The sequence below is a fragment of the Mammaliicoccus sp. F-M27 genome, from assembly GCF_022387115.1.
GTDB classification, from domain to species: Bacteria; Bacillota; Bacilli; order Staphylococcales; family Staphylococcaceae; genus Mammaliicoccus; species Mammaliicoccus vitulinus.
Genome location: NZ_JAJNIE010000007.1, coordinates 57,672 through 115,342 on the forward strand (window position 1 = coordinate 57,672; position 57,671 = coordinate 115,342).

Here is a 57,671-nt window from a genome sequence, read left to right on the forward strand (position 1 = left end):
GAAACATTAGAAACTCAAGCAGGTAGTGGTCCGAGACATTTAGCATTTCATCCAAATGGTGATTATGCATATTTAGTAAATGAATTAAGTAATACAATCCAAGTGTTGTCTTATAAAAACGGCAAATTTGCAGAGATTAGTCCTACATTAATGACGATACATGAGGATTTTGACTTAAATTCACAAGTTGGTGCTGTCAGATTAAGTCATGACGGTCAATTTATTTATGTTTCAAATAGAGGTCACAATAGTATTGCGGTATATAAAATTTTAGGTGACGGTGCTCTTATTGAAACGGTCGAAATTATTACAAGCGGTGGAACTTGGCCGAGAGACTTTAATATCACACCAAGTGATTCATTCTTAGTTGTAGCACATGAACATTCATATAATTTAGTTTTATTTAGTAGAAACAAAGAAACAGGTAAATTAACAGAGATAGAAAATGAACAAAAAGCTGCAGAAGGCGTTTGTGTTCAATTTATTTAATGGTAGGTGAATAGCTTTGAAAATCGCACTTTATCAAATGCATGTAATACCGGGAAAACCAGAAGAAAATATGCAAAAAATTAGTCAATGGTTTGACCAACTTAGCGAAGAAATAGACATAGCAGTGCTACCTGAGATGTGGAATACGTCATATCGTTTAAGTGATTTGAACCAACTTGCTGATGAAGAGGGTAATGTTATCATTCCTTTTTTAAAAAAGAAAGCTAAAGCGTTAAATAAGCATATTATAGCTGGATCTATCGCTTATAAAAAAGGTGACGAAATTTATAATAGAGCGCTTGTTATTAATAAAGAGGGAAATTGTATTAACACTTACGATAAAGCTCATTTAGTACCGATGTTGAATGAACATCATTTTCTAACTTCGGGTGAAAAGAAATCTACTGTTTATCAGTTAGATGAAATAGAAATGGGCACAATTATATGTTATGACTTGAGATTCCCTGAATTATCACGTTCTTTAGCATTAGAAGATGCAAAAGTTATATTTGTCCCAGCACAATGGCCAAAATCAAGAATTGATCATTGGAAAGCTTTATTACGTGCTAGAGCAATTGAAAATCAAGTGTATATGATTGCATGTAATAGTGTAGGTTATTGTGATGAGAGTGAATTTGGTGGCAATAGTTTAGTATATGGACCAGATGGCTCATTAATTGATAGCTTATATTATGATGAAGGGACACTCATTGTTGATTTAGACTTTGATGCACAAGAACAAATTAGAGAAGCAATCCCAATATTTAATAGTTTGAGAACGGATTTATATTGAGGTGTAAAGCGTTTCGGACATAAATACCGATTCTTAAAATAAAAGATCTCAGACTGCCGACAAAGTCACTTAAAGTGAACTTGTTGGCAGTCTTTTTTTGAGCATTCTTGCCTAGAGTTTTGATTGTCTTATTGAACATTTTCAGAAAAAGTATACAATCAATTATATGTTGATAATCTATATTGAGATGATTGGAGATGATTGTTTGGAAAGTGATGTAGCAGTTCAATTTAAAAATGTTGAATATGAAATAAACAATTCTAAAATTTTAAAAGAAATAAATGGAGCGTTCATTCAAGGGAAATTGACTTCTATCATAGGTCCTTCTGGGGCAGGGAAATCAACTTTATTAACTTTAATAAACTTATTGAAATCTGCTACAAAAGGGGAAATCGTGATAAGCGGTAAAACGATTGATTCATATGATCCGATGGAATTACGTAGAAAAGTCCAGTTAGTTTCCCAAGAAGCGACGATGATTAAAGGAACCGTTAAAGATAATTTAGAACTTCCTTTAATCCTTCAAAATAAAAACATGACAGATGAAGAAGCGGAACAATATTTGGAAAATGTTGATTTATCTACATCTTTTTTAAATAAGAATAGTAAAGAATTATCTGGTGGAGAAAAACAAAAATTATCTTTAGCACGTGCACTTGTTAATAAGCCTAGCATTATATTGTTAGATGAAGTGACTTCTGCACTTGATAGAAACTCCAAACAGGCGATTGAGTTATTACTTCAAAAAATTAAGCGAGAACATAATGTCACTATGATATGGATTACTCACGACATAAATCAAGCACTAAGAATGAGCGATTATGTTTGGGTTATGAAAAATGGAGAAGTAGTGGAAACGAATACTGTTGAAGAAATTGAAAACTCCAAAAATACCGATGTCAAAAGTGTTATAGGAGAAAAATCAATATGACCATCACATCTATAATATTAATGTTTATTTTTATCATAATACCCATTGTTATTTCTAAGAGCTTTAAATTAGGATTAGAAAAAGATACGATCGTTGCAGCTGTACGATCATTTGTTCAGTTGCTCATTGTAGGTTATATATTACAATTTATCTTTGATCAAGATAGTCATATATTCATTTTATTGATGGTTATACTCATGATTGGTGCAGCTACTCAAAATGCTAGAAAAAAAGGGTTAGAAATACCGGGCATAACATGGAAATTATTATTAGCGTTTATTGCAATTGAAATTATTACGCAAGGTATATTAATAGGATTTAGTATCACGCCAGCAACTGCTCAATATATTATTCCTATAAGTGGAATGATTATCGGGAATTCTATGGTGTTAAGTATATTATTTTTAAATAGATTTATGTCAGAAATTAAACAAAATGAAGACATTATCGAACTTATTTTATGTTTAGGTGGTACGCCTAAACAAGCGATTCATAAACAGTTAATTACATCTATACAATCAAGTGTTATACCAACAATTGAACAGCAAAAAACAATAGGACTAGTTCAATTGCCGGGCATGATGAGTGGTCAAATTATTGCAGGCGCAGATCCGTTAGAAGCTGTACTCTTTCAAATATTAATCGTATTTATTTTATTAACATCTGCGACGATGACAAGTGTGATTTTAGGATTCTTATCATATCCAACTTTGTTTAATAAACAACAACAATTAATAGACAGTCATTTCAAATAAAAAGTGAGTCGGGGACATAAATGTCCCAAACTATAATAATTTTATAAAGTGCATGCTTGCCTGGGGGTATGGCTCGAGCCTGTAGTCGCGCGCGGCATACTATTCCCCCGGGCGTCAGCACTTTACAAAATCATAAATATAAAAATCACCCAATCTGAAAATAATTCCAATGGATTGGGTGATTTATTTTAAGTTGGGATTTATGTCCCAGACTCTACTTTTATTTTTTGAACATGGCTCTGACGTATTTTCCTTTTCCTTTGTAAGGTGGGAAAAGCACACCAGTTTCAAGTTTAGTTGTTTTGAACATGATACTTTTTTCATTGCTAAATAATTCGAATGAAGCTTTACCATGATATTTTCCGATACCTGAATGACCAACACCACCAAATGGTAAATGATGATTACCTACATGTAACAGCGTATCATTTATACAACCGCCACCAAATGATATTCTACTTATAACTTCATCTGTATGATTCTCATCTTCACTAAATAAATATAATGATAATGGTTTAGGTTTATTTTTAATGAATTGTATAGCGTCCCCAAAAGCTTCATAAGTCATGATTGGTAGTATAGGACCAAATATTTCATCTTCCATAAGAATATCATCATATTTAACATTATCTATAATAGTTGGATCAATATAGCAATTATTTAAGTCAGAGTTGCCACCGTAAACGACATCACCGTTAGTGTTTTTTAATAAGTTAATTAACCTATCAGTATGTCTTTCATTAACAATTCTGCCGAAGTCTGCGCTATTTTTAGCATCTTTACTATAAAATTCTTGTATTGTAGATTGGATTGCTTTAATAAATTGTTGTTTTATAGATGCATCTATAATAACGTAATCTGGTGCAACACAAGTTTGGCCAGCATTTATAAATTTTCCAAATGCAATTCTTTCAGCAGCAACTTTAATATTCGCTGTTTTATCAACGATAGCAGGGCTTTTACCACCTAACTCAAGCGCTACAGGAATAAGTTGTTTACTAGCTTGTTCATAAACGCTTTGACCAATTTTCGTTGAACCGGTAAAGAATACAAAGTCAAAAGGATATGTTAATAATTCTTCTGTAACATTTTTGTCTCCGGTAATACATGCCACATAAGTAGGCTCAAAAGCTTCTTTGATTATTTTTTCAATAATGGCACTAACATTTGGTGTTAACTCTGATGGTTTAACAACCGCACAGTTTCCAGCAGCGATTGCACCAATTAATGGTTCAATTACAAGTTGGAAAGGATAATTAAACGGGCCAATAACAAGCACAGTGCCATATGGTTCATTTATTGTATAACTTTTACTTGGAAAAAGAAAAACAGGTGTGTTTACATTTTTCTTACTGGCTAAACTCTTGACTTCTTTTATCATGAAAGAGATACTTTTATAAATGTAACCGATTTCTGTTGCATAGGATTCAACTGAATTTTTTCCTAAATCTTTTTGTAAAGCTACAATAAGATCAGCTTCATTTGATTTTATTGATTTTTTTAGTAATCTTAATTGTTTTTTTCTGAACTTAATGTCTTTTGTAACATCACTATCAAAAAAAGATTGTATGTTTTCAAATTGATTAGCTATAGTCAAAATTGATATCCCCTTTATACTTCTGTTGTTTATATTTTAACAATAGTTATAATTAAAAGCGAAGTCTTTACACGTGAAACTCTATTTTATTTAAAAATATATTACGAAAAGGTGAAACAATATGAAATTTGGATTTATAGGTACGAATTGGATTAGTGATAAACTTATAGAAAATGGCAATGAAGTTGAAGGATTTGAGCCGTATGCTGTATATTCTCGTACAGATGAAAGAGCGCACTACTATAAAGAAAAGCATCAACTGTCTGAAGTTTTTACAGATTTAGAGCAGTTTTGTAAATCACCAAATTTTGAAGCAGTTTATATCGCTTCACCAAACGCATTTCATTATGAACAAGCTGAATTAGCAATTAAAAATAACAAGCATGTGTTAATCGAAAAACCAGCCACTATAAATCAAGCACAATTCGAGAAGTTATCGAAACTTGCTTACGAATATAATGTTACTGTTATGGAAGCTATGAAGTCAACTTTGTTAGCTCCATTTGTTGAGTTTACGAATGCTCATGTGGATATTGGTGAAATACGTTATGCAGATTTTCATTACCATCAATATTCATCAAGATATGATAATTATAAAAATGGGATTATTGAAAATGCTTTTAAACCAGAACTAGGTAACGGTGCTTTAATGGATTTAGGTGTATATACAATAGCGCCAATCATTCACTTGTTCGGCATGCCTAATAGTGTTAAGGCCAATGGATTTAAATTAGATACTGGTGCAGATGGACAAGGCAATGCAATACTTGATTTTCATACATTCCAAGCTACAATTAGTTATTCTAAAATATGTGATAGAGTAAGCCCTTCAGAAATTATAGGGGAGAATGGTTACGTGCTAATTGATAAAATTAGTGCACCATCAAATATAAAAGTGTTTAATAAAGATGGACAACTCATAAAAGAATTTAACGGTGAAACAACATTCACGATGAAAGAAGAAGTAATAGAATTTATAAACTGTGTAGAAGAAAAGAAAGTAGAATCATCTATCAATACACATAAGAGAACATTAGATACAATTAAAGTATTAGATGAAATAAGAAAACAAATTGGAGTTCAATTTAATGTCTAAAAAGGTTTTTACGATTGTAAGTATTATATGTATCCTTTTAATATTAATCGTTACGTTTGTTCCGTTTAAACAAAATCCATCCTCAACAACAAGAGTTGTAGTGGATCATTTTAATCATAAATATGCTTTTCCAAGTTGTTATGATTACGAAGAAGCTTCAAACTATATCGATGAAGTTACATTGAAAGATGCACAAGACTTAAAATATCCACCTATGAATGAATGTACAAAAAAGAAAGCACAACCTCAATACAAATCCATGTTAAAAAGGTTACTGGAAAGTACTGAAATATAGAAAATAAAAAGACTGTCGAAAACGGCAGTCTTGATATGCTCCCTGTTAAGTAGTCACGTAAATAGTGAAAACTTAATAGGGAGCATATCATTAAACTTTGCCGGTATTTTTTTATGCGCATGCTTTCCGCGGGCATGTTCTCAGCCTGTAGTCTTCGAATCATGCTGTTCCCGCAGGAGTCAGCGCTAAAAAAATACCAAATATTAATAAATCATATTATGAAATAGATGAAATTTTATTTAGGACTCTGACTTGTTAAATTTTATTTTGAATTTATCAAGTCAGAGTCCACGTGATAAATAGAGGCGTTGAATTTATCAAGTGAAGCTCCACATGATAAATAGAGCCATTGAATTTATCAAGTCAGGGTCCACATGATAAATAGAGGCGTTGAATTTATCAAGTGAAGCTCCACATGATAAATAGAGCCATTGAATTTATCAAGTCAGGGTCCACATGATAAATAGAGCCGTTGAATTTATCAAGTGAAGGCTCACATGATAAATAGCAAAAAACTTTATAATATTTTCCACGATTTTAAAATAAAAAGACTGCCAACAAGTTCACTTTAAGTGACTTTGTCGACAGTCTTTTTGTTAATTTTTTAATACATCGTGTGTGCTTTGGTCTTTAGTCATAACATCTTTAACGTAAGGACATACTGGATCGATTACTTTATTTTCAGAACGTGCTTTATCAATTACAGTGTCAACGAGTTTTCTAGCGATACCTTGACCTCTTAAAGATGAATCTACAAATGTATGATCAACTACGAGCGTCTTACCATCTAAATCTTTGTACGTAATTTCTGCATCAAAATCATCTTCTGTTTGACCTACATAAAATTTGTTTGTACCTTGTTTAATTTCCATTGCTAACACACTCCTTATAAATTATTTACCTAATAATTCATCAATTGGTGGTACAACTTGTTTCTTACGTGATACAACACCAGGTAATACTGCAACATTGTTATTTAATTCAGTATTAAACGCTTTAGCAACTGCTTCTTGTTCTTTACCTAAAGCAATTACTGTTGAATCGCTATTTAAGATATCTGTAATAACAAATACGAATAAATCATATTTTTCATTTGCGATAATAGCATTGATTTCATTTTCAACATCTTCTTTTATTTCAAGTACTTCGTTTACATCTACAGTATTAACTTGAGCAATACGAACAACTTTTTCACCCATATTGAATGATTTTGCGTCCATATTTAATAAGAATTCTGGTGTTTTACCTTTAACAGAAGCACCAGCTTTAAGCATTTCTAAACCATATTCTTCTAAATCAGCATTGGCAATTTTAGCTAATGCTTCACTTGCTTTTTTATCTTGTTCTGTACATGTTGGTGATTTAAATAATAAAGTATCAGAAATAATAGCTGAAATCATTAAACCGGCAATTTCAGGTTTAATTTCAATTCCATTTTCTTCATACATTTTTTTTAGGATTGTTGTTGTACAACCAACTGGTTCAGCTCTGTAATATAATGGTGCACCAGTTTCAAAATTGCTTATACGGTGATGGTCAACTACCATTGTAATAGTTGCATCCGTGATGTCATCAGCACTTTGTTGGAATTCATTATGATCGACTAATATAACGTCTTTACCTTTTAAAGGTGTTTCTAATAATGCAGGTGCATCAACTTTGAAATGATCTAATACATATTGTGTTTCATCAGAAATTTCTCCAAGTCTAGCAGCTTGAACATCATTTCCAAGTTCTTTTTGTAAGTCTTCCATAACTAATGCTGAAGCAATAGTGTCTGTGTCAGGATTCTTATGTCCAAATATAAATGTGTTTACCAATGTAAAATCTCCTTTTGCTTTGAATATTCTGTCACTTTATTCTAACACGAACAACATGTCTATTCTACAACTGCGCCTATACTATTTTCAAAATGTGTGAGTGCCCAATCATGTCCAGCTTGATTGAAAGATGCTACACAATTTTTAGGGATTATTATTTTGTAATTAAGATTATAAGCATCAACAGCAGTGTGAAGCACACAAATGTCTGTACAAACACCGACGATTTCAACGGTATCTATTTTTCTTTCTCTTAACAAACTATCTAGGTTAGTACCGAAAAATGCACTATATCTAGTTTTGTCTAACCAAAATACATTTTTAAAATCTTGAATTTCTTCGTATTGAGATTTTAAAGTATTGTATAAATCTCTACCCTCAGTCCCTACAATATTATGAGGCGGAAAGAGTTTAGTTTCAGGATGATAAGGATCGTTTTCATGATGATAATCCATTAAATAAAAAATGGAATCTTGATTTGATTTATATTCTTCTACTTTGTCATAAATGTTTTGTTCGATTTCTTGTCCGGGCTCTCCACATGTCAGTTTCCCATCGGTAGCCACGAAATCATTCGAGTAATCAACAATAATTAATGCTTTTTTCAATGAAAATCCCCCTTATTGTCTATCTTTTAGTTTCAGTGTAATATGATTATAAAGAAAGTATACGCTATATTAAGGTGGTTATGAAGTATGATGAATATCGTTAATGTAAAAAGGTACGGTGCAAAAGGGGAATGTGGACTAACAGATACGATAGGTATCCAATTAGCGTTGCTACAAGTTAAAAAAGGTCCGGTAACTGTTTATATTCCTAAAGGTGTTTACCATATCATTTATGAATTAATTATTTATGAAAATACAACACTTATTCTGCATGATGAAGCAACACTTATAAGAAAATCACCTACAGCAATGTTAAAGAATGGTCATAAATTTAAAAAATACTATGGGTACGATGGTCATGGAAACATAAATATTATCGGTGGAACATTTGATGCAAATGGCCATACAAATAATACTAATAACACTATTATGTCTATAGGCCATGCTAGAAATATTCAAATTCATAATGTTACATTTAAAAATGTTGTTGGTGGACATGCCATTGATGCTTGTGGTTTGGACGGCTTTTATGTTGATGACTGTAAATTTTTAGGATTCCGTGACGACAGTGGAACACGCTTGTTTAGTGAAGCAATCCAAATAGATATACAAACAGAAGGTGCGTTTCCTAAGTTTGGCGCAACTGACGGTACAATAACTAAAAATGTTTTAATTGAAAATTGTTATTTCGGAAACTCAGGAGATCCAAACATGTCAGCATGGAATAGAGCGGTCGGTTCACATGCGAGCATGTATGATGTATTTTATGAGAATATACATATTCACAATAATACATTTGAAGGTTTAGGAGATTTCGCTGTAACACTTTTGAAATCTAAAGAAACATCCGTTACTCATAATACTTTTATTGACTGTGAAGGGGGGATACGCTATTTGGCGGTGCCTACTGGTAAATATTCATTAGATATTAACAAACTTGATAGAGGTGGCCAAGCAGGGTCAACATTGCTCATCGAAAACAATACATTTAAAAATATTAAGTCTAAACAAAGTATACTTATAAAGAGCTATGAAAAAGTGATGAATAAAGATATTTATATATACAATAACCACTTTGATGAGATATCAGACAATATTAAATTTATAAAAGTAACTGATATTTATCTGTTGAACAATAAGAATTTAACGCGCATCGATAAAGATAAGGTAGATAGACTTATACAAATATAAAAGAAGCGGGGATATATAATGTGTCCTAGTAAGTCTGTCGACAAAGTCACTTAAAGTGAACTTGTTGGCAGGCTTTTTTTGCGCACGCTTTCCTCGGGGAAGGTCTGAGCCTCGGTCTCAGCCACTTCCTTCTTCCCGCAGGAGTCGGCGCAAAAATACTGCTATATTTTAGAGAATGTTGCTTGTTTGATCAGTCTTGCAACATACAGGGCTTCTATGTTGCTTGTTTGGTAAGTCTTGCAACATACAGGTCATCTATGTTGCTTGTTTGGTCAGTCTTGCAACATTCTGGCCTTCTATGTTGCTTGTTTGGTAAGTCTTGCAACATACAGGTCATCTATGTTGCTTGTTTGATGAGTCTTGCAACATACAGAGCTTCTATATTTCTTGTTTGGTAAGTCTTGCAACATAGAGCTTGTACTTAAAAGAACAAAGGACTTTAAAAAAGAAAACAGTAGAAATTCAATTTTAAAAATGAATTTCTACTGTTTTTTTTATTTATATATGCTTATCAAAGTTACCTAATACTTTTACGTTAAAGTCTAATGTTTTTAAGATTGTAATAACTTTTTTCATTTCTACGTCATCTGCACTACAATCTGCTTGAACGAAGAAATGATACATCCCAAGTTGCGTCTTTAATGGACGGGACTCTATCCATGATAAGTTAATATTAAATAATGCAAATGTATTCAAAATACTCGCTAGTAAACCTGGTTTATCTTGGTCAGGCGTTACGAGTAAGATGCTATCTGTCGCTTTTTCTACAGGCTTTTCTTGTGCAGATAACACTAAAAATCTCGTTGTGTTATGTGGATAATCTTCTATATTTTGCTGTAATGCAATGACTTGATCATGCGTTGCTTCTAAACCAACCGGTGCAATAGCGCCTGTATGTTCATCTATTTCATCTAAACTTTGTACAGTACTATCTGAATAACGGTATGTAAAGTTATGCTTTTTAATGAATTTAGAAGTTTGATTAATAGCTGGTGCAATTGAAACAACTTCATTGATGTCTTCTAACTTTGTTCCTTTTTTTACATATAGCGAAAACGATATGCTTAAATGTAATTCGTCAATAACATGAATTTTTTGTTCTGTTAATGAGTCTGCGATAATGTTAATTGTTCCTTCGATAGAGTTTTCTATTGGTGCGATTGCAATGTTTTGTGGATCGGATTCGATTGCTTTAACAACTTCATATAAGTTTGATTTCGGTATATATTCTTTTATTTCTTCTCGTTTATATTTTAATGCAGCCATATGTGAAAATGTTCCTAATGGCCCTAAATAATATAACTTCATAAATGACTTCCTTTCTAATGGAATGGACAACCATGTTGTGCTTGCCTATATAAAAAGTTAGGACTCCGCATTTCATTATCATAGCCTTTATGATAATTATGTACAAGTGATGGTGAAAGTGGGGGAGCTAACCAGCTCCATTTACCAGTAACTTTTCTATTAAAACGTTTTTCATTATCTTCGAATTTTTTAAATTGTTTTGATGCATTGTAATGATCCACAATTGAGACACCAGATTGTTTAAATGAATGATAAACTGCATAGTTAAATTCTACTAAAGCGCGATCTCTCCAATAACTAGCTGTTGTTGATGTATTTAAGTCGAATGCTTCAGCTATTTCTTTCAACTTGTTATATCGATACTCGTCTGTAAAATTTCTAACGCCAATTTCAGTTTCCATATACCAACCGTTAAAAGGCGCAGTGTGATAATATAATCCGCCAATTTCTAAATCCATATTAGAAATAATCGGTACTGCATACCATTTTAATTGTAACTTTTCTAAATGTGGAAATTGATCATGTTTGATTGTTACTTCTTTAATTAAGTCATTGGCATAGGTATGATATTTCATTGATTGTTGATTTATGCGATAAATGAGTGGAAGTATATCAAAATCAGTATGCGCGCCTTGCCAATTTAAATGATGTGCAAGGTTAGTCGTATCTATAGACTGAGGGTCTCCTTTATCTTCGTAACCTGCATATCTAATAAGCTGTTCATTCATAATTTCAATATGATTAGAATATATGCTTATCATTGGTTTAATCTTACCATTATTAGTTGCATCATTTATATGATCTTCAATTGAGTTGACGAACTGTTCTTCACTATCAATATGTCTTAAATCTCTTACAGTTAATTTATCCCAAAACAGACGACCTATGCATCTATTAGAATTTCTCCATGCTACTTTAGCACCGTACTCGAGTTCTTCAGTAGTATGTGTATATGTACCTGTTTGATTAATCTCATCTTGTATTTGTTGAATTCGTTTTTGAGTTTGAGTTTTGTCTATATTGAGCTCTTTATTCATAGATATAATAAAAGCAGTCGCTTTATCTAGTAACATATTTACACCTCTATGTACTAGTATAAGCGACTGTTGTCGTTTGACAATATGTAATTTATGACAATATTACCAATTATTGATATCTTTGCGTTCACCTTTAAAATTACCAGATTTTTTATGTCTGTCTTTCAACACTTCTACAACTTCTTCAAACTTCACACCACGATCGTGAAGTAATACGAATAAATGATAAAGTACATCTGCTACTTCATTAGTGAGTTCTAAGTTATCGTGCTTCATAGCAGCTATAACAACTTCGAATGATTCTTCACCATACTTTTTAGTGATTTTATCTATGCCTTCAGTGAGTAAATAGTTAGTATATGAATTTGGATTTTTTGAGTCGACACTTTCTTGGATAGTTGATTCTAAAGATTCTAGAGAAAATGGTTCATCTGTATTAAAACAACTTATTGAACCTGTATGACAAGTTGGACCATCAGGATTGACTTGTAATAAAATCGTGTCTTGGTCACAATCTAATTTTATGTCGGTAACATGTTGAATATGGTTTGATGATTCACCTTTTTTCCATAGACGATCTTTACTTCTTGAATAGAACCAGCAGACTTTTTCCTGAACAGTTAAGTTATAAGCTTCTTGATTCATATATCCAAGCATTAATACTTGTCCTGTTTGGTAATGTTGCAAAATTGCAGGCACTAAACCTTTTGAAAAATCAGGTGTTAATTGACTCATCGTACATTCACTCCTTCATTAGATAAATGTGTTTTGACAGCTTGTATCGTAGTTTCTTTGTCATGGAAAATACTTGCGGCAAGTCCAGCAGATACATCAGTTTCTTTAAATAATTCGACAAAATGTTGGCTGTTACCGCCACCACCTGAGGCGATAACGGGTATGTTAACGAGTTTAGTTATTTCGGTTAATAGCTTATGATCAAAACCTTGTTTGACACCATCGTAATCCATACTCGTTACAAGTAATTCACCTGCACCTAAATTTTCAACTTCTTGTACCCAGTCAAGCGTGCGTTTATTTGTACGTTGTTTACCACCGTGTGTGTAGCAATACCAATCTTGGTGTTCATCTTCCCATTTTGCATCAACAGCTATACAAATACATTGTTTTCCAAACTTGTCACTTGCTTCACGTATAAACTCTGGGTTACGTAAAGCGCTAGAATTTAAAGAGATTTTGTCAGCACCATGATTTAAAAGGCTAGATATATCATCAAGCGTACTAATACCGCCACCTATAGTAAGTGGTATGAATAGTTTAGAAGCTGTTTCAGTAATGATATCCAGCATCATTTGATGTCCGTTCTCTGTTTTAGAAATATCTAAAAACACGAGTTCATCAGCCGCTTCTTTATTATAATATTCAGCCATATCAACTGGATGACCGATATCTCTTAAACCTTTAAATTTCACACCTTTAACAACACGTCCATCTTTAACATCTAAACAGGGGATTATTCTTTTTTTAATCATGAAATACCCTCCCAAAAAGCGTCGGTATTTGCAGCTTTTCCTACTATAGCAGCATGAACATTTAAGTCGTTGAGTTGGTCGATATCCTCTTTGTTTCTTATTCCACCTGATGCAATTATTGGAATAGAAGTTGCTTGTACTAATTTTCCAGTTAATTCAAAGTTCGGTCCAGATAGCTTACCATCTTTAGATATGTCAGTATAAATAATGCCTCCAATAGGTAAATCATCAATTTTTTTAATGAAATCAAAAAGGTTTATACCAGCATCATCAATCCATCCGTTTAGTTTAATTTCTTCAACATATGCATCTACAGATAAATAGATTTTGTTTGGAAATTGATTTGTTACTTGTTTTAACCATTCTAAATCTTGTATGCCTTTTGTTCCAACAATGATATATTCAACGCCTTTATCAAAATAGGATTGAATCGTTTCAATCGTTCTAATACCGCCACCAACTTCAATTGGTAGATGGGTTAAATTAACGAGTTGTTCAATGTAGTCCGCTTCTGTTGGTTGTTGATTTTTCGCACCTATTAAATCGATAACATGAATTCTTGATACTTGCTCATATTTTGAATAAAAAGCGATAGCTTCTTCAGCAGTTCGTGGCATAGATTCCTTTGAATCATATTTACCTTCAGTTAGTCTCACACTTGTTGAATCTATTAAATCAATCGCTGGCCATATTTCAATCATTTATAAACCCCTCTTTCAATGCTTGATCTAGTATTTTAAGTCCGTAGTCACCACTTTTTTCAGGGTGGAATTGAATACCTATAATATTTTTTTGCTGAACAATTGCTGTTATCGGCTGACCATAATCAGCAGTTGCTACTATAGGTAAGTCAGTTGTCACATGATATGAATGTATAAAGTAAACATCACCATCTAAAAGTGGATGTTTGCTTTGCAAAGTGTTCCATCCTAAATGTGGAACAGGATAGGGGCTTTCTATAGGTACGACATTACCTTCAAGAAGACAGAGACCTTTAGCAGAACCTTCCTCACTAAATTCAAATAGAACTTGCATCCCTAAACATATTCCGATAATTCTATGTGTATCTTTTATTTCGTAGAGAACTTTATCTAAACCACTTTTTTGTAATTGTTCCATTGCATCTTTGAAATGGCCGACACCAGGCAATACGACATGCGTACTGTTTTTTATTGTTGTTTCGTCGGATGTTAATTTGGCTTCATAACCTAAATGTAATAGGGCACGTTCAATATTTTTAATATTGCCTAATCCGTAATCAATAATTGCAATCATTATTCAATCACACCCTTAGATGATGGAATACGATCGAAATCATCTTTGCTTAAAGCGATTTTCAAACTTCTTGCGAAAGCTTTAAAGATTGCTTCGATTTCATGGTGTGTGTTTCCACCTCTAATTAAATCTATATGCGTTGTTAATCTAGCATTAATGACAAGTGCTCTAAAAAATTCTTCTACAAGTTCAGTATCAAATGAGCCTACTTTTTCACGAGAAAATGTTGCATTAAAAGATAAGAATGGACGACCACTTATGTCTGTTACGACACGCGCTAACGTTTCATCCATTGGAATATAGAAAGAACCATATCTAGTAAAGGATTTTTTATCTTTAATGGCTTCTAAAAGTAATTGACCGATCACTATGCCAATATCTTCAACTGTATGATGATCATCCACATCAGTATCTCCATCTACATCTATTTTTAAAGTGATGCCACTATGGAAACTAAATAAAGTAAGCATATGATCTAAAAATCCTACGCCCGTATTGATTTGAGATGTTTCATCATTAAATTGTAATTGAATGTTAATATCTGTTTCTTTAGTCGATCTTACTTTTTGATATGTCATATTTTTCTCTCCATTCCTTCACTATTTTCTCAAGTTCTTCTAGTTGTGTTTCAGTTGCTATAGAATAACGTACAGTTTGATTCATGTTCGGTTCGTCATAAAATCTAGGTAAAAATCCATTGTCATGTATAAATCGACCTAAATCTGGAGCTAATTCACCGTATGTCAAAACGAAATTAGTTTTCGATGGGATGACATGAATAATGTCACTCACATTGTTTTTGAATATGTTTCTTAGGTTTTCACATAAATGTCTTTGTCGGTCTAATAGCGATGTTACATAGCTTTTATCATTAAATAATGCTGTTGCTATTTTTAAAGTTAACGTATTTAAAGGATAAGGGTGTGCAATACTATTTAAAGTTTGGATCGTTTTGGCAGTGGAAATCACAATACCAACGCGTAATCCAGCAAGCGCAAATGCCTTACTTAAAGTTCTCATTTGTATGATATGATCTTGCATTTCAATTTCATATGAATCGCCGAAATCTAAATATGCTTCGTCGATAACGAAGTATCCACCGATTTCTTTCATTAATTCAGAAATTTCTTCTAAAAATTCTTTAGGGTATTGGATACCTGACGGATTATGTGGCACACTCATTATAAAAAATGCTGGCTTGATACGTCGTATTTCATGTTTAATTTTTTCAATTGAAAATGTGTAATCTGATTCAGCATCTACATAATGAATAGGGCGATTAATTTGTTGTGCATATGCTGTATACATGAAGAAATCGGGATTTAATGTTAGTACAGGTCCTTCAGGTAAAGCAATCATACATTTTTGAATCCATTCGTCTGAACCATTAGCTGCTGAAACTTGATTAGGTGACAACTGATAATAATGAGCATATGCATTTATAAATGTGTCATATTCTTCATCAGGATAAAAGTTAAAATCTGAATTGGATATAATGTCTTTCAAAATTGTTGTATCCATAGCAGGTATTGGACTTTCATTTTTATTAATTCTAATCATAGTTTACGACTCCTTGTTGTTAGTTAGTCTTACTTCTAATGATTGTTTATGTTGATATAAACCTTCTTCTTCAGCCAATGCAATCGCGCTCGGAGCAATTTCTCGATACGCGTGTTCGTCAAGATGAATAACAGAATGGCTTGTTAAGAAATCATTAACTGTAAGGCCGTTTGAAAATCTTGCTGTTTGATCAGTTGGTAATACGTGGCTTGGACCTGCAGCATAATCCCCAATTGCTTCAGGTGAGTATTGTCCTAAAAACATTGCGCCAACATATTTGATCTTTCCAACGTATATACTAGGTTCCGCCGTTTGAATTGATAAATGTTCTGGTGCAATATAATTTATGACATCAATCGTTTCATTAATATCAGCCGTTAAAATAGAGTAGTGATAATTTTTAATACTCTTTTCAATAATATTTTTTCTCGGTGCTTGATCAATCGCTTGTTGCAGCTTTTGACTCACTTTCGTTAAGAATGATTGATCGGTTGATAATAGGAAAGTTCGGGCTTGTTCATCATGTTCTGCCTGAGCTAAAATATCTTGAATAATATAATCTACATTTGAATGTTCATCTGCAATTAATGCAATTTCACTTGGACCAGCAATTTGGTCAATACCCACAACTCCATAAAGTAATTGCTTACTAAGAGATACAAACTGATTACCAGGACCAACTATTTTATCAACTTTAGGTATAGATTCAGTACCGTATGCAAGTGCAGCAATACTTTGCGCGCCGCCAACTTGGAATACACGGTTAACCCCCGTTATATGACAAGCTGCTAATATTGCAGGATCAATACCGTCTTTTTGTGGTGGGGTAACGACAATGATTTCTTTAACATTGGCTACTTTTGCAAGTGTAGCTGTCATTAAAACTGTTGAAGGATAGCTGGCTTTACCACCAGGAACATAAATACCAACTTTTTCAATAGGGTGATAGAGTTGATAAGTTTGCCCAGTTGTTACATTGTCGTGTTTTATTTTTTGTTGGAAATTTTTAATTTGTTCGTGACTTTTTTCGAGTGCAGACTTTAGTTCATAAGAAATAAGGTTAATACTATTTTTAATTTCTTGTTGTGGCACTTCTAGTTGATCTAAATCGACATTGTCGAACTTTTGATTATATTTAAAAATTGCATGATCTTTATTTTCTTTTACATCTTGAATAATATTTTTAACACTTTCTGTATTACGATCATCAGTCTGTCTGTCTTGTTCAAATTGCTCTATAAATTGTGTTTTAGATAGCATTAATAGACACCCCAATTTCTTCTATAAATGATTCAATAACATTAGATTTACTAAAGAAAGCATGTTTGTTTGTAATTAACTTTGCATTTATATCTCCGATAGATTCTTTCTCTACAAGTCCATTAGATTTCAATGTTGTACCCGTTTGGACAATGTCTACTATCGCATCAACCATGTTAACGACAGCAGCTAATTCTACAGAACCTGATAGCGGGATAATTGAAACATCTTGTCCTTTATTTTTAAAATAAGCTTTAGTTGTTTTAACATAAGTTGTAGCAATTTTGTTGTATTCAGTAACATCTGGTTTGCTCGCAACTGCAAAATGACAAAATCCGAAAGGTAAATCAACTAAGTTGTTAACGTTGAGTTTATCTTTTTCATCAAGTACATCACTACCTGTTATACCGATATCAGCAATGCCTTGTTCAACATAAGTTGGTACATCATTACCTTTAACTAAAATGAATCTTACATTTTCAACTTGAATTTGTAGTTTGCGTTCTCTTTTATTTAGAGCTTCTGCCCATTTTGAATTTCCATTTGAGTCAATAAATTTAATAAAATCTTTTAATAGACGACCTTTACTAAGCGCTACTGTTAACATAATGACCTCCTAATTTAATTGGATACCGAATCCGAATCCTTCTAAAGTGCCATTATAATGACCACCTGAAGCAATAGGGTTGCGATTGTTATTTTGATAAAGCTGTATAAAACTACCAACGTAATATGATTTTGGTGGCATTGTTGTAATATCTAAATGAATATGGTTAATGCCGGACTCTTCAAGTGCAGCTTTCCAATATAGTAATGATTTATATGTCGGATGTTCAGTATCAGCAATTGTTGTTAAGAAATCCAATTGTTGATGTGTAGGTGTTTTTAGTAGTTGAACTAAAGTATGGTTTTGCGTGAGCAATTTAGAAATTTTTGAAATGTTTCTTTCACTAATTGCTTGGAACAATTCTTCTGTTTGTTCCTCTTTAGGTAATAAAAGGTCAAATAGTTGATAATGTCCGATAACAGCAAAATCAACGTTAAGCTCAAGTTCGTTTTGAATGAAATCATGAATATATTGATAACATTGCAACATATCGTTTCTATTAGGATTAAATATCTCGACACCTAAGTTAGTATATATTTGTTCATTAATTGAAATAGGACCAGCGTATGTAACGCGCGAAGCTTTTAAATGATATTCACGACTGTAATGTTGAATTTGATCAGTCCAATCATTTCTTAAACTATAAAAAGCATCACCATTTTTCCAAATACTTCTCGTATCAAGACTGTTTAAATCATCTTGATTCAATTGTTTCCATTGTAATTTTTCAATGAAGTTCATATCGATAACTTCAAAATCTTTAGCACTAAAATATTTTAAGAAACTAAGTTCCTTTTCTTTCTTATTAATTACATCATCTCTATATTTTACATAATCCATATTATAAACCTCGCTTTTACTCTCTACCGAGTTAAAGTATTTATTTAATTATAAGTGATACTATAACACGCTTAAAGAAACTTATCAATTGAAAGTTCTGAATATTTAAATTATCAAACAATTGGATGTAAAGAACAAGTGATAGGGGTGAAGAAGATGCAAAAGCTTTTTAATTTAAAGAAATAAAGATTCTGGGATATAAATGTCCTAAACTATAATGATTTTGTAAAGTGCATGCTTGCCTGTGTTTGCTTTATGAATATGGCTCGAGCCTGTAGTCTCTCACACATACTATTCCCCCGGGCGTCAGCACTTTACAAAATCAAAAATATAAAAATCCCCCAATCCGAAAATAATTCCAACGGATTGGGGGATTTATTTTTAGTTGGGATTTATGTCCCAGAATATGTACTGAACCCTAAAATATGAACTTTTTTAGTAAACTATTTGAATGAAACATGTAAAAAAGACAAAAAAATAAACCAAACGTTTGTCCGCGTTTGGTTAGTTCGTCATTTATTCTACTTGCTGTGGTGTTTTATGCACTAAGAGTAATAGGAAAACAATAAATACAAATGCTGCAATCATTGTAAAGAATATCGTGCCGTCTGATAGTTGAATAATGGTTCCACCTAGCATTGGTCCAATCATGCTACCTACACTAAATGACATGGCGATCATTAAATTTCCTGCCGGTAAATTATGTTTTGGTGTTAAGTCTGTCATAAAACTTACACCTAAACCATAAAATGATCCGGTAAAGAGTCCTGCTACTAAAAATAAGGCCATCATTACAAAGGTAGTCGTTGGTAAAAAGTCGCCTAACATGAAAATGATGCTACCTATTAAGGTTAAAAATGTTAATACTTTTTTTCTACCGTGTATATCGCTAAACATACCTATTGGTACTTGGAATAGTATTGCACCTAAACTAAATGCTGGTAATATGAGCGTGATACTTGTTACATCCAGTCCATTTCTCAAACCAAAAATTGGAAAGTTACTATGCAGTCCGGCTTCAAATAATCCATATAGTAATGGAAACATGAAAGCTATCCAAGAAGTTTTTATAACATCACCGAAGTTTCTCAATGTATTGATCATATTGATTGGTCGTACATTCGATGAAGGAAATTCATTATGAATTAACAATACTAATGAAATAGTTATAATAGAGAGAATTGCTGAAATTATAAATGGCAATATTTCTGATACATCAACGAGTTTAGCTAATAATGGTCCAAGCATAAATCCTGCCGAGAAACTGAATCCGTATACTGAAATGGTTCTGCCTAGTTTATCTTTTGGTGTAATGTGTGTTAACCATGTTTGTGTACTAAAATGTAACATGTTATCACCAACACCAATTAGTAGCCTTAAAATAAACCATATGGATAAAGTTTTTAATGTAGGGAATAACAATAGTGATAACGCAACAATTGCACCGCCGATTAAAATCATATATTTAAATCCGGATTTGCGTACGAGACCTTCAATAAAGAAGGAAGAAAGAAATACACCAATGTATAGTGATGTTGCATGTATACCGCTTAAGGAACTTGAAATACCGTTACGTTCAAATATTACTGAGATTAATGGTAAAAGCATTCCTTGTGAGAAACCAGAGACAGCTACAATAATTGAAAGTATAATAAATAATTTTTTGAATGAAGAATTTTTCATTTGTTAGCCTCCCACCAAATTTTGCATCTTTAGTATTTTATCACAGAGGTAAATGACTTGATATATTTAAGTTGATTTTTAAAATTAATTTTAAAAAGTATGATAAAATAATATAAAATTATATAACCTGAGGAGTATTGAATAATGTATAAATACGAAGACGATAGTTTAATGTTACACACAGATTTATATCAAATCAATATGGGCGAAACTTATTGGAATGATGGGATTCATGAACGTACAGCTATATTTGATTTATATTTTAGAAGTATGCCATTTAATAGTGGGTATGCTATTTTTAGTGGATTAGAAAGAATCGTACAATTTATAGAAAACTTCAAATTTACGGATACAGATATTGAGTATTTGAGAGAAGTTGGATATCAAGATGACTATTTAGATTATTTAAAAGCTTTACGTTTTACAGGTAACATTAGAGGAATGAAAGAAGGAGAATTATGCTTTAATAATGAACCGCTTATTAGAGTTGAAGCACCGTTAATTCAAGCTCAACTTGTTGAGACCGCACTTTTAAATATCGTGAATTTCCAAACTTTAATTGCAACTAAAGCAAGTAGAATAAAGCAAGTCGTGCGCGATGAAATCGTGATGGAATTTGGTACAAGAAGAGCTCAAGAAATGGATGCTGCAATATGGGGAGCTAGAGCAGCAGTCATTGGTGGTTTTGACTCAACGAGTAATGTAAGAGCAGGTAAATTGTTTGGTATTCCTATTTCAGGAACACATGCGCATTCAATGGTTCAAACGTATGATGATGAATATCTGGCTTTCAAAAAATATGCTGAAAGACACAAAAATTGTGTGTTCTTAGTAGATACATTCCATACTCTAAAATCTGGGGTTCCTAATGCTATCAGAGTTGCGAAAGAATTAGGTGACAAAATTAATTTTGTCGGTATACGTCTAGACTCAGGTGATATTGCGTATTTATCTAAAGAAGCGAGAAGAATGTTAGATGAAGCGGGATTAGAAGATGCTAAAATCTTTGCTTCAAATGATTTAGATGAAGAAACAATCACAAGTTTGAAAGCGCAAGGAGCAAAAGTGACTGCCTGGGGTGTTGGAACGAAACTTATTACTGCATATGATCAACCAGCACTTGGTGCAGTTTATAAACTTGTGGCAATTGAAGATGAGAATGGTGAACTGTCTGACCGCATTAAAATTTCTAACAATGCTGAAAAAGTAACAACTCCTGGTAAGAAAAATGTCTACAGAATAATCAATACGAAGACGAATAAATCTGAAGGAGATTACATCACGTTAGAAAATGAAAAACCGAACGAGGAAGAACGTTTAAAAATGTTTCATCCCGTGCATACTTATAAAATGAAATATATTAAAAACTTTAAAGCCGTTGATTTACATCACGATATCTTTACAAATGGAAAGCTTGTTTATACATTGCCAGGAATTAATGATATTAAGCAATTTGCTTTTGATAATCTTGATATATTATGGGAAGAAAACAAACGTTATTTAAATCCAGAAGAGTATCCGGTAGACTTAAGTAAAGCTTGTTGGGATAATAAGAATAAGAAGATATTTGAAGTGGCAGAAAGAGTTGCAGACGCTATAAAGGATGTGGAATAGTAATGAGAGATTTACAATCAATCATAGTTAAAGAAATGAATGTAAAACAAAATATCGACCCTAAAAAAGAATTTGAAGAAATTAAGCATTTTTTAAAATCTTATGTAAAAGCTCATAGTTTTGTAAAATCTTTAGTATTAGGTATTTCTGGTGGTCAAGATTCTACATTGCTTGGAAAAATAGCACAGTTAACGGTTGATGAACTCAATGCAGAAGAAAATGGTGAATATCAATTTATGGCTGTGAGATTACCTTATGGTGAACAGTTTGATGAACAAGATACACAAGATGCGTTAGATTTTATTAATCCTAGCAAACGCATAACAGTTAATATCAAACCAGCTGTTCAAGCGAGTATACAATCGTTAAATGAAGCGGGCATAGAACTGACAGACTTCCAAAAAGGAAACGAAAAAGCTAGAGAACGTATGAAAGTTCAATATTCAATCGCTTCTGCACATAGTGGTATCGTATTAGGAACTGATCATTCAGCAGAAAATATAACAGGGTTCTATACTAAGTTCGGTGATGGCGCTTGTGATATTGCACCTTTATTTGGCTTGAATAAGAGACAAGGTAAAGCCATCTTGAAATATTTAGATGGACCAGATCATTTAATTAATAAAGTACCAACTGCTGATTTAGAAGAAGATAAACCAGCTCTACCTGATGAAGAAGCTTTAGGCGTAACATATGATTCGATTGATGACTTCTTAGAAGGTAAAAAAGTAAGTGAAAAAGATCAAGAAATTATTCAAAATCATTATGTAAGAAATGCACACAAAAGAGAAATGCCTTATACACGATATACATGGCCAAAATAATGCGTGACTTTCATAAGTTTCACTGATAAAATGATTCCAGTATTTTAATTAATGGAGGGGTTGCATGTCAGCTATATTAGATAATCCGTGGCTAATGGTACTGTCTATATTTGTCATTAATATAGTATATGTATCTTGCTTAACAATGAGAACGATTTTAACACTAAAAGGATATCGATATATAGCCGCTACTGTAAGTGTACTTGAAGTAGTCGTTTATGTAATCGGATTAGGTTTAGTAATAAATAGTCTTGATCAAATTCAAAATATTTTAGCTTATGCACTTGGTTTTGCAACAGGTATTATTGTAGGCATGAAGATAGAAGAGAAGATTGCATTAGGCTATATCGTCGTGAATGTTACAACTGCGGAGTACGAAACAGATTTACCGAGAAAATTGAGAGACTTAGGATATGGTGTTACACATTATGTTGCTAAAGGTAGAGATGGAGATCGACTTGTTATGCAAATATTAACACCACGTAGATTTGAATTTAAGTTAATGGACACAATTAAACAATTAGATTCAAAAGCTTTTGTTATCGCGTATGAACCGAAGAATATCCATGGAGGATTCTGGGTTAAAGGCGTACGCAGTAAAAAATTAAAGGCGTATGATACTGATGAAGTTTAGAGTAGAAGAAAACGAAACGATAGAAATGTGTCTTCAAAGAATGAAAGATCAAGGTTACACACCTGTAAAAAGATTTGAGAAGCCAGTGTTTATCGAAAAGAAAAACGGAGACATTGAAGTTCTTAAACAAGAAATACAATTTGTAGGTAAAAAAATTCAAGAATAAATAATTAATGAACCTAGAATAAAATATCTAGATATAAGCTACCAATAAAGCGATGACTTTGTTGGTAGCTTTTTTTATACATAGTTTCTCTCATTGTTGTTCACAACAATCGTTATAAGATGAATTTTAGATATATTTGTGACGATAAAAAATAAGTCATGTTATTTCTACTTTCAATTTATTATCCGACTGTTACAATATATAATGAAAGAGAAAGAAATTAAATATTCTAATCACGAACTTTATTTAACTTTTTATAAATAATGTACGTGTTACAAAATGTTTGTTATACTGTAAATGACTAAAAAATGATAGGAGAATTTATCAATGATTGAACGTTATTCTAGAGAAGAAATGGCTAATATTTGGACTGAACAAAATCGTTTTGAAGCATGGTTAGAAGTTGAAATACTAGCGTGTGAAGCATGGAGCAAGTTAGGACATATTCCTGCTGAGGATGTTAAACTAATAAGACAAAATGCTAAAGTCGACGTTGATAGAGCTAAAGAAATTGAACAAGAGACTCGTCATGATGTTGTGGCATTTACTAGACAAGTATCTGAAACATTAGGTGAAGAACGTAAATGGGTTCATTACGGTTTAACATCAACGGATGTAGTAGATACTGCACTTAGTTATGTAGTTAAACAAGCTAATGAAATTATCGAAAAAGATTTAGAAAGATTTTTAGAAGTATTGAAAAATAAAGCAATCGAACATAAAACGACTTTAATGATGGGAAGAACACATGGTGTACATGCTGAACCAACAACATTTGGTATAAAAATGGCGCTTTGGTACACTGAAATGAAACGTAATTTAGAAAGATTTAAACGAGTACGCGAAGAAATTGAAGTAGGTAAAATGAGTGGAGCAGTTGGTACTTTTGCGAATATTCCTCCTGAAATTGAAGAGCATGTATGTAAGGAGTTAGGTTTGGATTATGCACCAGTTTCTACTCAAACATTACAACGTGATCGTCACGCTTATTACATTGCAACATTAGGATTAATTGCAACGTCTATTGAAAAATTTGCGGTAGAGGTACGTAGTTTACAAAAAACTGAAACACGTGAAGTAGAAGAAGCGTTTGCTAAAGGTCAAAAGGGATCATCAGCTATGCCTCATAAACGTAATCCAATTGGTTCTGAGAATGTAACAGGTTTAGCACGTGTTATTAGAGGCTATGTGACGACTGCATATGAAAATGTACCGTTATGGCATGAAAGAGATATCTCACACTCATCTGCAGAGAGAATTATGTTACCTGATGTTACAATCGCTTTAGATTATGCTTTAAATAGATTTACTAATATTATTGATAAATTAACAGTATATCCTGAAAATATGAAACGTAATATAGATAAAACATTTGGTCTTATTTATTCACAACGTGTTATGTTAACACTTATTAATAAAGGAATGGTAAGAGAAGAAGCATATGATATCGTTCAACCAAAAGCGATGGAATCTTGGGAAACACAGACGCCATTTAGAACTTTAGTAGAACAAGATGATAAAATCACGAACTTGTTAAGTGCTTCTGAATTAGATAAATGTTTCGATGAAAACCATCACTTAAATCAAGTAGATACTATATTTAAAAGAGCGGGTATTGAATAAGATTCTTTATACTGTACTTTAATAGGTTAGTGCGTTAAAATGCAATTAATGAACTTATAATAAACAGGGGTTGATTTTTTGCAAATCGAAAAATTAAGAGGTAAAGCTTTAGACGAACTTTTTGATGCGATACTAACATTAGAAACTAGAGAAGAATGTTATCAATTTTTTGATGATATTTGTACAGTAAATGAATTGCAGTCATTCTCACAACGATTACAAGTTGCTAAGATGATTAAACAAGGATATACCTATGCTCATATCGAGAAAGAATCTGGCGCATCAACGGCAACTATTTCTCGAGTTAAACGTTCATTACAATGGGGTAATGATGCATACACAATGATTCTTGAAAGAATGAATATAGATTTCGAAAAATAAATAATATGAATATTTTATAACAGGCTAGAGTGTTAAACTCAGCCTGTTATTTATTTTTGATTAATTGTTAAAATAGTAATATAATATTGAAATTCAGACAATAAGGAGCGTTACACATGAAGAAACTATTTTTAATTGTTGGAATATCTTCTATAGTGTTAAGTGCATGTGGCGTGCAAAATGATACACGCAATCAATCCAATACGGAAGATAAGTCATCTACAGAAAAAGAAAAACATCAAAATAATGAAAACAATCATGATAATGAAAAACGTAGCCAACATGATATCACAAAGAAAGATGGTATTACGTATGTTGATGGCCATGTCTTTGCAAATAAGAAAGTTGATTTACCGAGCGATTATGCACCAGGTGAAAATAGCACAGCTAGAAAGCAATTGAATAGTTTGATACAAGATGCGAGAAATAAAGGATTAGATTTGGTATTTAGAAGCGGATATCGATCATATGATGAACAGGATCAATTATATAAAGATTATGTAGCTAGAGATGGAGAAGAAGCTGCCAACCAATATAGTGCAAAACCGGGTCAATCAGAACATCAAACTGGTTTATCATTTGATGTTGGATCTGATACAGCGACAGATGATTTTAGAACATCATTTGGCAAAACTGATGAAGGTATGTGGATTAAAGAACATGCACATGAATATGGATTTATTGTGAGATATCCAAAAGGGAAAGAGAAAATCACGGGCTATCAATATGAACCATGGCATTTAAAATATGTAGGTAAAGATTTAGCTAACACGATATATAAACAAAATACAACATTAGAAGAGTACTTTAATTATGGTAAGTAAGAAGCGATAAGTTTCGCTTCTTTTTTATGTAAATTATCCTATTTCATTTCGGAATTCAAAGGTAAAAATGCTATAATTAATCTTATGATAATTAAAGGAGTTTAACTATGTACGATATAAAGTTGTGGAGACATGTGTTCAAATTAGATCCAGCTAAATCCATTACAGATGAGGATTTAATGAAAGTATGTGAATCTGGTACTGACGCTATTGTAATTGGTGGTACGGATGATGTTACTGAAGATAATGTCTTGAATTTGATGAGTCGTGTTAGACGTTATCCACTACCTTGTGCTTTAGAGATATCTAATATAGAAAGTGTTGTTCCAGGGTTTGATTTTTATTTTGTACCGAGTGTATTGAATAGTAATAATGTTAACTATCACAATGGATTACTTCAACAAGCTGTTAAGAAATATGGTTATATGATGGATTTTGATGAAATATTTCTAGAAGGTTATGTTGTTATGAATGAGAAAAGTAAAGTTGCACAATTGACTGAAGCTCGAACGGATCTGGATGTTGAAGATTTAATCAGTTACGCAAGAATGGTCGATAAGTTATATCATTTGCCGATATTTTATTTAGAATATAGCGGAAAATATGGTGATGTTGAAGAACTTAAAGAAGTGAAAGAACATTTGGAACATGCTCAGTTAATATATGGTGGCGGCATTAACAACTTAGAAAAGGCTAAAGAGATGGCAGAATATGCTGATACAATTGTTGTTGGCAATGTTATATATGAAGATTTGAAACAAGCTTTACAAACTGTAAAAGTAAAACAATAAAGGAAGGTTTTTATGAACGCATTGTTAGATAGAATGAATGACGAACAAAAACAAGCAGTCAAAACAACGCAAGGTCCATTACTTATTATGGCAGGTGCTGGTAGTGGTAAGACGAGAGTATTAACACATAGAATTGCGTATTTATTAGGTGAGAAAGATGTTTCTCCTTACAATGTTTTGGCTATCACATTTACGAATAAAGCGGCTAAAGAAATGAAAGAAAGAATTAGTCATTTAGTTGGTCCTGAAGCTGAAAGTATTTGGATATCAACATTCCACTCAATGTGTGTAAGAATCTTAAGACGCGACATTGATCGTATAGGGATTGAAAGAAACTTTACGATAATAGATCCTACCGACCAAAAATCAGTGATTAAAGAAATTTTAAAGAAGGAAAATATAGATAGTAAAAAGTATGAACCTAGAACGTTTATAGGGGCTATATCTAATTTAAAAAATGAATTAAAAACTGCTGAAGACGCTGAAAAAGAAGCGAATGATTTTTATGCAATGATGGTTGCACGCGTTTATAAAGGTTATCAAGATAAATTATTACGAAACCATGCGCTAGACTTTGATGATTTAATTATGATGACGATTCAATTGTTCAACCGTGTACCCGAGGTATTGGAATTTTATCAAAATAAATTTCAATATATTCATGTTGATGAATATCAAGATACGAACAAAGCACAATATACACTTGTAAATTTATTAGCAAGTAAATTTAAAAACATTTGTGTAGTAGGTGACTCTGACCAATCTATTTATGGTTGGAGAGGTGCAGATATTAAAAATATTCTATCTTTTGAAGAAGATTATCCAAATGCACAAACGATTTTTCTAGAACGTAATTATAGATCTACAAAAACGATCTTAACAGCAGCCAATGAAGTGATACGAAATAATTCAGAGCGTAAACCAAAAGCTTTATGGACTGATAACACTTCTGGTGAAAAGATTAAATATTATGAGGCTACAACAGAAAGAGACGAAGCAGAATATGTAATTCGTGAAATATTAAAGAAAAAGCAAGAAGGTTACAACAATCAAGATATTGCTATTTTATATAGAACAAATGCACAATCTCGTGTACTTGAAGAGACGTTCTTAAAATCGAATATTCCATATACGATGGTCGGCGGTACAAAGTTCTATGATCGAAAAGAAATCAAAGACATTCTTAGTTATTTGAGATTAGTTTCTAATAGCAATGATGATATCAGTTTCGAAAGAATTATTAATATACCTAAACGTGGAATAGGACCAACTTCAGTTCAAAAAATTGCTCAATATGCGGCGATGAATAACTTGAGTTACTTCGATGCGTTAGGTGAAGTTGATTTTATTGGATTATCTAAAAAAGTCACGCAAGAAGGTGCTGACTTTTATGAAATGATGAACAATTTCATGCAACAACAAGAATTTTTAACGATTACTGAACTTGTTGAACAGATTCTTGATAAATCTGGATATAGACAAATGTTAGAAAATGAACAAACAATTGAATCTCAAAGTAGACTTGAGAATATAGACGAATTCTTATCAGTACCTAGAGATTATGAGAAGAATACACCTATAGAGGAACAATCACTGATGAACTTCTTAACGGACTTATCATTAGTTGCTGATGTTGATAATGCAGATTTAGAAGCAGGCGTGACGTTGATGACTATGCACTCAGCTAAAGGATTAGAGTTCAAAGTTGTCTTCATCATTGGTATGGAAGAAAGCATTTTCCCTCACTTTAGAAGTTTACAATCAGGCGAGGAACATGAAATGGAAGAAGAACGTAGAATTGCATATGTTGCTATAACGCGTGCTGAACAAGAACTACATTTATCTCATGCAACTACTCGTACATTGTTTGGTAGGTCTCAAGCTAATTTGAAATCTAGATTCTTAAAAGAAATTCCAGAAGATCTATTAGATGGTGTTAAACCAAAATCTTCATTTAAATCTCAGCAAACTTCTACACCGAAACGCGGATTTGCTGGACGTATGAATACACAACAAAAACCTGCAACATCTTGGAATGTTGGTGATAAAGTTACGCATAAATCATGGGGAGAAGGTATGGTTAGTGCGGTGAATGACAAGAATGGTTCAGTTGAGTTAGATATTATATTTAAAAAAGAAGGACCAAAACGTTTATTAGCTCAATTTGCACCAATTGAGAAAAAGGGAGAGTAAACTATGGATGGATTAAAGACAAGAATTGATGAACTTCATCAATTGTTACATCGTTATAATCACGAATATCATGTATTAGATAATCCAACTGTACCTGATAGTGAATACGATAAATTACTACATGAATTAATTTCTATAGAAGAACAATATCCTGAACTTAAGACGCCTGATTCACCAACTGTTAGAGTTGGTGGGGCGCCGTTATCTCAATTTGAGAAAATAAATCATGACACACCTATGTTGTCTTTAGGTAATGCTTTTAACGAAGAAGATTTAAAAAAGTTTGATCAAAGAGTAAGAGAGAAAGTCAGTAATGTTCGCTATACATGTGAATTGAAAATTGATGGTCTTGCTGTTTCATTAAAGTATGTTGATGGACGTTTTGTACAAGGTTTAACACGTGGAGATGGTACAACAGGCGAAAACATCACAGAAAACTTAAAAACGATTCATGCTATTCCATTAACAATTAAAGAACCACTTTCAATAGAAGTACGTGGTGAGGCTTATATGCCTAGAAAATCATTTATGTCTTTAAATGAAATTAAAGAACAAAATGGTGAACAACTTTTTGCAAATCCGAGGAATGCTGCTGCAGGTTCGTTAAGACAGCTCGATTCAAAATTAACAGCAAAGAGAAAGCTTGATATATTCTTATATAGTGTAAATGATTTAACAGAAATTGAAGCGGCTAGCCAATCTGAAGCATTGAATAATCTAGATGAACTCGGCTTCAAAACTAACAAAGAAAGAGAAACCTTTGATGATATAGAAGGTGTACTATCTTTCATAAATAAATGGACTGAACAAAGAAATGAATTATCTTATGATATTGACGGCATCGTCATTAAAGTAGATGATTTAAGCCAACAAGAAGAACTTGGTTTTACACAAAAATCACCGAGATGGGCAATTGCATATAAATTCCCGGCAGAAGAAGTATTAACTACTTTAAAGGACATTGAGTTAAGTATTGGTAGAACGGGTGTCGTAACACCAACAGCAATATTAGAGCCTGTTAAAGTAGCTGGGACAACTGTATCAAGAGCATCTTTACATAACGAAGACTTAATACATGAAAAAGATATCCGTATCGGCGACAAAGTCATCATCAAAAAAGCAGGTGACATCATACCGGAAGTCGTTAGAAGTATCGCTGAAGATAGAAATGAAGATAGTGAAGTTTATCATATGCCTACGCATTGCCCAAGCTGTGAACATGAGCTAGTAAGAATTGAAGGAGAAGTAGCTTTAAGATGTATTAATCCTAAATGCCGAGCTCAACTCGTTGAAGGCATGATTCATTTTGTTTCTAGACAAGCTATGAATATTGATGGACTAGGTGATAAAATAATAGAACAGCTTTATCAAAATGATAAAATTAAAGATGTAGCTGATTTATATTATTTAACAGCAGAAGATTTATTACCTTTAGAAAGAATGGGCGAGAAAAAAGTTCATAATTTATTAACAGCTATCGAAGCATCAAAAGAAAAATCGCTTGAACATTTACTGTTTGGTTTAGGTGTTAGACATCTTGGAACGAAAGCAAGTCGTGTCATATCTGAACAATACGAATCCATTGATCGATTGTTCGAAGTGACCATTGATGATTTAATTTTAATACCTGATGTAGGACATAAGATGGCTCAATCACTTGTTACTTATATGGAAAATGAAGATATTAAAGTATTAATTGATAAGTTAAAACAGAAAAATGTTAATATGACTTATAAAGGTATTAAGCAATCTGATATAGAAGGACATCCTGATTTTAGTGGAAAAACTTTCGTGTTAACTGGTAAAATGACAGAGATGGCAAGACCTGAAGCTACAAAAATCATTCAATCGCTAGGCGCAAAAGTAACAGGAAGTGTGACGAAAAATACAGATGTCGTTATTGCTGGTGAAGATGCAGGTTCCAAGCTAGAAAAAGCTGAGAAATTAAACATTGAAGTTTGGACAGAAGAAGATTGGTTAAACAAATATCGTAATATCAATGAATAGAGGTTAAAGATATGAAAAAAGGATTTCTTATTTTAGCGTCTGTAATAATGCTTACAGCATGTTCATCAGATACTACTCAAAAAGACAATCAAGAAAAGTCTGATAAGGAAAAAGAGCAAACAAAACAAATATCTACAGGTATGCAAATTTCTAGTGACTATTACCGTACGTTACTACCATTTAAAGTAAGTGCAGCTAGAGGTTTAACACAAGACAATATGATTTCTAGCTATAACAGTGAAGCATTCGAAAGTGGTTTACTAGATATCAGTAAACAAACATTTTCGCCAGATGATTACTTATATAGAGATGGTCAATTTTTAGATAAAGATACAGTGAGAGCATATTTAGCGCCTAAATATACTAAAGCAGAAATTAAAGCCATGAGTGATGAAGAGAAAGAACAAAGTAAGGCAGGGGAAAATTTAGGTTTAAACCCAACTCATAATGGCGAAACAGATCCTGAAAAGATAGCTGAAAATTCACCTACATACTTATCTCATATAATCGAACAAGATTATTTCACAGAAAGTGATGCTAAAAAGCAAAAAATTTCTGGAATGACAATTGGTCTAGCGATGAATAGTGAATACGTTTATCAAAAAGAAGACTATGGTGAAACGTATACTAAAAAGTTAGATTCTAAAGAAGTTGAGAAAAAAGGTAAAGAGATGGCTGAAGAAATATTGTCTCGTTTACGTGTGAGAGATGATTTGAAAAACGTTCCTATTAACTTTGCGATATTTATACAATCAGGTGAAGGTGACATTAAACCTGGTAAATTCATAGCTCATGCTTCTAGTGAAGGTGGCAAAAGAACAGTGAAGAATTGGGAAAAAGTTAACCAAAAACATGTCACAATTCCATCTTCAGAAGCATCAGATTTAGATGAAAATTTAAATTCGAACTTTGAACAGTTTAACCAAGACTTACAAAAATATTTCCCTAACTTCACACAAGCTGTTGGTACAGGTAAATTTGATGATGATAAACTAACAGATCTTGAAATTAAAGTTCCGCTTGATTATTACGGGAAAGCTGAAGTAATAGGGGTTACACAATATGTAGCTGATTTATCTCAGAAGTATTTCAAAGGTGTAGATGATCTTGAAATATCCATTGTTGATGGGGAAGAACCACAAGCTTTAATTACAAAAACTAAAGATGATGATGAACCCGAAATTCATATTTATAAATAAGCATCATAAAAAGGGTCTGGACATTAACATTCCTAGTTAACATAAAAGAGCGTAAATTCTTCGAAAAATAAGAATTTACGCTCTTTTTATTATAATTTTTATACATACAGACCATCTATGTTGCTTGTTTAGTAAGTCTTGCAACATTCGGACCATCTATGTTGCTTGTTTAGTAAGTCTTGCAACATTCGGAGCTTCTATGTTGCTTGTTTAGTAAGTCTTGCAACATTCGGAGCTTCTATGTTGCTTGTTTGATGAGTCTTGCAACATACGGACGTTCTATGTAGCTTGTTTAGTAAGTCTTGCAACATTCAGACCTTCTATGTAGCTTGTTTGTTAAGTCTTGCAACATTTAGTATGTACTTAAAAGAACAAACGAAAAAATATAAGAAAAATGAATATTCCTTACGATTTTGTGAAGTGCTGACGCCCGGGGGAATAGTATGAGTGAGAGACTACAGGCTCGAACCATACCCCTAGGCAAGCATGCACGAACAAAATCGAATATTTCACTAGAATATTTTATAAAAAATAACAACTCATTTCTAGCTGAATAAATCAGTGAAATGAGTTGTTATTTATTTTGAGTTGGGGTTTATATCCCAAGCACTTTATTTAATTAGTCTTCTTTTAAAATTTGTTTCATACGATCTAAACTAGCAATAACATCTTTAGAAGGTTTTTTAGTAAATGAACTTACTACAATAGTAACAACAACATTCGTTAAGAAACCTGGAATGATTTCATATAGTTCGAAAATGCCGCCATGATCTTTCATCATAATCCAGAATAATACAACGATAGATGAAGTCACCATACCTGCAATAGCACCATTCTTACTTAAACCTTTCCAATATAATGACATTAATACTAGTGGACCAAATGCAGCACCAAATCCTGCCCATGCATTACCAACAAGGTTAAGAATTGTGTCGTTCGGCGTCCAAGCTAGCAATATAGCTACGATCGCAACTACTAATACTGCAAATCTACCTACCATAACAAATTCTTTATCTCTATCTGGTGCAAAACCTCTTTTTTTAGTTATAATTCTGTAGAAGTCTTGTGTTAAAGCACTTGATGTTACTAATAATTGAGAAGATATTGTGCTCATAATAGCTGCTAAAATAGCTGCTAAGAAGAACCCACCAACTAAAGGATGGAACAATACTTGACTCATTAAAATAAATATTGTTTCAGGATTGTCGATTGTTTGGCCTGAATCATGAATGTAAGCAATACCTGTTAAACCTACTAAACATGCACCTATTAATGAAATTGCCATCCAACCTATACCAAAACGTCTAGCTTTAGGTAATAATTTGTGAGATTTAATGGACATAAATCTTACTATAATATGTGGTTGACCAAAATAACCTAGTCCCCATGCGATTAGACCGATAATACTAATAGCTGAAGTTCCTTTAAATAAATCTAAGTTTGTAGGTTTAACTTCTGCAACTGTATTAAATGTGTCTAAACCATTTAACGTTAATAATGCAGCAATAGGTACCATTACCATTGCTATTAACATGATGACACCTTGGAAGAAATCTGTAAGTGAAACAGCTAAATATCCTCCGAAGAATGTATATAACACTACTATACCGCCAGTTAATATAATGCCTAGTCTGTAATCTATTCCGAAAGCACTTTCGAATAATGTACCACCAGAAACCATACCAACTGAAGTATATAACGTAAAGAATACTACTATGATAATGCCTGAAATAATTTTTAATACATGTGTATCATCTGCGACACGCTTTTCAAAGAAATCTGGAATTGTAATTGCGTTACCATTGTGTTCAGTATATACACGTAATTTCGGTGCTACTAATATGTAATTCAACCATGCACCTACTGTTAAACCGATTGCTAGCCATGTTGCTGATAATCCAATGCTGTAAACTTCACCTGGAAGTCCCATAATCATCCAACCACTCATATCGGATGCACCAGCGGATAATGCTGTTACATAAGGACCTATACTACGGCCACCTAGCATGTACTCATCTAAATTACTAGTTGATTGTTTATAAGCGTAATAACCAATCGCTAATAAAACTATAAAATAGACTAAAATCATGAAGTAAGTCTGCCAGCCTGAAGCAACTCCAGCACTAGCGTCAATCTGTCCTAAAATAAACATATTCCCGCTCCTTTATTTTTTTATAAATTTTAAAGTTGCACGTTGACTATTATACACAAATGAAATTTTATTCAAAGGGTAAAAAGTAAATTTTGCGTATATTCAGTCTACCATGTTTATTAAATTGTGTCACAATTTAGCCATAATTTAACCTTTTGAAAGGTCGCTTAATGTCCCGTATTATAGGTGTTTGCGTCAATCGCGATTATCTATTTTTCAGAGTTCATTATATTAATCAATAAATTTTCAAAAAAGTTTAATTTTTTAGTATATTTTCCATTTCATCGAACTTTGCAAGGTCTTTACCAATAGGTGCTTTAGTAAATAGGCTAACGACAATTGTTGCAACTATACTTGAAATAAATCCTGGAATAATTTCATAGAATTCAAAAATACCACCGTGATTTTTCATGAGTATCCAGAAAATAACGACGACAGAACCGCATATAATAGCTGCAATTGCACCATATTTAGTAAGACGTTTCCAATACAAAGATAACAATACGAGCGGACCGAAAGCTGCACCGAATCCAGCCCATGCATTACCAACTAAATTTAAAATCGTATCATTAGGATTCCAAGCGATATACATAGCGACTAATGAAACGATTAATACCGATAAGCGACCTACAAGAACAAATTCTTTTTCGTGATCTTTATCTTGTAATGTTTTGCCTCTTAATAACATATAAAAATCTTGCGTTAATGCACTTGAAGTTACAAGAAGTTGTGAAGAAATCGTACTCATGATAGCTGCTAAAATAGCTGCTAGGAAAAATCCAGCAATAAGCGGATGAAATAGAATTTGACTCATAACGATGAATATCGTTTCAGGATTATCTACTTTGACATTTGGTTGCGCAACAAATGCGATGCCTATAAGCCCTGTAACACAAGCACCCATTAAAGAAATTGCCATCCACGAAATTCCAATTCTTCGAGCTTTAGGCATTAACTTATGAGATTTTATAGACATAAAACGTACTATTATATGTGGTTGTCCAAAGTAACCTAATCCCCAAGCAAGTAAACTAATGATTCCAACAGTTGTTGTTCCTTTGAACCAATCTAAGTTTGTAGGCTTTAATTGACCGACCTCTGAAAATGTATCTAAGCCGTTTAATTTTAATAAAGCAACAATTGGTACAAGGACTAGAGCTAAAATCATAATGACACCTTGAAAGAAGTCAGTTAATGAAACAGCAAGATATCCACCAAATAATGTGTATAGAATAACGATGCTCGCTGCAAGTACTAAACCTAAATGGTAATTCATACCAAAAGCGCTATTGAATAACACACCACCAGCAACCATTCCTGAATGTGTATATAAAGTGAAGAAAACGACAATAACTAATCCTGAAATGATTTTAACAATTCTTGTGTTATCTGATAAACGCTTTTCAAAATAATCAGGTAAAGTAATCGCGTTATCAGTAAGTTCAGTATAAATTCTTAAGCGTGAAGCTACTAATATGTAATTTAACCAAGCACCAATTGTCAGACCGATAGCGATCCAAGTAGCAGATAAGCCTGTACTATATACTGAACCAGGCAACCCCATAATCATCCAACCACTCATATCTGAAGCGCCAGCTGAAAGGGCAGTAACGAGCGGGCCTAAGTCTCTTCCTCCTAACATGTATTCATCAAGCGTACTTGTCGAACGTTTGTAAGCATAAAATCCAATTGCTAATAAAATTGCAAAATAAACAGCAATCATGACATATGTTTCCCAAGAAGTTTCGACCTTAACATTTTTAAAAGTATTTCCAAGTATAAACATGAAAAACCACCTCTCACTCATTGACATAAAATTCAGAAAAATTTTCTGATAATTTATTATACACAATGTATGCGCTTTCCTGTAGCTATTTTTCAATAACTTTAGATTTTTATATGAAAATTTGTTAAAATTATATGATGTTAGATTAACTAAGGAGGCGTCGCACATGACGAAGGTAACATCTGAGCAAGTTGAACATGTTGCTAATTTAGCTAGACTTGAAGTTTCACAAGACGAAGTCAATGAATTCACACAATCTTTAGAGAAGATCTTAAATTTTGCGGGACAATTAGATGAAGCAGATACTGAAAATGTTGAACCAACATTTCACGTATTAGATTTACAAAATGTTCTAAGAGAAGATAAGAGTGAATCAGGAATTCCTCAAGAACAAGCATTGCTTAATGCTAAAGAAAAAGAAGCGGGACAATTTAAAGTTCCAGCTATTATGAATGAGGAGGACTAGGGCATGACAATTCGTTATGAAACAATTGAGCGTTTATCAGAAATGATTAAAAATAAAGAAATTAAACCGTCTGAAATTGTAAGAGATATTTTTGAAGCAATTGAAGCTGATGATATAAATGTCAAAGCATTCTTAGCTTTAAACAAAGAAGAAGCAATTAAAAAAGCTGAAGAGCAAGACAAATTACAAGCTGAAGATAAAATGGAAGGAAAGTTATTTGGTATTCCAATGGGTATCAAAGATAACATTATTACTGAAGGTGTAGAAACGACATGTGCAAGTAAAATGTTAGAAGGCTTTATTCCGATTTATGAATCAACAGTAATGAAACAATTGAATGCTGAAAATGGTATTTTAGTTGGTAAATTAAACATGGATGAATTTGCAATGGGTGGTTCAAACGAAAATTCTTACTTTAAGACAACCGTTAATCCATTCGATCATAAAGCTGTACCTGGTGGTTCATCAGGTGGTTCAGCTGCAGCAGTAGCAGCAAGTTTAGTACCATTTGCTTTAGGTTCAGACACTGGTGGTTCAATACGACAACCAGCATCATATTGTGGTGTTGTTGGTATGAAACCTACATACGGCCGTGTATCACGTTTTGGATTAGTAGCATTTGCTTCTTCATTAGACCAAATTGGACCAATTACACGTAGTGTTAAAGATAACGCATTAATTTTAGAAACAATTTCTGGACACGATGCTCAAGACTCTACAAGTGCGCCAATTGATAATGTAGATTTTACATCTGAAATCGGTAAAGATATTAAAGGATTAAAAATAGCTGTTCCTGAAGAATTTATGGGATCAGGTGTTTCTGAAGATGTTAAGCGTTCAGTTGAAGAAGCAGTGAAAACACTTGAGTCTTTAGGTGCAACTGTTGACCGTGTGTCATTGCCAAATACGAAATATGGTGTTGCAAGTTATTATATTATTGCATCATCAGAAGCTTCAGCTAACTTAGCTCGTTTCGATGGTATCCGTTATGGTTATCATTCAAAATCAGCTCATACACTTGAAGAATTATATAAAAAGTCTCGTGGAGAAGGTTTTGGCGATGAAGTTAAACGTCGTATTATGCTAGGAACATTTGCATTAAGCTCAGGTTATTATGATGCTTACTACAAAAAAGCTCAAAAAGTACGTACTTTAATTAAACAAGATTTCGAAAAAGTATTTAATGACTATGATGTTATCGTAGGACCAACAGCACCAACAACTGCATTTAATATTGGTGAACAAGTTGATGACCCATTGACAATGTATGCTAATGATATTTTAACGATTCCAGTTAACTTAGCAGGTGTACCATCTATCTCAATTCCTTGTGGTAAATCTAATGGTCGTCCAATTGGTTTACAAATTGTTGGTAAACCATTCGATGAAAAAACATTATACAAAGTTGCTTATCAATACGAAACTCAATTTAACTTACATGATGACTATAAAACATTACAAGGAGTGTGAAACTGAATGCATTTTGAAACAATAATCGGCTTAGAAGTACACGTCGAATTAAAAACAGAATCAAAAATGTTTTCACCATCACCAGCTCATTTTGGTGCGGAAGCTAATACAAATACAAATGTTATTGACTTAGCATATCCAGGTGTTTTACCAGTAGTTAATAAGACTGCTGTAGACTGGGCTATGCGTGCAGCAATGGCATTAAATATGGACATTGCAAGAGAATCAAAATTCGATAGAAAAAACTATTTCTATCCAGATAATCCAAAAGCTTATCAAATTTCTCAATTTGACCAACCAATCGGTGAAAATGGCTGGATTGATATTGAAGTAGATGGAGAAACAAAACGAATCGGCATTACACGCTTACACATGGAAGAAGATGCTGGTAAATTAACACATAAAGATGGCTATTCATTAGTAGATTTAAACCGTCAAGGTACGCCATTAATTGAAATCGTATCAGAACCTGATATTCGTTCACCTAAAGAAGCATACGCTTATTTAGAAAAATTACGCGCAATCATCCAATATACAGGCGTATCAGACTGTAAAATGGAAGAAGGTTCATTGCGTTGCGACGCGAACATCTCATTACGTCCATATGGTCAAGAAGAGTTCGGTACAAAAGCAGAGCTTAAAAACTTAAACTCATTTAATTATGTGCGTAAAGGTTTAGAACATGAAGAAAAACGTCAAGCAGAAGTATTGTTAGCAGGCGGAGAAATCTTACAAGAAACACGCCGTTTTAATGAATCAACAGGAGAAACGATTTTAATGCGTATTAAAGAAGGTTCAGATGATTATCGTTACTTCCCAGAGCCTGACTTAGTGCCATTATATGTTGATGATGAATGGAAAGAACGCGTGCGTAAAACGATTCCTGACTTACCGGATGTTCGTAAAGAACGTTACGTAAATGACTTAGGATTACCTGCATATGATGCACATGTATTAACTTTAACTAAAGAAATGTCAGATTTCTTTGAAGAAGCTATTAAACATGGTGCAGATGTAAAATTAACTTCTAACTGGTTAATGGGCGGAGTTAATGAATATTTAAACAAAAATCAAATCGAACTTAATGATACTGCACTTACACCTGAAAACTTAGCAGGCATGATCAAGCTAATAGAAGACGGTACAATGAGCAGTAAAATCGCTAAAAAAGTATTCCCAGAATTAGCGAAAAATGGTGGAGACGCTCATCAAATTATGAAAGACAATGGTCTAGTTCAAATTTCTGATGAAGCAACACTATTAGGTTTTGTTACTGAAGCATTAGATAACAATCCACAATCAGTAGAAGACTTTAAAAATGGTAAAGGCAAAGCAATGGGCTTCTTAGTTGGTCAAATTATGAAAATTTCAAAAGGACAAGCTAACCCACAAGTTGTTAACCAATTATTAAAATCAGAATTAGAAAAAAGATAATCAATTTAAAGAGAAATAGAAACATCTCATCACTAGACATAAATTCTAGCGGTGAGATGTTTTTTTGATGTCTAGAATAATAAGTTTATTTTTATAATGAAACGAGTAAAGATATATCGTCAACTTGTAGATGAATGACAAGAAAAATTTTACGTAATATATTCAGAACGAAAAGACACTCATCATTTTTTACTTTCTTATATTTAATATATGCTTTAATATAAAGATATAAGAAAATACAAGAGGGATCACAATGAAGAAAAAAGCGAGAATCATTTATAACCCAACATCAGGAAGAGAATTATTTAAAAGGGCGTTACCTGATGTTTTAATCAAATTAGAACAAGCTGGCTATGAGACAAGTGCACATGCGACAACGAGTGCTGGTGATGCTACGAAAGCAGCTAGAGAAGCTTTAAAGTATGATTATGATGTAATCATTGCAGCTGGTGGAGATGGCACATTAAATGAAGTGATTAATGGCATTGCTGAAGCTAAAAAGCGTCCGAAACTAGGATTGATTCCTATGGGTACTGTTAACGATTTTGGTAGAGCGCTTCTGATACCGAACAGTATTATGGAAGCAGTAGATACGATCATTAAAGGTGATTTAGTTCCTGTAGATGTAGGTAAGATGAACAATCGTTATTTTATAAACATTGCTGGCGGTGGGAAAATTACAGAAGTTTCTTACGAGGCACCAAGTAAGCTTAAAACGATGGTAGGTCCATTAGCTTATTACATTAAAGGTATAGAAATGTTACCTCAAATTAAAGCTACTGATATTCGTATTGAATATGATGGTAATGTATTCCAAGGTGAAGCAATGATGTTCTTGATTGGCTTAACAAATTCAATTGGTGGCTTTGAAAAGTTAGTGCCTGACGCTGACATTAATGACGGCAATTTCACATTACTTATTTTAGAAAAAGTGAATTTTGCAGAACTTGGTCATATTTTAACACTTGCTTCTAGGGGTGAACATGTCAATCATCCTAAAGTTCATTATACAAAAGCTAAAACGATAAACGTTTCATCTTTTGAACAAATTCAACTAAATGTAGACGGAGAATTTGGTGGCGTATTACCTGCTAATTTCTTAAACTTAAAGCAGCATATTCAAGTTTTCTCTAAACTTGAAAGAGTGAAGAGAGAGCATGGGATTGAGACAGTAGAAAGAGAACGAGAAAGATTACACGAAGAACAAACAGAAGAATAAATACATAGGGACATTATTTTGTCCCTTTTTTCTATGTTTAATGTGAAAGAAGGAGTTATTATGGCAGGTATAGTAAATAAGAATGAAATATATACAGGACAAGTTATTGATTTTACACATGAAGGTCACGGTGTCGTAAAGTTTGATCGTTATCCGATTTTTGTACCAAACGCAATAAAAGATGAAACGATTAAATTTAAAGTCATTAAAGTAAAAAAGCAATTTGCTATCGGTAAATTGATAACGATTAAAGAAGCATCTGAAAATAGAGTAGAAGCACCATGTGAATATTATAATGTGTGTGGAGGATGTCAGCTTCAACATTTAGGTTATTCAGCACAATTAGAAATGAAAAAAGAACAAGTTGTAAACTTGTTCAAGCGTAAGTCAAACTTCGAAGATACGATCATTCATGACACTATCGGTATGGAAAATCCATGGCAATATCGAAATAAATCTCAAATACCAGTGGGTAGAAATAGAGAAGGTGAAATCGAGCTTGGATTCTATAGACAGAGAAGTCATGATATCGTGAATATTGATCATTGTATGATACAAGATGAAAAGCACGATCAAATTATGATTAAACTGAAAGCATTGTTAGAACAAATTAATATAAGTGTTTATAACGAGCAAAAGCATAAAGGGGAATTAAGGCACATCATATTGAGAAGCGGGTATTATACTGGCGAAACAATGATTATCTTTGTTACGAATAGTAAACAATTAAGCCATAAGAACAAGATTATAGAATATATTACAGCAGAATTTGATAACGTGGTCAGCATTAAACATAATATAAATTTAGAAAAATCAAACGTTATTATGGGTAACACATCTCATACATTGTTTGGAGAAGATACGATTACAGATAAATTATCAGAATATCAATTTAAAATATCCGATACATCTTTCTATCAAATTAATCCAGTGCAAACAGAAAAATTATATCGTAAAGCATTAGAATATGCTCAATTAGATGGAGAAGAAACGGTTATAGATGCATATTGTGGTATAGGAACGATAGGCTCATACATGTCACAACAAGCAAAACACGTATATGGCGTTGAAGTCGTAGAACAAGCTATAGAAAATGCGAAAGAAAACGCAGAAATCAATCATATTGATAATGCAACATGGGAAGCAGGAAAAGCAGAAGAAGTCATATTAAAATGGCAAAAAGAAGGCATAAAGCCAGAAGTTGTTATGGTCGATCCACCTAGAAAAGGCTGTGACCAAACATTTATAGAAACTTTAATAGAACTGTCACCAAAGAGAATTGTCTATATATCATGTAATCCAGCAACACAAGTAAGAGATGTAGAAATATTAAAAAGAAGCGGTTATCAATTAAAAGAAATTACACCAGTTGACATGTTCCCACATACAACACATGTTGAAACAGTCGCTTTAATAGAAAAAATAATTGAATAATTGACGCTTAACTACCCATCTGAATAGCTGGGTAGTTTTCTCTTGTTGAGCTTTATGGTTGTGTGTAATCGCATACATCTGTATAAATAAATTAAGGAGGGTTGTTTATGAAAAGCGTGCTAGTAAGTGCGATATCGCTTAGTTTTTTATTGTCTGCTTGTGGTAGTGATTCGAGTGAGGATTCAAATAATCAAACTGAAGAGCATAAAGAACAGGCTCAGAATGATAATAGTAAACAACAACGTGATTCGGACAAAGAACAGGATCGTAAGCAAACTAAAGGTGTTGAGGTTGTCACAGATAGTTTGGATACACCATGGAGTATTGTAAAGACTGGAAATATATTTTATTTAACGGAGCGTCCTGGAAAAATTGTGAAGGTTGAAGATGGTAAGAAGACAGAACAAGATGTAAAGTTGAAAGAAGATGTTTCTACCGCTAGTGAGGCTGGTCTTTTAGGCTTAGCGCTTGCGCCTGATTTTGAGGATTCTCATGAGGCTTACGCTTATTATACGTATGAAAATGACAATGGTCAGTTTAATCGCATTGTGAAGTTGAAATTAGATGATCATACGTGGACTGAAGAGCAAGTATTGTTAGATGATATTCCGAGTGGTCAATTTCATCATGGTGGTAGATTGAAAATTGGTCCTGACGATAAGGTATATGCTACGACAGGTGATGCTTCTGATGAGGAAAATGCACAAGATAAAAAATCTTTAGGTGGTAAGATTTTAAGGTTAAATCTTGATGGTAGTAAACCGAGTGATAATGCTTTTTCTAATTCTTATGTTTATAGTTACGGTCATAGAAACCCACAAGGTATGGTTTGGACTAAAGATGACAAAATGTACGCAAGTGAACATGGTAATCAAGCGAATGATGAAATAAATGAAATTACTAAAGGGAAAAATTATGGTTGGCCTGTAATTGAAGGTAATGAAGAAAAAGCTAGTATGGAAACACCATTGTTTACTTCTGGATCTGATGATACTTGGGCGCCTTCTGGTCTAGCTTTTCATGATGGTATAGTCTACTCGGCTGCACTACGTGGAGAAGGCATTATGAAGTTTGATATTGCTCAAGACAAAATGGATAAAGTTGCTACAGATTATGGAAGAATTAGAGATGTTTATATTGAAAATGAAACTTTATATTTTATAAGTAATAATTCAGATGGAAGAGGAAATCCTTCAAATAAAGATGACAAATTGTATAAAGTATCTTTAAGACAATTGAAATAACGAAAAGCTGAAAATGTGAAATAATTAGTAATAAAAGTATTTATATTTTATAATAAGCATGTAAAGATTATTAAGACTTAGTTTCATGGGGGAATTAAATGCTTAAAATTGATTTAGTTAACAACGTATCTGTATTAAAGAGGCTAGCGTTATTACAATTCGTCTTATTTCTTTCATTAATCTTAATGAGTTTCAAAGTAATAGCGAATGTTATATATATTTATGAAGAAGGGTTCATAAGAAATATCGTAACCGGGATAATAGGATTAATTGTTTTAGTATTTATACATGAATTGATTCACGGTATTTGTTTTAAAATATTTAATCCTTCTGCAAAAGTGCAATATGGTTATATGAAAGGTATGTTTTATGCGACAACGCCTCACTCTATATATACGAGAAAACAGTTTTATATTATATTATTAGCACCATTTATCATTATCAGCTTAGTTTTACTTGTTACTTTATTATGGTTACAAGTAACTTCTATTATTTATATATTTGCTTTTCATGGAGCAGCATGTATAGGAGATTTCTATATGGCTCAAATTATTTTTAGTAATAAACAAATGAATTACGTCGAAGATACTGATGTTGGAATTAATTTGTACGCAGACAACAAAGACTTTCAATCAATAAGTTAATAGAAATTTTGATATAATATATAGGAATTTGGGTAACCATTTTCCTATTTTTTTGCAGAGGTGTATACAATGGAACGGCGAATCATTCATATTGATATGGATGCATTCTTTGCTCAAGTAGAAGTGAGGGATAATCCAAGTTTAAAAGGCAAACCCGTCATAATAGGTGGACGTGCTTCAGGTAGAGGTGTTGTTTCGACAGCGAGTTATGAAGCGAGAAAATTCGGTGTGCATTCTGCAATGCCAATGGCTCAAGCGCATCAGCTATGTCCAGATGGATATTACGTACGTCCTAGGTTGAATCATTATAGAGAAGTTTCCAATGATATTATGGCAATATTTAAGAGTTATACAGATATTGTAGAACCTTTATCACTTGATGAAGCTTATTTAGATGTTACAGAACTTGTTAGAAGAGATTTATCAGCTTCGACGATTGCTCAATATATACAAAGAGATATTTATGATAAGACACATCTTACTTCATCAGCAGGTATTTCTTATAATAAATTTCTAGCTAAACTTGCGAGTGGAATGAATAAACCGAGTGGAAGAACTGTCATACATTATGACAATGCACACGATTTATTGATGTCATTACCGATTGGAGATTTTGCAGGTATAGGTAAAGTAACAGAAGAAAAAATGAAAGAATTAGGAATTCATACGGGTAAAGATTTACACCAATATAACCAAATGGAGCTCATTCAGTTATTTGGAAAAAGAGGCGTCAGTTTTTATAACAAAGTGCGAGGGATAGACGAATCTCCCGTTAAACCTACGAGAATTAGAAAATCAATCGGAAGAGAAACGACTTTCGAAACGGATCAAAATGATGATGATTTTATTTTAAATACGATTCGGAAATTAAGTGGGGAAGTTGCAAATAGAGCAGATAAGCATGAACTGGCAGGAAGAACGATTACAGTTAAGTTGAAAACACATGATTTTGAAACTCTGTCTAAACAGACAAGTAGTAACACACCTGTATATGATGAAGTGGAAATATACAATATAGCATATGATTTATATAATGCACTTAAAGATGCTGACACGTCTATCCGGCTAGTCGGTGTATCCATCGGAAATTTAGTATCAAGAACGTACCGCAATTTAACGATATATGATTTCATATAAACACTAAACTTGATATTTAATTTTATCCTTAGTATTCTAATATAGGTTGTGAAAGAGTTTCATTTAAAATATAAAAGGGTATTATAAAATACTTATAATTAAGAAGGTAGAGATTAATATGAAATTTAAATTTTCAATTATAGCAATTACAGTGTTGTTGACGATATTATTTATTAAAAGTTCCATAGATACAGGCACATTTGATGTCATAAAATTAATCGGAATTGTTGCAATTGCAATATTATTATTCTGGGCAGATAAAAAACTAGAAAGACCCGTTAATAAAGCAAGCTTAAAAAGAGATTTAAAAAAAGAGTTTCATCATAAAGAATAACAGTGTATAAAAAAAGCTGGGACAATTTAATTGTCTCAGCTTTTTTATACATATTTTTTATCTGATAATGTTTTGCCATATATACTTAACACTGAATCTAAGTCTTGGTAATGCTTTAAGAGTCGATAAGTTATAATTGCACATGCTTTTGCATCATTTAAAGCATGGTGATGGCCTTTGAAATCAATATTATAATAAGTCATCATATGCGCTAGACCATACCTATGATTGTTCACGGTTTTTCTAGCTAATATGCATGAACAAAAGTATGTTAAATCAGGGATTTCTAAATTGAGTTTATTGAGTGACTTAAACAATACATTCATATCAAATTTAGCATTATGTGCAACGACGGGTAATTCACCAATGAAGTCCAGCATATATGGAAAGACAACATCAAAAGTAGGTGAATTTGTCACGTCTGAAGGCTTAATTTTATGGATTTTAATATTCATATTTGAAAAATAATCTTCTGGATTAACTAAAGTATAAAATGTCTCGGTAATTTGATGATTAACTACTTTTACCATTCCAACAGAACATATACTTTCGGGGCTACCATTAGCTGTTTCAAAATCTAGTGCTACAAATGAAGACATGTCATCACTTCCTTTAGACCGTTATTATAATCATTTCAAAGCATAATGTAAATCATGATGAATTACATTATGCTTTGAAGATTAAAGATCGTCATATAAAAAAACCATCTACTATAGTTCATAAGTTAGTAGATGGTCTGTAGAAAATCGTAATTCTATATTTTATAACAAAAAAATTATTCTGCGCTTTCATCAAAATGACGAGCACTTAATTCTTTTTCATATATAAATAGTGCATTGTTATCTTCTTGAATTCTTTCTAAATAATCAATATGTGTTTCAAACATTGATTCTTCTTCAACTTGTTCGTCTAAGAACCAGTTTAAAAATGAAATTGTAGCAAAGTCATTTTCATTTTTAGCAATTTCGGATAAATTATAGAAGCGACGTGTTACATCTCGCTCTTGAGCTAATCCATCTTTAAATGTTTCTAATAAAGAATTGAATTCAGTTTTAGGTGCATCTAATGATGTGAAGATAGCTTTTTCACCACGATCATTAATATAGTTATATATTTTCATGCCATGGAAACGTTCTTCTTTAGCTTGTTGAATATAGAAGTTTGCAAATCCATCGTAACTCTTGTCTGCACAATATGCTGCCATTGCCATATATGCATGTGCTGCGTAAAATTCGTGATTTAATTGATTGTTTAAAGCATCTAGTATATTTTTAGATAACATAAAAATCTTCCCTTCTATAATAAAATTCTATTTACATATTTATTATACAATAACAACAAATGGAAACCAACGATTTGACATAGTGAAACTCTTTTTTTAAAGCTTTTGAACGTGGTATAATAATGTGACAGAACAAGGAGGTAACGTATGAAGAAGTATGTTGCGAAAAATATAGCAAAACTTGCTCGATATGCAAGTAGAAAAGTTGGTAAACAAGGTACGGATCTTCCGGGACAATTAGCACGTAAAATAGACCCACTTATTTTAAGAAAATTAGCTAATGAAGTAGATGAAATTGTGATGATAAGTGGTACGAATGGTAAAACGACGACATCTAATTTAATTGGTTATACATTGAAGAAGAACAATATCGAAATTATACATAATACTGAAGGGGCCAATATGGCTGCGGGAATCACTTCAAGTTTTATTGTTCAATCTAATAAAAATACAAAAATTGCAATTATAGAGATTGATGAGGGTTCAATTCCAAGAGTATTGAAGGAAATGACACCTACAATGATGGTTGTAACAAACTTCTTTAGAGATCAAATGGACAGATTTGGTGAGATTGATACAATGGTTGATAACATTGCCAATTCCATTAAAGATAAAGGCATTAAATTGCTACTCAATGCTGACGATCCATTTGTAAGTAGATTGAAAATAGCGAGTGACGATATTGTTTATTATGGTATGAAAAAAGGCATTCACGATTTCGAGCAAAGCACGATGGTTGAAAGTAAATATTGTCCTAATTGCGGACGTTTACTAAATTATAGTCATGTTCATTACAATCAAATCGGCCATTACACTTGTGAATGTGGATTTAATAGAGCGACACCTCAATATGAAGTGACTGCTTTTAAACAAGCACCGTTTATACAAGTTGGCTTAAATGATGCAAGCTTTGATATGAAAATTGCTGGAGATTTCAATGTGTTTAATGTTATTGCAGCGTATACAGTGTTACGAGAATTAGGACTTAATGATCAATCGATTAAAGCTGGATTTGAGAGTTATACATCAGATAACGGACGTATGCAATATTATAAAAATAGTAAAAAAGAAGCGTTAATCAACTTGGCTAAAAATCCAGCAGGTCTCAATGCAAGTTTATCAGTTGGTGAACAAGTTGATGGAGAAAAAGTTTATTTAATCGGCTTAAATGATAATGGTGCGGATGGTAGAGATATTTCTTGGATTTATGATGCTGACTTTGAAAAGCTATCAAGACAAAACATTAAAGCAATCATATGCACAGGCCAAAGAGCTGAAGAATTAGCTTTAAGATTGAAATATGCAGAAGTTGATGCAAAAGTTATAATCGAACAATCAATAGAACAGGCAACTGAATTATCGATGACTTATCCTCAATTTACGGTTGCGATACCAAATTATACATCGTTATCACCAATGCATCGCACATTGAATAAAGCCTTTAAGGAGGAAGCATAATGTCATCTATAAAGATATATCATTTTATGCCAGACAAATTAAATTTATACGGAGATATTGGAAATATTATCGCCCTGAAACAACGTGCGAAATGGCGCAATATTAACGTCGAAGTAGTGGATATAACAGAAACAGATGACTTAAGTTTAGATGAATGTGATATCTTCTTTATTGGCGGCGGTAGTGATAGGGAACAAAGCCTTGCTACAGAACAATTAAAGAAAATAAAAACACAACTTAAAAATGCAATAGAAGATGGTATGCCAACATTAACAATTTGTGGAGGTTATCAATTTCTAGGCTCGGAGTATGTAACGCCGGATGGTACAAGGTTAGAAGGTTTAAATATACTTAATATAGTCACTGAATCAAAAAAAGAGCGTTTAATAGGAGATATCGTAATTGAATCTGAAACATTTGGTCAAATAGTAGGCTTTGAAAACCATGGCGGAAGAACATATCACGAGTACCCAACACTTGGAAAAGTTGTTGATGGATATGGAAATAATGATACAGACAAACGAGAAGGTATACATTATAAAAACTTATTAGGTACATATTTACATGGACCAATATTGCCAAAAAATCATGAAATTACAGATTACTTATTGAAACAAGCTTGTATACGTAAAGGCATAGCATTCGAACCAGAACAATTAGATAATACAGTTGAAGAAGCGGCAAAACAAGCTATAATAAAAAGATTGTTAAAAGCGAAATAAAGTTAAAGTATTTAAAGCAAGCATGCACAAGCAAAATCGTAAGATTATAAAAAAGCATATTACGCAATTTACTGAGAAAAATCAGTGGCGTAATATGCTTTTTATTTTGAATTGAGATTGGGATCTGAATGTAGCTTGTTTGATAAGTCTTGCAACTTTCAGACATTCTATGTTGCTTGTTTGATAAGTCTTGCAACATACAGAGCTTCTATGTAGCTTGTTTGGGTAGTCTTGCAACATACGGACGTTCTATGTAGCTTGTTTGGTAAGTCTTGCAACATACAGAGCTTCTATGTAGCTTGTTTGGTAAGTCTTGCAACATATAGAGCTTCTATGTAGCTTGTTTGGTAAGTCTTGCAACATACAGAGCTTCTATGTAGCTTGTTTGGGTAATCTTGCAACATACAGCATATACTTAAAAGAACAAACGGAAAAATATAAGAAAAATGAATATTCCTCACGATTTTAAAATAAAAAAGACTGCCAACAAGATCACTTTAAGTGACTTTATCGACAGTCTGAGATTTTTTCACTAGACTATAACCTATGGGTTAGTTTGAAATTTTAGAATATCTATCATTCAATATTTTATTGATCATCAAAATTTCATAAATAATGTGACTTTTAATTTGGTTTTCATCAAATTCATCGAGCCCTTTCACACTATTTTTAAGCGTAGTCGCTGCTTTTTTCTGTTTCATAAATTCTTTTGTTGCTAAAAGATGCTCATATGATTTTAAGAAATGAGAGATTGCGATTCGCTCTTTTTCTGTGAAAATAACTTTAGTGTTTTCAGGCAAATAAATTAGATTGAGCAGATGTGCATTAAGCAATCGATTTGTATGATATTTCATTTCAACTTTTCTAATATGTGTTTTGGATTCTTTCTTTGTACGGTGGTAATCATATTCTTCTTTTTGATATTTAATGAGTTGTTCAATTTTAGTAGCATCTTGTTGAAGTGATGTCATCTTTTTCATTGATGAATGAGATTCATATTCACCAAGCAAAAGTTCTTTAAGTCTATTTATGTATATCTTTAAAATTCTGTTATCCATTTCATTATTTATATGTTCAATTTGATTAATATATTTAGGTGGTAAAATAATAAAATTAACAATTCCTGCTGTAGCTAAGCCGATAGTGGTTGTTGCTAGACGAGAAACAAAGTTATAAACAAAGGCTTCATGAATAACAGGGACCATAGCAACAGCTGTAATGGCTGCTACAAGCATGCCATCTATTAATTTCAGTTGATAACATAATAAAATGGTTACAGTTGCAGCTAATGAATAACTTAATGGTGATTCACCAAAGAAATATGTGCTAATAACAGCAATAAATGCACCAAGTATAGATGCGGGGAAACGTACAAAAGCTTTCTTTAAAGAAGCTTTAGCTGTAGGTTCAATTGTTACGATAGATGTTATAACTGCAAATATGGGATTTAAGCTTAATGACATGCAAATTAAAGCGGTTAAAAATGTCGCTAATCCTGTTTTAATAATTCTTGCACCGATAATTCTAGTTAACCAATTTTCTTTCATACACAAAACTCCGAAATCATTTTTTTATAGTATAACATGCATTTTCTGATATAATTAAAAACGACAAAAAAATTTTAAAAGAAAGAACGGGATTTAAATGATAATTCAAAACAATAAAGAACTTGAAGGCCTAAAAGAAATAGGTAAAATATGTGCGATAATTCGAGATGAGTTGAAAAATGCGACTAAACCCGGTATAACGACGAAAGAATTAGATGATATTGCAAAGGAAAGATTTGAAGAGTTAGAAGCTGAATCAGCTCCTATTGCAGAATATGATTTTCCAGGGTATACATGCATAAGTGTCAACGAAGAGGTTGCACACGGTATTCCTGGTAAACGCGTTATAAAAGAAGGAGATCTTGTTAATATTGATGTTTCAGCACGTAAAAATGGTTACTATGCAGATACAGGTATCTCATTTGTTGTTGGTGAAACGGACGATCCGAAGAAACAATTAGTTGTAGATGTAGCTGCTATGGCTTTTGAAGAAGCTATGAAAAAAGTTAAGCCTGGCGCTAAATTATCTCAAATCGGTAGAGCAGTTAATGCTACAGCACGTAAAAACGGATTAAAAGTTATCAAAAACTTAACTGGACATGGTGTAGGTCTATCATTACATGATTCACCACAGCACGTTATGAACTATTATGATCCATTAGAGAAACAACTACTTAAAGAAGGTATGGTCTTAGCTGTTGAACCATTTATCTCTTCTAATGCAACAATTGTAAGTGATGGTAAAAATGATTGGGCATTTGAAACGAAAGATAAAAGTTATGTTGCTCAAATTGAGCACACAATTGTTGTAACAAATGAAGGCCCATTATTATTAACTAAATTAGAAGATTAATACAAAGCTCAAGCATATCTTTCATATGGCTTGAGCTTTTTCTAAGACTAAGGACCTATTGTTAATTCGTCCCTAGGTCCATTTCGAGATTATGAATAACATTTTATAATAGAGTTTAATCTGACAGAAGTAGGTGATTCTATGTTTAATGTTGTTTCTAATCAATTAAAACAACTTATACTTGTTTCTTATTATGAAAGTTTAGATGCTTGTGCCAAGCATTTAGATGTTAAAATAAAAGCAATGAAGCAATATATATCTTATTTAGCTCAGAAACGATGTCATTTAAGTAAAATGATTGATAAATACAATTTAGAATTAGACAATAAGTATATGGATAAAATAGAAGATTTTAAAATTACCTGTGCTAAAAAATTAGAAGACCATGATTTACTATGGTTACAAAAACAAATTAATATGTTAGAAAGTGAATTAGCTAAAATTGATGAAGCAATGAAACGTACTTTAGATCAAATAGCTAATACGATAGCTGAACGTACAATGCTGACACAAATGAATTCACTTCTCTAAGGTTAGGAGTGGTAAGTTGAAGAATAAATTTATATCAACAGAATTGTTAATTGTTTTATCAGTACTCGTTCTGTTGTCGAATATTTACTATATTTTCTTTGAAAAAATAGGCTTATTACTTGTTGTTGTAATGGGGGTTATATTAATTTATGTAGGCTATTTATACTTTCATAAATTACGAGGACTCATTATATTTTGGATAGGGGCCATATTATTAATTTATGCATTACTTTCTAATCCTTATATGCTGGCCATTCTATTCTTATCACTTATATTTTTAGTTGTGAGATATATTATATATCGAAAGAAACCACTAAAAGTAGAACATGTAGAAAACACATCTAATGAAAATATTAATGAATCATTTATAAAACAGCGATGGTTTTCTCCACAAAAAACACCTCATTACATTTATAAATGGGAAGATATACAAATTCAACAAGCAATTGGAGATATAGAATTAGATTTATCTTTAGCTGCCAATTTATCAGAGAATAATGTGATTGTTGTAAGACAATATATTGGTAAGACACAAATTATCGTTCCTTATAATTATCATGTGAATGTACATATAACAGCTTTATTTAGCAGGTTATATATGAATGATCAAGTATATAGAGTGAGAAATGAAACGGTACATTACGAAGAAAATAGTCATAAAAATACTTTTAAAGTTAATATTTTCTTCTCAACATTTATGGGAGATGTTGAGGTGATTTTCCGATGAATAACTACACTAGAATTATTGGTTCAATGCTCATTCTTGTCTATACAATTGTCGCTATATTATTTTTCTTAGATCGTATTTTTATTAATATTATTTATTTTCAAGGTATTTTTTACACTCAAATACTTGGTGTGCCAGCATTTTTATTTATTAATATAGTTGTTATTCTATTATGTATTATTATCGGTTCAGCTGTAGCATATAAAATTAACCAACAACATCATTGGATAAAAGAACAAATAGAAAGATCGTTCCAAGGTGAAATGTTAGGCGTGAATAATCACGAAATAGATTTACACAAAGAAACATTGGAAATTTATCAAACTTTGATACCTTTACATGAAGAGCTATATACATTGAGATTAAAGTCTCAACAAATTATAAATGAGTCATACCAAATGCAAGATTCAGTCGTTAAGAAAATTATAGAAGATGAAAGACAGCGACTAGCAAGAGAATTACATGATTCAGTAAGCCAGCAGTTATTTGCTGCAAGTATGATGCTTTCAGCTATTAAATCTTCAGAGTTGAGTGATGCACTAGCTAAACAAATAGATTTATTAGAGAAGATGATTCAAGATTCTCAGCTGGAAATGAGAGCTTTATTATTACATTTAAGACCATTAGGACTTAAAAATAAATCACTAGGTGAAGGTGTAAAAGATTTAGTAGTCGATTTAAAACAAAAAATTCCTATGAAAGTTGTATATGATATAGAAGATATAGAAATAGCTAAAGGTACGGAAGATCACCTTTTCCGAATTACACAAGAAGCGATTTCAAATACTTTACGTCATTCTAAAGGAACAAGAGTTTCAATCGAGTTAATAAATACGAATGATTATGTTATATTACGTATACAAGATGACGGAGTTGGATTCGATACGTCTAATAAAGATTCACAAAGTTATGGTTTAAATACAATGAACGAACGTGCATTAGAAATTGGAGCAACTCTAAATATTATTTCAATGCCTGAATCGGGAACACGTATTGAAGTTAAGGTACCAAATAATAAGGAGGAACAATATGACAATTAGAGTATTATTCGTAGATGACCATGAAATGGTTCGAATAGGCATATCAAGTTATTTATCTACTCAAGAAGATATATCTGTCATAGGGGAAGCCGCTTCTGGTAGAGAAGGAATTGAAAAAGCTGAAAAACTTGAACCTGATGTTATCCTAATGGATTTAGTAATGGATGATATGAATGGTATTGAAGCTACGCAACATATAAAGAAAAATCAACCGAGCGTAAAAATTGTTATGTTAACAAGTTTTATTGAAGATAATGAAGTGTATCAAGCATTAGATGCTGGTGTTGATAGTTATATATTAAAGACAACTTCTGCAGATGATATTGCGAATGCTATACGTAAGACATACAATAAAGAATCTGTATTTGAGCCAGAGGTGCTCGTGAAAATGCGCAATAGAATGAACCAAAAAGCTGAATTATTCGAAATGCTGACTGAACGCGAAATGGAAATTTTACTATTAATTGCTAAAGGTTATTCTAATCAAGAAATCGCTAGCGCATCTCATATAACGATTAAAACAGTTAAGACACATGTAAGTAACATACTTAGTAAGCTAGAAGTTCAAGATAGAACACAAGCTGTGATATATGCTTTTCAACATAACTTAATATCATAGAAATAAAAAGAATAGGTTGGGATATAAATCACAACTTAAAATAAATCACCCAATCCGTTGGAATCATTTTCGGATTGGGTGATTTTATATTTCTGATTTTGTAAAGTGCTGACGCCCGGGGGAATAGTATGTGTGAGAGACTACAGGCTCGAGCCATACCCCCAGGCAAGCATGCACTTTACAAAATCATTATAGTTTAGGACATTTATGTCCCAGACATTTCTTTTTATTTTGTAAATTCATAACCATTTTGAATAACTTCCAATTCACCATTATGTGGATCGATTACGAGCCCATGAATTGGAACGGATTGATCAAATAGTGGATGATTATAAATTTTTTGTATATTGGTTTGTACGTTCTGTGTGACGTCATCAAAGCCTCTTAAAAATTGTTGGATATCAATGCCAGAATGTTCAATCGTATTGAGTGTGTTATCAGTAATACCACGACTTTTCATTGTATCGATTACTGAATTGACATCTAAATTACCCATTCCACAATCTTTATGTCCCATTATAATGATTTCTTCTGCACCAAGTGCATAAATCGCGACTAATAAACTACGCATCGTTGAACCATAAGGATGTGAAATAGTAGCTCCAGCATTTTTTACAACTTTTACATCACCATTTTTAAAGCCTAGTGCGCGCGTGGATAATTCTGTTAAGCGTGTATCCATGCAAGTTAGCAAAACAGCTTTAGCATTCGGTGTCTTTGTTGTTATAAGGTTTTGATATTCTTTTTGGTCTATAAAAGCTGCATTGTAATCTAATATATCATTCAATAGAGGCATTAGTCATATCACCATTTTCTGTTAAGTTATTAAATGCTTGTTCTTCGGGTGATCCGTTTTTAAGCATTTTCTTCTGATGTAATACTGCATTAATTTCGGCACCTATAATTATGATTAAACCTGTTAAGAATAACCAAATCATAAGTATGATGATTCCTCCGATACTACCATATGTTTTAGAGTAGTTCGCAAAGTTATTTACATATAATCCGAAAAGTGCACTCGAACCGAGCCATGCAATCGTTGTGAATGCAGCACCAGGAATAACGGATAATATTTTGATTTTAATATTAGGTGCTAACGCATACAGTGTAATAAACACGATGAAAGTAACAATTAACGGCAGCACGATTTTTACTAAACTGAATACCCATCGTAATTCAGATTCTAAACCTAAAGGCCCAAATAATAAATTTCCTATTTGTTGACCAAAGATAGGTAAGGCAATCGCTATACCAAAGACGACAACCATAATGATTGTGAAGAATACGCTCATAAGTTTAAGAACAATTGCATTTCTTCCATCTTCAACATCATACGCAACATTGAATGCGTTCATCAAGGCAGTCATACCATTTGATGCTGACCAAAGTGCTGCAATTAAACCGAATGAGAATAGTCCGCCACTGCCGTTGCTCATGACATCATCGATGATGTCCGTTATAAGAGTAGCAGTATCACCAGGGGCATTTTCTGAAATCATCTTCGTAATGGTATCAGGGTTGACTTGGAATATTGGAATTAATGTTAAAACGAATATAAGAGTAGGGAATAATGCAAGTAAGAAATAATAGGATAGTTGAGCAGCTAGTCCAGTTGCATTATCTTTGCCTATTCTATAAATTAACGTAGATAATATATTTCCATCTTTAGTAAATTTTGCTGGCTTATTAATTTTAGATACAAAAAATATTTGATTATCTTTTTTTGCAGTTTTAGATTCAAACCTTTGCGGTGGAATATAATTTTCTTTTTTTATAGATTTTTTTTGTTCATCTTTAAAGTTTTTAGCTTGTTCTAAAAATTTTGAACTCGATTTATCATTTCCCATAAATATTCTCCTAATTTAATATGGTGTTAAAAAAGACTAGGTAGTTGAATACGCCTAGTCTTTAATATAAATTATGAATGATTTGGACCTGAGATTTGTCTTTCGTTCTTTTTCTCAATGAATGTATCTTTAGCATCCATAATTGATTGTTCTAATTCTGGATTCTTGCGACGAATTTCTTCAATTACATCTTTCCAGTATAAAACTTCGTCTTTAATTTGATCTAATTTAGATGGCTCTCTTGAAGTATTACCTTCTTTAATGTTTTGAACTTGACTTGATAATGATTGACGAGTGTTTTTATCCGCTAAAGCGACAATTGCGCCAATTGTACCACCTATTAAAATAGCAGGAACTAATTTGTTTTGCATAATGTTTTTCCCCTTTCATGTATATAACTTTAAAATATCTTTGACCTACATATCATATCATATCTAATTATTAATTTTGAAAATATAGGTACTAATAAATGTTAAATAGTTCACTAATCCTTTTTATTCCCATTATTACAAAGATGTAAACACAATTGTAAATTTTAATAGGGCGTTAGACAATAACCTTTCGAAAGGCATAATGTCTAAATTCCTGCCAATTTTAATTTTAAAATTGCCTGCGCGTGTCCACAATGTAATTTCACCATTTAAATCTAGTAATTTTCCAGCATTCTCAGTAGACCACATGAGTATAATGTTATAAGGTATGGAGTATGTTTCTACTTTTTTACCTGTAATACCTTGCATGTCTCGTATAATAATGCGCTTGTTTGTAAACACAGCTGTATCTCTGTATGTCTTGAAAGCACTATAAGCTTGTTCACTTTCAACAAGGTATTGA

General features: G+C 32.5%; 59 protein-coding genes (2 of these 59 cut by a window edge). 34 read left to right on the forward strand and 25 right to left on the reverse strand.

What is annotated here, in order from left to right; all coding sequences use genetic code 11:
* The 4 genes from pglS to LQ598_RS08455 form a co-directional block, all read left to right on the forward strand.
* A protein-coding gene (gene pglS, locus LQ598_RS08440; protein WP_107537371.1) for a 6-phosphogluconolactonase crosses the window boundary here: on the forward strand, positions 1-489 show its end. 546 nt of this gene lie to the left of the window's left edge; the window shows 489 of its 1,035 coding nt (coding positions 547-1,035); its start codon lies beyond the left edge, outside the window; it ends in the stop codon at positions 487-489.
* Between the two features lie 16 nt (positions 490-505).
* Positions 506-1,282: a carbon-nitrogen family hydrolase gene (locus LQ598_RS08445; RefSeq protein ID WP_107537372.1), complete on the forward strand. Its 777-nt coding sequence runs from the start codon at positions 506-508 to the stop codon at positions 1,280-1,282.
* Between the two features lie 205 nt (positions 1,283-1,487).
* On the forward strand, positions 1,488-2,213 hold the full coding sequence (locus tag LQ598_RS08450; protein WP_107537373.1) for an ABC transporter ATP-binding protein: 726 nt from the start codon (positions 1,488-1,490) through the stop codon (positions 2,211-2,213).
* Positions 2,210-2,968, forward strand: a complete 759-nt coding sequence (locus LQ598_RS08455) for an ABC transporter permease (RefSeq protein ID WP_103322327.1) — start codon at positions 2,210-2,212, stop codon at positions 2,966-2,968. The genes LQ598_RS08450 and LQ598_RS08455 overlap by 4 nt, the downstream gene beginning before the upstream one ends.
* Before the next feature lie 220 nt (positions 2,969-3,188).
* Here LQ598_RS08455 and LQ598_RS08460 read toward each other — a convergent pair whose 3' ends face one another.
* A complete protein-coding gene (locus LQ598_RS08460; RefSeq protein ID WP_026023248.1) occupies positions 3,189-4,568 on the reverse strand; it encodes an aldehyde dehydrogenase in 1,380 nt (459 codons plus the stop codon).
* A 118-nt stretch (positions 4,569-4,686) separates the two neighbouring features.
* Here LQ598_RS08460 and LQ598_RS08465 point away from each other — a divergent pair, with 118 nt between their 5' ends.
* The gene (locus tag LQ598_RS08465) at positions 4,687-5,661 is read left to right on the forward strand and encodes a Gfo/Idh/MocA family protein (RefSeq protein ID WP_107556914.1); all 975 of its coding nucleotides are present in this window, start codon (positions 4,687-4,689) and stop codon (positions 5,659-5,661) included.
* Positions 5,654-5,956 carry a hypothetical protein gene (locus tag LQ598_RS08470; RefSeq protein ID WP_016912315.1) on the forward strand — a complete coding sequence of 101 codons (303 nt, stop codon included), beginning with the start codon at positions 5,654-5,656 and terminating at the stop codon, positions 5,954-5,956. Before LQ598_RS08465 ends, LQ598_RS08470 begins: the two co-directional genes overlap by 8 nt.
* 596 nt (positions 5,957-6,552) lie before the next feature.
* On the opposite strand, the gene LQ598_RS08475 is transcribed toward LQ598_RS08470, so the two are convergent.
* The 3 genes from LQ598_RS08475 to LQ598_RS08485 are packed head-to-tail and all read right to left on the reverse strand — an operon-like array spanning position 6,553 to position 8,384.
* Positions 6,553-6,828, reverse strand: a complete 276-nt coding sequence (locus LQ598_RS08475; RefSeq protein ID WP_016911675.1) for a GNAT family N-acetyltransferase — start codon at positions 6,826-6,828, stop codon at positions 6,553-6,555.
* Between the two features lie 21 nt (positions 6,829-6,849).
* Positions 6,850-7,776, reverse strand: coding sequence for a manganese-dependent inorganic pyrophosphatase (locus LQ598_RS08480; protein ID WP_239745419.1), 927 nt, complete (start codon positions 7,774-7,776; stop codon positions 6,850-6,852).
* Positions 7,777-7,835: 59 nt separating this feature from the next.
* Positions 7,836-8,384 (reverse strand): cysteine hydrolase family protein, encoded by a 549-nt coding sequence (locus tag LQ598_RS08485; RefSeq protein ID WP_016911677.1) that lies wholly within the window; start codon positions 8,382-8,384, stop codon positions 7,836-7,838.
* Positions 8,385-8,471: 87 nt separating this feature from the next.
* Between LQ598_RS08485 and LQ598_RS08490 the strand changes: the two genes are divergently transcribed.
* Positions 8,472-9,575 carry a glycosyl hydrolase family 28-related protein gene (locus LQ598_RS08490; protein ID WP_107556915.1) on the forward strand — a complete coding sequence of 368 codons (1,104 nt, stop codon included), beginning with the start codon at positions 8,472-8,474 and terminating at the stop codon, positions 9,573-9,575.
* A 498-nt stretch (positions 9,576-10,073) separates the two neighbouring features.
* On the opposite strand, the gene LQ598_RS08495 is transcribed toward LQ598_RS08490, so the two are convergent.
* From LQ598_RS08495 to LQ598_RS08550, 12 genes are all read right to left on the reverse strand, one after another.
* Positions 10,074-10,883: a prephenate dehydratase gene (locus tag LQ598_RS08495; RefSeq protein ID WP_107536856.1), complete on the reverse strand. Its 810-nt coding sequence runs from the start codon at positions 10,881-10,883 to the stop codon at positions 10,074-10,076.
* 14 nt (positions 10,884-10,897) lie between these two features.
* A complete protein-coding gene (locus LQ598_RS08500; RefSeq protein WP_107536855.1) occupies positions 10,898-11,956 on the reverse strand; it encodes a nitric oxide synthase oxygenase in 1,059 nt (352 codons plus the stop codon).
* A gap of 66 nt (positions 11,957-12,022) precedes the next feature.
* Positions 12,023-12,655 carry a bifunctional phosphoribosyl-AMP cyclohydrolase/phosphoribosyl-ATP diphosphatase HisIE gene (hisIE, locus tag LQ598_RS08505; RefSeq protein ID WP_016911681.1) on the reverse strand — a complete coding sequence of 211 codons (633 nt, stop codon included), beginning with the start codon at positions 12,653-12,655 and terminating at the stop codon, positions 12,023-12,025.
* Entirely contained in the window at positions 12,652-13,410 is a 759-nt protein-coding gene (gene hisF / locus LQ598_RS08510) for an imidazole glycerol phosphate synthase subunit HisF (RefSeq protein WP_107536854.1), read from the reverse strand. The genes hisIE and hisF overlap by 4 nt, the downstream gene beginning before the upstream one ends.
* Positions 13,407-14,111 carry a 1-(5-phosphoribosyl)-5-((5-phosphoribosylamino)methylideneamino)imidazole-4-carboxamide isomerase gene (gene hisA / locus LQ598_RS08515; RefSeq protein WP_016911683.1) on the reverse strand — a complete coding sequence of 235 codons (705 nt, stop codon included), beginning with the start codon at positions 14,109-14,111 and terminating at the stop codon, positions 13,407-13,409. Before hisA ends, hisF begins: the two co-directional genes overlap by 4 nt.
* Positions 14,104-14,685 carry an imidazole glycerol phosphate synthase subunit HisH gene (gene hisH / locus LQ598_RS08520; RefSeq protein ID WP_107536853.1) on the reverse strand — a complete coding sequence of 194 codons (582 nt, stop codon included), beginning with the start codon at positions 14,683-14,685 and terminating at the stop codon, positions 14,104-14,106. The genes hisA and hisH overlap by 8 nt, the downstream gene beginning before the upstream one ends.
* The gene (hisB, locus tag LQ598_RS08525) at positions 14,685-15,263 is read right to left on the reverse strand and encodes an imidazoleglycerol-phosphate dehydratase HisB (RefSeq protein ID WP_107536852.1); all 579 of its coding nucleotides are present in this window, start codon (positions 15,261-15,263) and stop codon (positions 14,685-14,687) included. The genes hisH and hisB overlap by 1 nt, the downstream gene beginning before the upstream one ends.
* On the reverse strand, positions 15,235-16,245 hold the full coding sequence (locus LQ598_RS08530; RefSeq protein WP_107556916.1) for a pyridoxal phosphate-dependent aminotransferase: 1,011 nt from the start codon (positions 16,243-16,245) through the stop codon (positions 15,235-15,237). Before LQ598_RS08530 ends, hisB begins: the two co-directional genes overlap by 29 nt.
* A 3-nt stretch (positions 16,246-16,248) precedes the next feature.
* Positions 16,249-17,505: a histidinol dehydrogenase gene (gene hisD, locus LQ598_RS08535; protein ID WP_107536851.1), complete on the reverse strand. Its 1,257-nt coding sequence runs from the start codon at positions 17,503-17,505 to the stop codon at positions 16,249-16,251.
* A complete protein-coding gene (gene hisG, locus LQ598_RS08540) occupies positions 17,495-18,112 on the reverse strand; it encodes an ATP phosphoribosyltransferase (RefSeq protein WP_016911687.1) in 618 nt (205 codons plus the stop codon). Before hisG ends, hisD begins: the two co-directional genes overlap by 11 nt.
* A 9-nt stretch (positions 18,113-18,121) precedes the next feature.
* Positions 18,122-18,952 (reverse strand): ATP phosphoribosyltransferase regulatory subunit, encoded by an 831-nt coding sequence (locus LQ598_RS08545; protein ID WP_016911688.1) that lies wholly within the window; start codon positions 18,950-18,952, stop codon positions 18,122-18,124.
* A 516-nt stretch (positions 18,953-19,468) separates the two neighbouring features.
* On the reverse strand, positions 19,469-20,635 hold the full coding sequence (locus tag LQ598_RS08550) for an MFS transporter (RefSeq protein ID WP_016911689.1): 1,167 nt from the start codon (positions 20,633-20,635) through the stop codon (positions 19,469-19,471).
* Between the two features lie 144 nt (positions 20,636-20,779).
* Here LQ598_RS08550 and LQ598_RS08555 point away from each other — a divergent pair, with 144 nt between their 5' ends.
* The 11 genes from LQ598_RS08555 (at position 20,780) to LQ598_RS08605 (ending at position 32,891) form a co-directional block, all read left to right on the forward strand.
* Positions 20,780-22,249, forward strand: a complete 1,470-nt coding sequence (locus tag LQ598_RS08555; RefSeq protein WP_016911690.1) for a nicotinate phosphoribosyltransferase — start codon at positions 20,780-20,782, stop codon at positions 22,247-22,249.
* Between the two features lie 2 nt (positions 22,250-22,251).
* Complete coding sequence (gene nadE / locus LQ598_RS08560; RefSeq protein ID WP_107556918.1) at positions 22,252-23,073, forward strand: ammonia-dependent NAD(+) synthetase; 822 nt, start codon at positions 22,252-22,254, stop codon at positions 23,071-23,073.
* Between the two features lie 64 nt (positions 23,074-23,137).
* Positions 23,138-23,707 (forward strand): DUF2179 domain-containing protein, encoded by a 570-nt coding sequence (locus LQ598_RS08565; RefSeq protein ID WP_016911692.1) that lies wholly within the window; start codon positions 23,138-23,140, stop codon positions 23,705-23,707.
* Positions 23,697-23,873: an NETI motif-containing protein gene (locus tag LQ598_RS08570; RefSeq protein ID WP_107537021.1), complete on the forward strand. Its 177-nt coding sequence runs from the start codon at positions 23,697-23,699 to the stop codon at positions 23,871-23,873. Before LQ598_RS08565 ends, LQ598_RS08570 begins: the two co-directional genes overlap by 11 nt.
* A gap of 327 nt (positions 23,874-24,200) precedes the next feature.
* Positions 24,201-25,496 (forward strand): adenylosuccinate lyase, encoded by a 1,296-nt coding sequence (purB, locus tag LQ598_RS08575; protein ID WP_107537020.1) that lies wholly within the window; start codon positions 24,201-24,203, stop codon positions 25,494-25,496.
* A gap of 78 nt (positions 25,497-25,574) precedes the next feature.
* The gene (locus tag LQ598_RS08580; protein ID WP_016911694.1) at positions 25,575-25,877 is read left to right on the forward strand and encodes a YerC/YecD family TrpR-related protein; all 303 of its coding nucleotides are present in this window, start codon (positions 25,575-25,577) and stop codon (positions 25,875-25,877) included.
* 116 nt (positions 25,878-25,993) lie between these two features.
* Positions 25,994-26,701: a M15 family metallopeptidase gene (locus tag LQ598_RS08585; protein ID WP_107559419.1), complete on the forward strand. Its 708-nt coding sequence runs from the start codon at positions 25,994-25,996 to the stop codon at positions 26,699-26,701.
* 107 nt (positions 26,702-26,808) lie between these two features.
* A complete protein-coding gene (pcrB, locus tag LQ598_RS08590) occupies positions 26,809-27,492 on the forward strand; it encodes a heptaprenylglyceryl phosphate synthase (protein ID WP_107559420.1) in 684 nt (227 codons plus the stop codon).
* A 12-nt stretch (positions 27,493-27,504) separates the two neighbouring features.
* A complete protein-coding gene (gene pcrA / locus LQ598_RS08595; RefSeq protein ID WP_107559421.1) occupies positions 27,505-29,685 on the forward strand; it encodes a DNA helicase PcrA in 2,181 nt (726 codons plus the stop codon).
* 3 nt (positions 29,686-29,688) lie between these two features.
* Complete coding sequence (gene ligA / locus LQ598_RS08600; RefSeq protein WP_107559422.1) at positions 29,689-31,692, forward strand: NAD-dependent DNA ligase LigA; 2,004 nt, start codon at positions 29,689-29,691, stop codon at positions 31,690-31,692.
* An 11-nt stretch (positions 31,693-31,703) separates the two neighbouring features.
* The gene (locus tag LQ598_RS08605) at positions 31,704-32,891 is read left to right on the forward strand and encodes a CamS family sex pheromone protein (protein ID WP_016911699.1); all 1,188 of its coding nucleotides are present in this window, start codon (positions 31,704-31,706) and stop codon (positions 32,889-32,891) included.
* Between the two features lie 619 nt (positions 32,892-33,510).
* On the opposite strand, the gene putP (LQ598_RS08610) is transcribed toward LQ598_RS08605, so the two are convergent.
* Both putP (LQ598_RS08610) and putP (LQ598_RS08615) read right to left on the reverse strand, forming a co-directional pair.
* A complete protein-coding gene (gene putP / locus LQ598_RS08610; protein ID WP_107559183.1) occupies positions 33,511-35,043 on the reverse strand; it encodes a sodium/proline symporter PutP in 1,533 nt (510 codons plus the stop codon).
* 256 nt (positions 35,044-35,299) lie between these two features.
* Positions 35,300-36,829 (reverse strand): sodium/proline symporter PutP, encoded by a 1,530-nt coding sequence (putP, locus tag LQ598_RS08615; RefSeq protein ID WP_239745421.1) that lies wholly within the window; start codon positions 36,827-36,829, stop codon positions 35,300-35,302.
* 166 nt (positions 36,830-36,995) lie between these two features.
* Between putP (LQ598_RS08615) and gatC the strand changes: the two genes are divergently transcribed.
* The 9 genes from gatC to LQ598_RS08660 all read left to right on the forward strand — a co-directional run bounded on the left by gatC (position 36,996) and on the right by LQ598_RS08660 (position 46,211).
* Positions 36,996-37,295 (forward strand): Asp-tRNA(Asn)/Glu-tRNA(Gln) amidotransferase subunit GatC, encoded by a 300-nt coding sequence (gatC, locus tag LQ598_RS08620; RefSeq protein WP_016912144.1) that lies wholly within the window; start codon positions 36,996-36,998, stop codon positions 37,293-37,295.
* Between the two features lie 3 nt (positions 37,296-37,298).
* On the forward strand, positions 37,299-38,765 hold the full coding sequence (gatA, locus tag LQ598_RS08625) for an Asp-tRNA(Asn)/Glu-tRNA(Gln) amidotransferase subunit GatA (RefSeq protein WP_103322930.1): 1,467 nt from the start codon (positions 37,299-37,301) through the stop codon (positions 38,763-38,765).
* Between the two features lie 6 nt (positions 38,766-38,771).
* A complete protein-coding gene (gene gatB, locus LQ598_RS08630) occupies positions 38,772-40,199 on the forward strand; it encodes an Asp-tRNA(Asn)/Glu-tRNA(Gln) amidotransferase subunit GatB (RefSeq protein ID WP_016912142.1) in 1,428 nt (475 codons plus the stop codon).
* A gap of 253 nt (positions 40,200-40,452) precedes the next feature.
* Complete coding sequence (locus LQ598_RS08635; protein ID WP_016912141.1) at positions 40,453-41,418, forward strand: diacylglycerol kinase; 966 nt, start codon at positions 40,453-40,455, stop codon at positions 41,416-41,418.
* 60 nt (positions 41,419-41,478) lie between these two features.
* Positions 41,479-42,852: a 23S rRNA (uracil(1939)-C(5))-methyltransferase RlmD gene (gene rlmD, locus LQ598_RS08640; RefSeq protein ID WP_107592871.1), complete on the forward strand. Its 1,374-nt coding sequence runs from the start codon at positions 41,479-41,481 to the stop codon at positions 42,850-42,852.
* A gap of 107 nt (positions 42,853-42,959) precedes the next feature.
* A complete protein-coding gene (locus tag LQ598_RS08645; RefSeq protein WP_107536981.1) occupies positions 42,960-44,096 on the forward strand; it encodes a PQQ-dependent sugar dehydrogenase in 1,137 nt (378 codons plus the stop codon).
* A gap of 98 nt (positions 44,097-44,194) precedes the next feature.
* Positions 44,195-44,740, forward strand: a complete 546-nt coding sequence (locus LQ598_RS08650; protein ID WP_107536982.1) for a DUF3267 domain-containing protein — start codon at positions 44,195-44,197, stop codon at positions 44,738-44,740.
* A gap of 69 nt (positions 44,741-44,809) precedes the next feature.
* A complete protein-coding gene (gene dinB, locus LQ598_RS08655) occupies positions 44,810-45,877 on the forward strand; it encodes a DNA polymerase IV (RefSeq protein ID WP_107536983.1) in 1,068 nt (355 codons plus the stop codon).
* 118 nt (positions 45,878-45,995) lie between these two features.
* A complete protein-coding gene (locus tag LQ598_RS08660) occupies positions 45,996-46,211 on the forward strand; it encodes a hypothetical protein (RefSeq protein ID WP_016912136.1) in 216 nt (71 codons plus the stop codon).
* A 44-nt stretch (positions 46,212-46,255) separates the two neighbouring features.
* Here LQ598_RS08660 and LQ598_RS08665 read toward each other — a convergent pair whose 3' ends face one another.
* Both LQ598_RS08665 and LQ598_RS08670 read right to left on the reverse strand, forming a co-directional pair.
* Positions 46,256-46,810 (reverse strand): 3'-5' exonuclease, encoded by a 555-nt coding sequence (locus tag LQ598_RS08665; protein ID WP_107592870.1) that lies wholly within the window; start codon positions 46,808-46,810, stop codon positions 46,256-46,258.
* Positions 46,811-46,986: 176 nt separating this feature from the next.
* The gene (locus LQ598_RS08670) at positions 46,987-47,493 is read right to left on the reverse strand and encodes a ferritin (protein ID WP_016912134.1); all 507 of its coding nucleotides are present in this window, start codon (positions 47,491-47,493) and stop codon (positions 46,987-46,989) included.
* A 147-nt stretch (positions 47,494-47,640) separates the two neighbouring features.
* Here LQ598_RS08670 and murT point away from each other — a divergent pair, with 147 nt between their 5' ends.
* Positions 47,641-48,951, forward strand: coding sequence for a lipid II isoglutaminyl synthase subunit MurT (gene murT / locus LQ598_RS08675; RefSeq protein ID WP_107537346.1), 1,311 nt, complete (start codon positions 47,641-47,643; stop codon positions 48,949-48,951).
* On the forward strand, positions 48,951-49,673 hold the full coding sequence (gene gatD / locus LQ598_RS08680; protein WP_016912132.1) for a lipid II isoglutaminyl synthase subunit GatD: 723 nt from the start codon (positions 48,951-48,953) through the stop codon (positions 49,671-49,673). Before murT ends, gatD begins: the two co-directional genes overlap by 1 nt.
* Before the next feature lie 551 nt (positions 49,674-50,224).
* Here gatD and LQ598_RS08685 read toward each other — a convergent pair.
* The gene (locus LQ598_RS08685; RefSeq protein ID WP_016912435.1) at positions 50,225-51,220 is read right to left on the reverse strand and encodes an FUSC family protein; all 996 of its coding nucleotides are present in this window, start codon (positions 51,218-51,220) and stop codon (positions 50,225-50,227) included.
* Positions 51,221-51,317: 97 nt separating this feature from the next.
* Here LQ598_RS08685 and map point away from each other — a divergent pair, with 97 nt between their 5' ends.
* The 5 genes from map to LQ598_RS08710 all read left to right on the forward strand — a co-directional run bounded on the left by map (position 51,318) and on the right by LQ598_RS08710 (position 54,990).
* Complete coding sequence (gene map / locus LQ598_RS08690; RefSeq protein WP_016912436.1) at positions 51,318-52,073, forward strand: type I methionyl aminopeptidase; 756 nt, start codon at positions 51,318-51,320, stop codon at positions 52,071-52,073.
* Between the two features lie 141 nt (positions 52,074-52,214).
* A complete protein-coding gene (locus LQ598_RS08695; RefSeq protein WP_016912437.1) occupies positions 52,215-52,604 on the forward strand; it encodes a hypothetical protein in 390 nt (129 codons plus the stop codon).
* A gap of 16 nt (positions 52,605-52,620) precedes the next feature.
* On the forward strand, positions 52,621-53,331 hold the full coding sequence (gene liaF / locus LQ598_RS08700) for a cell wall-active antibiotics response protein LiaF (RefSeq protein WP_016912438.1): 711 nt from the start codon (positions 52,621-52,623) through the stop codon (positions 53,329-53,331).
* A complete protein-coding gene (locus LQ598_RS08705; protein WP_107537477.1) occupies positions 53,328-54,371 on the forward strand; it encodes a sensor histidine kinase in 1,044 nt (347 codons plus the stop codon). Before liaF ends, LQ598_RS08705 begins: the two co-directional genes overlap by 4 nt.
* A complete protein-coding gene (locus tag LQ598_RS08710) occupies positions 54,361-54,990 on the forward strand; it encodes a response regulator transcription factor (RefSeq protein ID WP_016912440.1) in 630 nt (209 codons plus the stop codon). Before LQ598_RS08705 ends, LQ598_RS08710 begins: the two co-directional genes overlap by 11 nt.
* 226 nt (positions 54,991-55,216) lie before the next feature.
* Here the strand turns inward: LQ598_RS08710 and LQ598_RS08715 are convergent, their stop codons facing one another.
* The 4 genes from LQ598_RS08715 to LQ598_RS08730 all read right to left on the reverse strand — a co-directional run.
* Positions 55,217-55,786 (reverse strand): beta-class carbonic anhydrase, encoded by a 570-nt coding sequence (locus LQ598_RS08715; protein ID WP_016912441.1) that lies wholly within the window; start codon positions 55,784-55,786, stop codon positions 55,217-55,219.
* Positions 55,770-56,837 (reverse strand): YihY/virulence factor BrkB family protein, encoded by a 1,068-nt coding sequence (locus LQ598_RS08720; protein ID WP_016912442.1) that lies wholly within the window; start codon positions 56,835-56,837, stop codon positions 55,770-55,772. The genes LQ598_RS08715 and LQ598_RS08720 overlap by 17 nt, the downstream gene beginning before the upstream one ends.
* Before the next feature lie 71 nt (positions 56,838-56,908).
* On the reverse strand, positions 56,909-57,208 hold the full coding sequence (locus tag LQ598_RS08725; RefSeq protein WP_016912443.1) for a YtxH domain-containing protein: 300 nt from the start codon (positions 57,206-57,208) through the stop codon (positions 56,909-56,911).
* 135 nt (positions 57,209-57,343) lie between these two features.
* A protein-coding gene (locus LQ598_RS08730) for a PH domain-containing protein (protein WP_239745423.1) crosses the window boundary here: on the reverse strand, positions 57,344-57,671 show its 3' portion. It continues 65 nt past the right edge of the window; 328 of the gene's 393 nt are visible here — the last part of the coding sequence; the start codon falls outside the window, past its right edge; its stop codon occupies positions 57,344-57,346.

Coding starts and splice junctions, on each gene's coding strand:
- gatD (WP_016912132.1), top strand. CDS start 48,951: ATGTCATCTATAAAGATATATCATTTTATGCCAGACAAATTAAATTTA.
- LQ598_RS08715 (WP_016912441.1), bottom strand. CDS start 55,786: ATGCCTCTATTGAATGATATATTAGATTACAATGCAGCTTTTATAGAC.
- LQ598_RS08585 (WP_107559419.1), top strand. CDS start 25,994: ATGAAGAAACTATTTTTAATTGTTGGAATATCTTCTATAGTGTTAAGT.
- LQ598_RS08495 (WP_107536856.1), bottom strand. CDS start 10,883: ATGAAGTTATATTATTTAGGGCCATTAGGAACATTTTCACATATGGCT.
- LQ598_RS08470 (WP_016912315.1), top strand. CDS start 5,654: ATGTCTAAAAAGGTTTTTACGATTGTAAGTATTATATGTATCCTTTTA.
- gatA (WP_103322930.1), top strand. CDS start 37,299: ATGACAATTCGTTATGAAACAATTGAGCGTTTATCAGAAATGATTAAA.
- hisG (WP_016911687.1), bottom strand. CDS start 18,112: ATGTTAACAGTAGCGCTTAGTAAAGGTCGTCTATTAAAAGATTTTATT.
- pcrB (WP_107559420.1), top strand. CDS start 26,809: ATGTACGATATAAAGTTGTGGAGACATGTGTTCAAATTAGATCCAGCT.
- pcrA (WP_107559421.1), top strand. CDS start 27,505: ATGAACGCATTGTTAGATAGAATGAATGACGAACAAAAACAAGCAGTC.
- dinB (WP_107536983.1), top strand. CDS start 44,810: ATGGAACGGCGAATCATTCATATTGATATGGATGCATTCTTTGCTCAA.
- putP (WP_107559183.1), bottom strand. CDS start 35,043: ATGTTTATTTTAGGACAGATTGACGCTAGTGCTGGAGTTGCTTCAGGC.
- LQ598_RS08570 (WP_107537021.1), top strand. CDS start 23,697: ATGAAGTTTAGAGTAGAAGAAAACGAAACGATAGAAATGTGTCTTCAA.
- LQ598_RS08670 (WP_016912134.1), bottom strand. CDS start 47,493: ATGTTATCTAAAAATATACTAGATGCTTTAAACAATCAATTAAATCAC.
- LQ598_RS08475 (WP_016911675.1), bottom strand. CDS start 6,828: ATGGAAATTAAACAAGGTACAAACAAATTTTATGTAGGTCAAACAGAA.
- LQ598_RS08650 (WP_107536982.1), top strand. CDS start 44,195: ATGCTTAAAATTGATTTAGTTAACAACGTATCTGTATTAAAGAGGCTA.
- LQ598_RS08465 (WP_107556914.1), top strand. CDS start 4,687: ATGAAATTTGGATTTATAGGTACGAATTGGATTAGTGATAAACTTATA.
- LQ598_RS08490 (WP_107556915.1), top strand. CDS start 8,472: ATGATGAATATCGTTAATGTAAAAAGGTACGGTGCAAAAGGGGAATGT.
- LQ598_RS08645 (WP_107536981.1), top strand. CDS start 42,960: ATGAAAAGCGTGCTAGTAAGTGCGATATCGCTTAGTTTTTTATTGTCT.
- LQ598_RS08500 (WP_107536855.1), bottom strand. CDS start 11,956: ATGTTACTAGATAAAGCGACTGCTTTTATTATATCTATGAATAAAGAG.
- rlmD (WP_107592871.1), top strand. CDS start 41,479: ATGGCAGGTATAGTAAATAAGAATGAAATATATACAGGACAAGTTATT.
- LQ598_RS08710 (WP_016912440.1), top strand. CDS start 54,361: ATGACAATTAGAGTATTATTCGTAGATGACCATGAAATGGTTCGAATA.
- LQ598_RS08555 (WP_016911690.1), top strand. CDS start 20,780: ATGTATAAATACGAAGACGATAGTTTAATGTTACACACAGATTTATAT.
- gatB (WP_016912142.1), top strand. CDS start 38,772: ATGCATTTTGAAACAATAATCGGCTTAGAAGTACACGTCGAATTAAAA.
- LQ598_RS08545 (WP_016911688.1), bottom strand. CDS start 18,952: ATGGATTATGTAAAATATAGAGATGATGTAATTAATAAGAAAGAAAAG.
- nadE (WP_107556918.1), top strand. CDS start 22,252: ATGAGAGATTTACAATCAATCATAGTTAAAGAAATGAATGTAAAACAA.
- LQ598_RS08605 (WP_016911699.1), top strand. CDS start 31,704: ATGAAAAAAGGATTTCTTATTTTAGCGTCTGTAATAATGCTTACAGCA.
- LQ598_RS08550 (WP_016911689.1), bottom strand. CDS start 20,635: ATGAAAAATTCTTCATTCAAAAAATTATTTATTATACTTTCAATTATT.
- LQ598_RS08705 (WP_107537477.1), top strand. CDS start 53,328: ATGAATAACTACACTAGAATTATTGGTTCAATGCTCATTCTTGTCTAT.
- putP (WP_239745421.1), bottom strand. CDS start 36,829: ATGTTTATACTTGGAAATACTTTTAAAAATGTTAAGGTCGAAACTTCT.
- LQ598_RS08635 (WP_016912141.1), top strand. CDS start 40,453: ATGAAGAAAAAAGCGAGAATCATTTATAACCCAACATCAGGAAGAGAA.
- LQ598_RS08695 (WP_016912437.1), top strand. CDS start 52,215: ATGTTTAATGTTGTTTCTAATCAATTAAAACAACTTATACTTGTTTCT.
- LQ598_RS08665 (WP_107592870.1), bottom strand. CDS start 46,810: ATGTCTTCATTTGTAGCACTAGATTTTGAAACAGCTAATGGTAGCCCC.
- LQ598_RS08720 (WP_016912442.1), bottom strand. CDS start 56,837: ATGGGAAATGATAAATCGAGTTCAAAATTTTTAGAACAAGCTAAAAAC.
- hisA (WP_016911683.1), bottom strand. CDS start 14,111: ATGATTGAAATATGGCCAGCGATTGATTTAATAGATTCAACAAGTGTG.
- purB (WP_107537020.1), top strand. CDS start 24,201: ATGATTGAACGTTATTCTAGAGAAGAAATGGCTAATATTTGGACTGAA.
- LQ598_RS08530 (WP_107556916.1), bottom strand. CDS start 16,245: ATGATTAGAATTAATAAAAATGAAAGTCCAATACCTGCTATGGATACA.
- hisH (WP_107536853.1), bottom strand. CDS start 14,685: ATGATTGCAATTATTGATTACGGATTAGGCAATATTAAAAATATTGAA.
- murT (WP_107537346.1), top strand. CDS start 47,641: ATGAAGAAGTATGTTGCGAAAAATATAGCAAAACTTGCTCGATATGCA.
- map (WP_016912436.1), top strand. CDS start 51,318: ATGATAATTCAAAACAATAAAGAACTTGAAGGCCTAAAAGAAATAGGT.
- LQ598_RS08455 (WP_103322327.1), top strand. CDS start 2,210: ATGACCATCACATCTATAATATTAATGTTTATTTTTATCATAATACCC.
- LQ598_RS08565 (WP_016911692.1), top strand. CDS start 23,138: ATGTCAGCTATATTAGATAATCCGTGGCTAATGGTACTGTCTATATTT.
- LQ598_RS08725 (WP_016912443.1), bottom strand. CDS start 57,208: ATGCAAAACAAATTAGTTCCTGCTATTTTAATAGGTGGTACAATTGGC.
- hisB (WP_107536852.1), bottom strand. CDS start 15,263: ATGACATATCAAAAAGTAAGATCGACTAAAGAAACAGATATTAACATT.
- hisIE (WP_016911681.1), bottom strand. CDS start 12,655: ATGAGTCAATTAACACCTGATTTTTCAAAAGGTTTAGTGCCTGCAATT.
- gatC (WP_016912144.1), top strand. CDS start 36,996: ATGACGAAGGTAACATCTGAGCAAGTTGAACATGTTGCTAATTTAGCT.
- hisD (WP_107536851.1), bottom strand. CDS start 17,505: ATGCTATCTAAAACACAATTTATAGAGCAATTTGAACAAGACAGACAG.
- LQ598_RS08685 (WP_016912435.1), bottom strand. CDS start 51,220: ATGAAAGAAAATTGGTTAACTAGAATTATCGGTGCAAGAATTATTAAA.
- LQ598_RS08660 (WP_016912136.1), top strand. CDS start 45,996: ATGAAATTTAAATTTTCAATTATAGCAATTACAGTGTTGTTGACGATA.
- ligA (WP_107559422.1), top strand. CDS start 29,689: ATGGATGGATTAAAGACAAGAATTGATGAACTTCATCAATTGTTACAT.
- hisF (WP_107536854.1), bottom strand. CDS start 13,410: ATGATTAAAAAAAGAATAATCCCCTGTTTAGATGTTAAAGATGGACGT.